Source organism: Flavobacterium sp. (assembly GCF_039932285.1).
In the GTDB taxonomy this organism is placed as follows: Bacteria; Bacteroidota; Bacteroidia; order Flavobacteriales; family Flavobacteriaceae; genus Flavobacterium.
The window spans coordinates 56,716-113,348 of the sequence record NZ_JBDTQE010000001.1 but is presented as its reverse complement, the minus strand read 5'-3'; the positions used below and the strand labels follow the sequence as shown (position 1 = coordinate 113,348).

At 31.6% G+C, this 56,633-nt stretch carries 53 protein-coding genes (1 of these 53 running past the window's edge); 28 read left to right on the top strand and 25 right to left on the bottom strand.

Annotation, left to right across the window (positions count from 1 at the left end; genetic code table 11):
- Nucleotides 1-496, bottom strand: a 496-nt coding sequence (locus ABI549_RS00585; RefSeq protein WP_348074500.1) for an Hsp70 family protein, incomplete at its 3' end; no start/stop codon positions are given.
- A 184-nt stretch (nucleotides 497-680) separates the two neighbouring features.
- Here ABI549_RS00585 and ABI549_RS00580 point away from each other — a divergent pair.
- Nucleotides 681-1,271: a hypothetical protein gene (locus ABI549_RS00580; RefSeq protein ID WP_348074499.1), complete on the top strand. Its 591-nt coding sequence runs from the start codon at nucleotides 681-683 to the stop codon at nucleotides 1,269-1,271.
- 15 nt (nucleotides 1,272-1,286) lie between these two features.
- Here ABI549_RS00580 and ABI549_RS00575 read toward each other — a convergent pair whose 3' ends face one another.
- A complete protein-coding gene (locus ABI549_RS00575) occupies nucleotides 1,287-2,186 on the bottom strand; it encodes an EamA family transporter (RefSeq protein ID WP_348074498.1) in 900 nt (299 codons plus the stop codon).
- 76 nt (nucleotides 2,187-2,262) lie between these two features.
- A complete protein-coding gene (locus ABI549_RS00570; protein WP_348074497.1) occupies nucleotides 2,263-3,921 on the bottom strand; it encodes an MFS transporter in 1,659 nt (552 codons plus the stop codon).
- 126 nt (nucleotides 3,922-4,047) lie between these two features.
- On the opposite strand from ABI549_RS00570, the gene ABI549_RS00565 reads away from it, so the two are divergent.
- Nucleotides 4,048-4,995, top strand: coding sequence for a hypothetical protein (locus tag ABI549_RS00565; RefSeq protein ID WP_348074496.1), 948 nt, complete (start codon nucleotides 4,048-4,050; stop codon nucleotides 4,993-4,995).
- Here the strand turns inward: ABI549_RS00565 and ABI549_RS00560 are convergent.
- Genes ABI549_RS00560 through recJ form a run of 4 tightly spaced genes read right to left on the bottom strand, consistent with a single transcriptional unit; the run spans nucleotide 4,990 to nucleotide 8,027 of the window.
- Nucleotides 4,990-5,547 (bottom strand): Smr/MutS family protein, encoded by a 558-nt coding sequence (locus ABI549_RS00560; RefSeq protein ID WP_348074495.1) that lies wholly within the window; start codon nucleotides 5,545-5,547, stop codon nucleotides 4,990-4,992. The genes ABI549_RS00565 and ABI549_RS00560 overlap by 6 nt on opposite strands.
- On the bottom strand, nucleotides 5,547-5,720 hold the full coding sequence (locus ABI549_RS00555; RefSeq protein ID WP_348074494.1) for a hypothetical protein: 174 nt from the start codon (nucleotides 5,718-5,720) through the stop codon (nucleotides 5,547-5,549). The genes ABI549_RS00560 and ABI549_RS00555 overlap by 1 nt, the downstream gene beginning before the upstream one ends.
- Nucleotides 5,721-5,780: 60 nt before the next feature.
- Nucleotides 5,781-6,323 carry a GNAT family N-acetyltransferase gene (locus ABI549_RS00550; RefSeq protein ID WP_348074493.1) on the bottom strand — a complete coding sequence of 181 codons (543 nt, stop codon included), beginning with the start codon at nucleotides 6,321-6,323 and terminating at the stop codon, nucleotides 5,781-5,783.
- Nucleotides 6,324-6,338: 15 nt separating this feature from the next.
- Nucleotides 6,339-8,027, bottom strand: a complete 1,689-nt coding sequence (recJ, locus tag ABI549_RS00545; protein ID WP_348074492.1) for a single-stranded-DNA-specific exonuclease RecJ — start codon at nucleotides 8,025-8,027, stop codon at nucleotides 6,339-6,341.
- A gap of 136 nt (nucleotides 8,028-8,163) precedes the next feature.
- Here recJ and ade point away from each other — a divergent pair, with 136 nt between their 5' ends.
- Entirely contained in the window at nucleotides 8,164-9,786 is a 1,623-nt protein-coding gene (ade, locus tag ABI549_RS00540; RefSeq protein ID WP_348074491.1) for an adenine deaminase, read from the top strand.
- Between the two features lie 42 nt (nucleotides 9,787-9,828).
- Here ade and ABI549_RS00535 read toward each other — a convergent pair whose 3' ends face one another.
- Genes ABI549_RS00535 through ABI549_RS00525 form a run of 3 tightly spaced genes read right to left on the bottom strand, consistent with a single transcriptional unit; the run spans nucleotide 9,829 to nucleotide 11,984 of the window.
- Nucleotides 9,829-10,341, bottom strand: coding sequence for a hypothetical protein (locus tag ABI549_RS00535; RefSeq protein ID WP_348074490.1), 513 nt, complete (start codon nucleotides 10,339-10,341; stop codon nucleotides 9,829-9,831).
- 56 nt (nucleotides 10,342-10,397) lie between these two features.
- Nucleotides 10,398-11,111, bottom strand: a complete 714-nt coding sequence (gene rsmI / locus ABI549_RS00530) for a 16S rRNA (cytidine(1402)-2'-O)-methyltransferase (RefSeq protein ID WP_348074489.1) — start codon at nucleotides 11,109-11,111, stop codon at nucleotides 10,398-10,400.
- Entirely contained in the window at nucleotides 11,112-11,984 is an 873-nt protein-coding gene (locus ABI549_RS00525) for a hypothetical protein (RefSeq protein ID WP_348074488.1), read from the bottom strand. It lies immediately after the preceding gene.
- Between the two features lie 190 nt (nucleotides 11,985-12,174).
- On the opposite strand from ABI549_RS00525, the gene ABI549_RS00520 reads away from it, so the two are divergent.
- The 8 genes from ABI549_RS00520 (at nucleotide 12,175) to ABI549_RS00485 (ending at nucleotide 20,537) form a co-directional block, all read left to right on the top strand.
- On the top strand, nucleotides 12,175-12,795 hold the full coding sequence (locus ABI549_RS00520; RefSeq protein ID WP_348074487.1) for a thymidine kinase: 621 nt from the start codon (nucleotides 12,175-12,177) through the stop codon (nucleotides 12,793-12,795).
- A 9-nt stretch (nucleotides 12,796-12,804) separates the two neighbouring features.
- Nucleotides 12,805-15,249, top strand: a complete 2,445-nt coding sequence (locus tag ABI549_RS00515) for a bifunctional UDP-N-acetylmuramoyl-tripeptide:D-alanyl-D-alanine ligase/alanine racemase (protein WP_348074486.1) — start codon at nucleotides 12,805-12,807, stop codon at nucleotides 15,247-15,249.
- 85 nt (nucleotides 15,250-15,334) lie between these two features.
- On the top strand, nucleotides 15,335-15,709 hold the full coding sequence (mscL, locus tag ABI549_RS00510) for a large conductance mechanosensitive channel protein MscL (protein ID WP_348074485.1): 375 nt from the start codon (nucleotides 15,335-15,337) through the stop codon (nucleotides 15,707-15,709).
- A 124-nt stretch (nucleotides 15,710-15,833) separates the two neighbouring features.
- A complete protein-coding gene (locus tag ABI549_RS00505) occupies nucleotides 15,834-16,823 on the top strand; it encodes an aspartate-semialdehyde dehydrogenase (protein ID WP_348074484.1) in 990 nt (329 codons plus the stop codon).
- Nucleotides 16,824-16,851: 28 nt separating this feature from the next.
- Nucleotides 16,852-17,409, top strand: coding sequence for a hypothetical protein (locus tag ABI549_RS00500; RefSeq protein WP_348074483.1), 558 nt, complete (start codon nucleotides 16,852-16,854; stop codon nucleotides 17,407-17,409).
- Between the two features lie 142 nt (nucleotides 17,410-17,551).
- Nucleotides 17,552-18,004 (top strand): hypothetical protein, encoded by a 453-nt coding sequence (locus ABI549_RS00495; protein WP_348074482.1) that lies wholly within the window; start codon nucleotides 17,552-17,554, stop codon nucleotides 18,002-18,004.
- Between the two features lie 111 nt (nucleotides 18,005-18,115).
- Entirely contained in the window at nucleotides 18,116-18,466 is a 351-nt protein-coding gene (locus ABI549_RS00490; protein WP_348074481.1) for a hypothetical protein, read from the top strand.
- 112 nt (nucleotides 18,467-18,578) lie between these two features.
- Nucleotides 18,579-20,537: a TonB-dependent receptor gene (locus ABI549_RS00485; RefSeq protein WP_348074501.1), complete on the top strand. Its 1,959-nt coding sequence runs from the start codon at nucleotides 18,579-18,581 to the stop codon at nucleotides 20,535-20,537.
- Between the two features lie 58 nt (nucleotides 20,538-20,595).
- On the opposite strand, the gene ABI549_RS00480 is transcribed toward ABI549_RS00485, so the two are convergent.
- Entirely contained in the window at nucleotides 20,596-21,648 is a 1,053-nt protein-coding gene (locus ABI549_RS00480) for an oxidoreductase (RefSeq protein ID WP_348074480.1), read from the bottom strand.
- Nucleotides 21,649-21,770: 122 nt separating this feature from the next.
- Here ABI549_RS00480 and ABI549_RS00475 point away from each other — a divergent pair, with 122 nt between their 5' ends.
- On the top strand, nucleotides 21,771-23,735 hold the full coding sequence (locus tag ABI549_RS00475) for a KUP/HAK/KT family potassium transporter (protein ID WP_348074479.1): 1,965 nt from the start codon (nucleotides 21,771-21,773) through the stop codon (nucleotides 23,733-23,735).
- Nucleotides 23,736-23,746: 11 nt separating this feature from the next.
- Nucleotides 23,747-24,610 (top strand): bestrophin family ion channel, encoded by an 864-nt coding sequence (locus ABI549_RS00470; RefSeq protein WP_348074478.1) that lies wholly within the window; start codon nucleotides 23,747-23,749, stop codon nucleotides 24,608-24,610.
- Nucleotides 24,611-24,685: 75 nt separating this feature from the next.
- Here the strand turns inward: ABI549_RS00470 and acs are convergent, their stop codons facing one another.
- From acs to ABI549_RS00425, 9 genes are all read right to left on the bottom strand, one after another.
- Nucleotides 24,686-26,593 (bottom strand): acetate--CoA ligase, encoded by a 1,908-nt coding sequence (gene acs, locus ABI549_RS00465; protein WP_348074477.1) that lies wholly within the window; start codon nucleotides 26,591-26,593, stop codon nucleotides 24,686-24,688.
- A gap of 23 nt (nucleotides 26,594-26,616) precedes the next feature.
- Nucleotides 26,617-28,518 (bottom strand): acetate--CoA ligase, encoded by a 1,902-nt coding sequence (locus ABI549_RS00460; protein ID WP_348074476.1) that lies wholly within the window; start codon nucleotides 28,516-28,518, stop codon nucleotides 26,617-26,619.
- A 29-nt stretch (nucleotides 28,519-28,547) separates the two neighbouring features.
- Entirely contained in the window at nucleotides 28,548-28,913 is a 366-nt protein-coding gene (locus ABI549_RS00455) for a response regulator (protein ID WP_348074475.1), read from the bottom strand.
- Nucleotides 28,910-31,615: an ATP-binding protein gene (locus tag ABI549_RS00450; RefSeq protein ID WP_348074474.1), complete on the bottom strand. Its 2,706-nt coding sequence runs from the start codon at nucleotides 31,613-31,615 to the stop codon at nucleotides 28,910-28,912. The genes ABI549_RS00455 and ABI549_RS00450 overlap by 4 nt, the downstream gene beginning before the upstream one ends.
- The gene (locus ABI549_RS00445) at nucleotides 31,608-31,802 is read right to left on the bottom strand and encodes a hypothetical protein (RefSeq protein WP_348074473.1); all 195 of its coding nucleotides are present in this window, start codon (nucleotides 31,800-31,802) and stop codon (nucleotides 31,608-31,610) included. Before ABI549_RS00445 ends, ABI549_RS00450 begins: the two co-directional genes overlap by 8 nt.
- Nucleotides 31,803-31,865: 63 nt before the next feature.
- On the bottom strand, nucleotides 31,866-32,081 hold the full coding sequence (locus tag ABI549_RS00440; protein ID WP_348074472.1) for a DUF6814 family protein: 216 nt from the start codon (nucleotides 32,079-32,081) through the stop codon (nucleotides 31,866-31,868).
- Nucleotides 32,082-32,093: 12 nt separating this feature from the next.
- Nucleotides 32,094-33,632: an MFS transporter gene (locus tag ABI549_RS00435; RefSeq protein WP_348074471.1), complete on the bottom strand. Its 1,539-nt coding sequence runs from the start codon at nucleotides 33,630-33,632 to the stop codon at nucleotides 32,094-32,096.
- Nucleotides 33,633-33,659: 27 nt separating this feature from the next.
- On the bottom strand, nucleotides 33,660-34,967 hold the full coding sequence (locus ABI549_RS00430; RefSeq protein ID WP_348074470.1) for a DcaP family trimeric outer membrane transporter: 1,308 nt from the start codon (nucleotides 34,965-34,967) through the stop codon (nucleotides 33,660-33,662).
- A gap of 105 nt (nucleotides 34,968-35,072) precedes the next feature.
- Nucleotides 35,073-35,492: a helix-turn-helix domain-containing protein gene (locus tag ABI549_RS00425; protein WP_348074469.1), complete on the bottom strand. Its 420-nt coding sequence runs from the start codon at nucleotides 35,490-35,492 to the stop codon at nucleotides 35,073-35,075.
- 260 nt (nucleotides 35,493-35,752) lie between these two features.
- On the opposite strand from ABI549_RS00425, the gene ABI549_RS00420 reads away from it, so the two are divergent.
- The 11 genes from ABI549_RS00420 to ABI549_RS00370 all read left to right on the top strand — a co-directional run bounded on the left by ABI549_RS00420 (nucleotide 35,753) and on the right by ABI549_RS00370 (nucleotide 47,453).
- Nucleotides 35,753-36,358, top strand: coding sequence for a flavin reductase family protein (locus tag ABI549_RS00420; protein ID WP_348074468.1), 606 nt, complete (start codon nucleotides 35,753-35,755; stop codon nucleotides 36,356-36,358).
- 166 nt (nucleotides 36,359-36,524) lie between these two features.
- On the top strand, nucleotides 36,525-38,810 hold the full coding sequence (locus ABI549_RS00415) for a bifunctional salicylyl-CoA 5-hydroxylase/oxidoreductase (RefSeq protein WP_348074467.1): 2,286 nt from the start codon (nucleotides 36,525-36,527) through the stop codon (nucleotides 38,808-38,810).
- Nucleotides 38,811-38,825: 15 nt separating this feature from the next.
- Nucleotides 38,826-40,415: an AMP-binding protein gene (locus tag ABI549_RS00410; RefSeq protein WP_348074466.1), complete on the top strand. Its 1,590-nt coding sequence runs from the start codon at nucleotides 38,826-38,828 to the stop codon at nucleotides 40,413-40,415.
- 6 nt (nucleotides 40,416-40,421) lie between these two features.
- Entirely contained in the window at nucleotides 40,422-42,002 is a 1,581-nt protein-coding gene (locus ABI549_RS00405; protein WP_348074465.1) for an FMN-binding glutamate synthase family protein, read from the top strand.
- 67 nt (nucleotides 42,003-42,069) lie between these two features.
- Complete coding sequence (locus tag ABI549_RS00400) at nucleotides 42,070-42,492, top strand: acyl-CoA thioesterase (RefSeq protein ID WP_348074464.1); 423 nt, start codon at nucleotides 42,070-42,072, stop codon at nucleotides 42,490-42,492.
- Nucleotides 42,493-42,505: 13 nt separating this feature from the next.
- Nucleotides 42,506-43,123, top strand: a complete 618-nt coding sequence (locus tag ABI549_RS00395) for a hypothetical protein (protein WP_348074463.1) — start codon at nucleotides 42,506-42,508, stop codon at nucleotides 43,121-43,123.
- A gap of 7 nt (nucleotides 43,124-43,130) precedes the next feature.
- Entirely contained in the window at nucleotides 43,131-44,111 is a 981-nt protein-coding gene (locus ABI549_RS00390; RefSeq protein ID WP_348074462.1) for a carbon-nitrogen hydrolase family protein, read from the top strand.
- Nucleotides 44,112-44,151: 40 nt separating this feature from the next.
- Complete coding sequence (locus ABI549_RS00385) at nucleotides 44,152-45,261, top strand: cupin domain-containing protein (protein ID WP_348074461.1); 1,110 nt, start codon at nucleotides 44,152-44,154, stop codon at nucleotides 45,259-45,261.
- Nucleotides 45,262-45,338: 77 nt separating this feature from the next.
- The gene (locus ABI549_RS00380; RefSeq protein WP_348074460.1) at nucleotides 45,339-46,247 is read left to right on the top strand and encodes a fumarylacetoacetate hydrolase family protein; all 909 of its coding nucleotides are present in this window, start codon (nucleotides 45,339-45,341) and stop codon (nucleotides 46,245-46,247) included.
- Nucleotides 46,248-46,257: 10 nt separating this feature from the next.
- The gene (locus ABI549_RS00375; RefSeq protein ID WP_348074459.1) at nucleotides 46,258-46,707 is read left to right on the top strand and encodes a GNAT family N-acetyltransferase; all 450 of its coding nucleotides are present in this window, start codon (nucleotides 46,258-46,260) and stop codon (nucleotides 46,705-46,707) included.
- Nucleotides 46,704-47,453, top strand: coding sequence for an Asp/Glu racemase (locus tag ABI549_RS00370; protein ID WP_348074458.1), 750 nt, complete (start codon nucleotides 46,704-46,706; stop codon nucleotides 47,451-47,453). Before ABI549_RS00375 ends, ABI549_RS00370 begins: the two co-directional genes overlap by 4 nt.
- Before the next feature lie 53 nt (nucleotides 47,454-47,506).
- On the opposite strand, the gene rho is transcribed toward ABI549_RS00370, so the two are convergent.
- On the bottom strand, nucleotides 47,507-49,222 hold the full coding sequence (gene rho, locus ABI549_RS00365; protein WP_348074457.1) for a transcription termination factor Rho: 1,716 nt from the start codon (nucleotides 49,220-49,222) through the stop codon (nucleotides 47,507-47,509).
- 176 nt (nucleotides 49,223-49,398) lie between these two features.
- On the opposite strand from rho, the gene ABI549_RS00360 reads away from it, so the two are divergent.
- The 4 genes from ABI549_RS00360 to ABI549_RS00345 all read left to right on the top strand — a co-directional run bounded on the left by ABI549_RS00360 (nucleotide 49,399) and on the right by ABI549_RS00345 (nucleotide 52,707).
- Nucleotides 49,399-49,809 carry a DUF4293 family protein gene (locus tag ABI549_RS00360; RefSeq protein WP_348074456.1) on the top strand — a complete coding sequence of 137 codons (411 nt, stop codon included), beginning with the start codon at nucleotides 49,399-49,401 and terminating at the stop codon, nucleotides 49,807-49,809.
- 159 nt (nucleotides 49,810-49,968) lie between these two features.
- The gene (locus ABI549_RS00355; RefSeq protein ID WP_348074455.1) at nucleotides 49,969-50,661 is read left to right on the top strand and encodes a response regulator transcription factor; all 693 of its coding nucleotides are present in this window, start codon (nucleotides 49,969-49,971) and stop codon (nucleotides 50,659-50,661) included.
- Complete coding sequence (locus ABI549_RS00350) at nucleotides 50,658-50,942, top strand: hypothetical protein (protein ID WP_348074454.1); 285 nt, start codon at nucleotides 50,658-50,660, stop codon at nucleotides 50,940-50,942. The genes ABI549_RS00355 and ABI549_RS00350 overlap by 4 nt, the downstream gene beginning before the upstream one ends.
- Nucleotides 50,932-52,707 carry an ATP-binding protein gene (locus tag ABI549_RS00345; RefSeq protein ID WP_348074453.1) on the top strand — a complete coding sequence of 592 codons (1,776 nt, stop codon included), beginning with the start codon at nucleotides 50,932-50,934 and terminating at the stop codon, nucleotides 52,705-52,707. Before ABI549_RS00350 ends, ABI549_RS00345 begins: the two co-directional genes overlap by 11 nt.
- Nucleotides 52,708-52,787: 80 nt before the next feature.
- Here the strand turns inward: ABI549_RS00345 and ABI549_RS00340 are convergent, their stop codons facing one another.
- From ABI549_RS00340 to ABI549_RS00325, 4 genes are all read right to left on the bottom strand, one after another.
- Nucleotides 52,788-53,696 carry an energy transducer TonB gene (locus ABI549_RS00340; RefSeq protein ID WP_348074452.1) on the bottom strand — a complete coding sequence of 303 codons (909 nt, stop codon included), beginning with the start codon at nucleotides 53,694-53,696 and terminating at the stop codon, nucleotides 52,788-52,790.
- Between the two features lie 153 nt (nucleotides 53,697-53,849).
- Nucleotides 53,850-55,076: a Glu/Leu/Phe/Val dehydrogenase dimerization domain-containing protein gene (locus ABI549_RS00335; protein ID WP_348074451.1), complete on the bottom strand. Its 1,227-nt coding sequence runs from the start codon at nucleotides 55,074-55,076 to the stop codon at nucleotides 53,850-53,852.
- A 156-nt stretch (nucleotides 55,077-55,232) separates the two neighbouring features.
- Nucleotides 55,233-55,817 carry a chalcone isomerase family protein gene (locus ABI549_RS00330; RefSeq protein ID WP_348074450.1) on the bottom strand — a complete coding sequence of 195 codons (585 nt, stop codon included), beginning with the start codon at nucleotides 55,815-55,817 and terminating at the stop codon, nucleotides 55,233-55,235.
- A 79-nt stretch (nucleotides 55,818-55,896) separates the two neighbouring features.
- A protein-coding gene (locus tag ABI549_RS00325) for an anhydro-N-acetylmuramic acid kinase (RefSeq protein WP_348074449.1) crosses the window boundary here: on the bottom strand, nucleotides 55,897-56,633 show its 3' portion. 331 nt of this gene lie beyond the right edge of the window; 737 of the gene's 1,068 nt are visible here — the last part of the coding sequence; its start codon lies off the right edge, out of view; its stop codon occupies nucleotides 55,897-55,899.

Genomic DNA, 56,633 nt, shown 5'->3' with positions numbered 1-56,633 from the left:
TTCTCATTACTTTAAGACCTGCAATTTCTCCAGCTTCTTTTGTAGCTTGACGTTGTGCATCATTAAAGTAAGCAGGAACAGTAATAACTGCTTCTGTAACTGTTTGACCTAAATAGTCTTCAGCTGTTTTTTTCATTTTTTGAAGTGTCATAGCTGACAATTCTTGAGCAGAATATAAACGACCATCAATATCCACACGTGGTGTATTGTTGTCTCCTTTTACAACTGAATAAGGTACTCTTTTTGCTTCTTCGGTAATTTCTCCGAAAGAATGTCCCATAAAACGTTTGATAGATGCAACCGTTTTAGTTGGGTTTGTAACCGCTTGTCTTTTGGCAGGATCTCCTACTTTAATTTCTCCACCTTCTACAAACGCAATGATAGATGGTGTTGTTCTTTTACCTTCAGCATTAGGAATTACTACTGCTTCTTGACCTTCCATTACAGATACGCAAGAGTTTGTTGTACCTAAATCGATTCCGATAATCTTTCCCATTTTTATTATATTTAATTATTGAGTAATTCGTTTTTAATAACTTAAGTTGCTATAGTCAAGTTTTGTGCCAATAAACAAAAGTAATGTAATTGTCAGTTTTTAATAAAAATGATATGACAAGGTGTCATTTTTAAACGATTTCTAATATGACTTAAATTAATTATATTTGCATTAAACAAATTTCATGAAGCAATATATACTACTAATTCTTATTGGATTTTCTTCTTTGGTTTATTCTCAAAACAAACCCTTATTAATACATTCTTACTTGAAAACAGAATCGGAATCAGTTTTAGAAGATCATGGCGTTGACTTTTTTGAAAAAGGAAAAATGATTGATGCCAAAGACGTTATAAAAGATTTTGAGAAAATAGGAGACCTAACCTCAGTAAACAAATCTGACTATTATATAACTTTAGTGCAAGAAGGTAAGTATACTATTAAAACACTAAATACAAAAAGTAAAAAAACAAATCCTTCGCAGATTATTGAAGTAGAGACCAAAGTAAAAACAGAAATAAATAGCTATCCTATAACCTTAATCAATTATTTTATTCGTAATAAGACAAACCCACAAACTATTGAGTTAAGTATTGATGAAAATGGTATAGTGTCATATAAACTTGGAAAAAGAAGGATATACTGTATGAGAGAAAGCATAATTGCTTTTGTAAACAAAGATGAAAAAGACAAAAGAGATGATGGTTATGATTACCCAGAAGAACAGTCCGAAATAGATTCAATCATAAAAAGACAAAAAACATTGATTGAGTAAAAATTTCAAAAACTATTACTTCTCTTTTTTGTTAAACTTTCTAAAGAAAAATTTCTCATTAAAAATAACCACAGAAATCAAAATCAATGAATACGAAACAATTTGTGTTAAATTGATTTCTTCTTTAAAATAAAATATTGCCAATAAGAAATTAATCAATGGATTCGTGTACATTAAGATCCCAACTGCTGAAGAATTAATACCTTTCAGAGCAAACAAGTTTAAGAATAAAGGAATAATTGTAAATAACACCACAATTACAATCATGAGAATATAAAAAATTGATTCTGTTGGCGTTTCTCCTCGATAAACAGGAAAAAATGGCAATAATACTATCGATGCTATTAGCAATTGAACCGTTAACACTACAAACCTATCGAACTTATTATTTTTTCTTTGACTTATTAAGTATAATGCAAAGGAAATGGCGATTATTAAACTATAAATAAGTCCGTTTAGATCTCCGTAAGATAATATTCCACAACTAATTACACACAAGAATACTGAAAACCATTGCCATTTGCTGAGCTTTTCTTTGAGAATAAAATACGCTAAAATAGTGGTGACAATAGGACAAATTAGATATGCAAATGATGCCGATTTTAGGCTAACATGATTTACGGCATACATGAATAAAAACCAATTTAATATGAGTAAAAATCCGCCAAGAATAGTGAGTAAAAGTGTTTTTATTTTTTCGCTTTTTTGTAAAATTATGAATGATTTCCAATCAATTTTTAGCTTTTCTTTTCGGAACAAAAGATTAATCATAAGTAACAATCCCGTTGCATAAAAAACCCTGTAAAATAGAATATCTAATGATGGATAATTATGTAATGGTTTTAGTGCTAAACTAAAAAAACCCCAAATTACGAAGGATGATAATGCCGATAAATAATATTTGTTGATTTGCATATAAAAAAATTCGGAGCAAAAGTACTAAATTACCTTTCTCCGATTTTTTTTATTTAATATATTTTTAAGAATTTTCTTAGTGGCTTGCTTCAGCTTCTATAGCATCAACATCTATATTCTGTTTTTTCAAAATTCCTTTTACTAAAACGGCAAACAATGTTAAATAGGCAAAACAAACTACTGCAACAATGTATGATTGATGAATTCCAATAATATCAGATAATTTACCTTGTATTGGTGGTATAATTCCTCCACCAAGAATCATCATTACTAAAAATGCAGAACCTTGAGAAGTATATTTTCCTAATCCAATAATAGATAAACTAAAAATAGATGGCCACATAATGCTACATGCTAATCCTCCTGATAAAAAAGCATAAATAGCAACTGTTCCAGTCGTAGACAAACCAATTAGCATGGCTATAATACCAAAACTTCCAAAAATCATTAGTGTTCTTGCAGGTTTGTCTTTACTTAAAAAGAAAGCGCAAATTTGTATAAGAACGCAAACTACATAATAATATAATGGTTTCATATCTTTCCCTGAAATGATATTTACACCTAAAATAATTCCAAAAGCAAGTATTGGAACAACAATTAAAGCAATTGTCTTTTTTGAACCTTGTAAATTAAATACCGAAATAGCTCCTGCCCAACGACCAATCATTAAACTTCCCCAATACATAGAAACATAAGGTGCAATATCCGAAGAAGCTAAACTTCCAAAATCTTTTAACTTTAATAATTCCCCCAAATTACTTCCAATAGCAACTTCTACACCAACGTAAGTAAAAATGGCTAACATTCCTAAAACCAATTGTGGGTATTGCATAGCACCCCAACCTTCTGACTTTTTTTGAGCAGATACATAAGAAAAGAATATTCCACCTAAAACAACAAGTAAAGCCAATACTAAAAATTTAATTCTGTATGATTGTAAATCTGCAATTGCTTGTTCACTTAATCCTGTCAAATCCGTTTGATATGATTTAAAAATTGGTACAAAACAAGCAGCTAAAAGAATGGTCATGACAATTAGTGTACGTAAAGCTTTATTTGCTTTTTCCATTGGTTCATTATAAATCCCTTCAGGTACTTTTTTAGAAAAATAAAATAATGCTGCTGATGCTACAAATAACAAACCAACACAAACATATAGAATAACTACTTTATTTAATTCAAGCAATTTTATTTGTTCTTCCGTTACTGATGCTGCTGTGCCAAATAATGCCAATGCAACAATAATAGGCCCTATTGTAGTTCCTAGTGAGTTTATTCCTCCCCCAAGATTTACTCTACTTGCTCCCGTTTTTGGATCACCTAATAAAATTGCAAACGGATTGGCAGCTGTTTGTTGTAATGAAAAACCTAATGCAACAATGAACAATCCTAAAAGCATACCCGCATAAACATTAGCTTCTACAGCAACAATCATTGCTCCCGCACCAAGCGCTGAAAATAATAATCCGTAAACAATACTTTTCTTGTAACCCCATTTTCCAACAATATCTTTTCCGCTTATATCACCAAGTGCAAACAAAAGCAATGCACCAATATAATAGGCAGTATAAAATGCAAAATCTATTAGTTGTGATTGAAATTGGTCTAGTGAAAAATAACTTTTACAAAAAGGTATAAATATACTATTACCAGCAGCTATAAATCCCCAAAAGAAAAATACTGTAATTAATGTATAAAGTGCGGGATAGTTGGTTTTGTGTGATTCGGATGTCATAAATATCTAAATTTTATTTTGGTTTAGTTTCCTCAAATATAACAATAATGTTTAATTTTTCTTAAATTGAATAATAAAGCTTTCATTAGTAATTAAAAATATTATTTTTGTTTAAAATTTATGACAATGAAATATTTCCTAACTATATTTATAAGTGTTTTATTATTAACAAGTTGTGATGATGGTGATTTAATTACCGAGAATTTCGTTTTCGAGAACGCAACAGTTCAAAAATGTAGTGATTCAAATGTTTTATATAAAATTAATGATGTAGAAGCTTTAATTTTTAATACTCCTGAAACCAATTTTCCTAATACCGAAACCGTAGTTGGTACACCTAGAGTAGTATCTATTGGTGGCGCTACTTCTTTAACTTACAGAAAATTTGCGACAGCTACTTCAACAAGTAATATTTGCGATACCCCAACCATTCCTGTTTTAGAAGAATGGACCGTAACTGGAGGAACTGCCGAAATTACAACAACTAAAATTTTTGACACTAACGGAACTACTGTTGTTGCTTACAACCACAATATTATTTTTAAAAACATAACATTTGTAACTCCAGATAAACAAATAGTTTATGATTCTTACACTTTTGGAAGTTATAGAACTGAGATTGTTAACTTAAATTTCGATTATTCTCTTGACACAACACAAAATTGTGGTGGAAATAATTTAATATTTAAATACCATAATAACAATGCTTTATTATTAGATGTAGATCCTTTATTATTTACCAATGCCGTAACTCCAATTGGTTCACCTAGAACTGCTTTAATAAATACTACAACGAACAAAGTTGTTTATAGAGTGTATAGTGGAAGTTTGAATACTAATTTTTTCTGTGCTGCAATTACGCCTTCTACTCCAACACTTACTGAAGAATGGATTGCTGAAGATGGTGTGGCAGCAACTAGCGGTATTATAAGTGTAGAAACTGTTGCAATTGATGCAACTCACTTTAAACATACCATTACTTTATACAAAACAACTTTCAAAAAAGGAATTCTAACATATATTTACCCAACGAACGATAATTTTGTTTTTGGCGAATATGTGACAACTTTATAAACTACCTTTCTTCTGAATAAAATAAACCTCAGTGGCTCCGACGCCATATTTCTGGTAATTTGCATCTTGGAAAGTAATATTTTCGTAACGTCCTAATAAAAAATCAAGTTCCGATTTTAGCACGCCCTCGCCTACTCCGTGTATAAAAACTACTTTGGGAATTCGGTTACGAAGTGCAAAATCCATTTGGCGTTTTACAGTTTCGGTTTGAATGTTTAGAATGTCATAATTACTCATTCCTCGTTTGTTAGGAACCAGTTTTTCAATATGTAAATCTATTTCGAGAACAAATTCTTCTTTTTTAGATTTTTTCTCCTTGACAAAACTTCTTGGTTTGGGAATTTCCTTTTCTTTTGCTACCGATGAAAAATTAGTTTTAGAAATATTTTTCATCAAATCGCTAGTAGATTCTATCAAAATAAGTTCTTTTTCGTTATAATCGAGTTCAAAACCATCTTCGGTTTCAATAGTTACTATTTTTCCACTCACTTTTAGTACAACACCATTTATAGCATCGTCTAAAACCGAAATATTATCTCCTTTTGCAAACATTATTCTTCGTTATCTTGATTTTTACTTGGCGTTTTTGCACTTAACCTCATCATACCCAAAAAGAATAAAACTATTCCTGTAATTTTAATCCAAAGACTTGGTTTTACGGTATTCTGATTCCAAAACAAGGCTATTGCTATTAGAATCATTAGTATAATATATATGTTTTTCATTTTTATTTTAGTTTTTACAGATGTTTAGAAAACAAAAAAAATATTTTATTCGATTCAACACTATTTACTCATTTTCCATTCAGCAATATCTATTCGATAAATATTTACTGCCATTTCTTTATATTCTGTTGTTTTATCATTTCTCATTCCATTATTTTTTGCAACTTTTTCTGAATTAATATTTTCTGTGTTAATTATTGAAATTAAACTTTGAGAAAAATCATTCTCAAATGCAAAATCTTTACACTTTTTAGTTGATTCTGCTGCAAAACCTTTTTTTCTATGTTCTGGCAAAATTGAATATGCAATTTCTATTTCCTTTTTGTTTTCAATTTTTCGAACTATAAGTCCACAATGTCCAACAATTTCATTTGTGAGTTTGTCTAATAAAACGTTTGCTCCGCCCAAATCATCTCTATATCTTTCAAATGTCATTTCGAACCAAAGTTTACACCTTTCTTTTGGTGTTTTTATTTTGTCTACGCCCAAAAATTTACAAACTTCAATATCTTCAAATAATTCTATCCAAATATCAAAATCTTTTTCATTTAGCAACCTAAACTTTAATCTTTCTGTTTCTTCTCCTTCTAAAGTATATTTCATTTAAAATTGATTCAGCTATTTTATATCTCTCAACCTCAGTTGTAAATTTACGTTTCCGTTCCATTCGTTTTCATCGATACAATATACGGCATCAAATGGTTTATTATTGGTAATGCAATCCATTTTTTGTGATAAATTAAAACCAATCGCAGCAAAACCTTCACTATTACCTTGTTTTACAAACAATCTTAGATGTTCTTCTTCTTTACCCAACGTTTTTCCATAGCCCGTATCTTTTATATTTTTTGAAATAAAAATAGGGGTCATATTTTGTGGACCAAAGGGTTCAAATTGCTTTAAAATTCTAACTAGTTTTTCGTTTATATCTGATAAATTAATTTCAGCATCAATAGCAATTTCAGGAATAAGTAAATCCGGATGAATACTATCTTTAACCACTTCTTCAAATTTATTTTTGAAAGCTTCGTAATTTTCTTCTTTTAGAGTCATTCCTGCAGCATACATGTGCCCGCCAAATTGTTCTAGATATTCCGCACTAGATTCTAAGGCATTATAAATATCAAAATCCTTGACAGAACGTGCCGAAGCAGCCAATTTATCGCCACTTTTTGTAAAAACAATCGTTGGTTTATAATGTGTTTCTATCAGTCTTGAAGCCACAATTCCGATAACTCCTTTGTGCCAATCTTCCTGATAAACGACCGTTGTAAATTTGTTGCTTTCATCATTTGTTTCAATCTGAACCAATGCTTCTTGGGTGATTTGTTTGTCTAAATCTTTCCTGTCGGCATTAAAAATTTCTATTTGTGAAGCAAATTCTTCTGCTTGTGACAAATCAAATTCAGTTAACAATTCGACTGCATAATTACCATGTTTTATTCTTCCTGCAGCATTGATTCTTGGTGCAATTATAAAAACTACATCGGTAATTGTTAAAACTTTCTTCTTCAAATTCTGAACCAAAGCCTGAATTCCTGGTCTTGGATTGGTATTAATAACTTCCAACCCGAATTTTGCCAAAACCCTGTTTTCACCCGTCATAGGAACAATATCGGCAGCAATGGCTGTGGCTACTAAGTCTAAATACGGAATAAAATCTTCTATCGTTTGGTTTCGGTTTTGGCCTAAAGCTTGTATGAGTTTAAAACCAACGCCACAACCGCAAAGTTCGTCGTAAGGATAAGTACAATCTTCTCGTTTTGGATCTAAAACAGCAACGGCTTCAGGCAAAAATTCGCCTGGACGGTGGTGATCACAAATAATAAAATCGATGTTTCTTTCTTTGGCATATACCACATGATCTGTTGATTTTATACCACAATCTAGTGCAATAATAAGTGTAATACTGTTATCATCGGCATAATCGATTCCTTTATACGAAATTCCGTAACCTTCGTCGTAACGATCAGGAATATAAGTGGCTACATTTTTATAATAGGATTTTAAATAAGACGAAACTAAAGAAACTGCAGTTGTTCCGTCGACATCATAATCGCCAAAAACCATGATGTTTTCGTTGTTGGCAATGGCTTTTTCTATTCTTTCGACCGCTTTATCCATATCTTTCATCAAATAAGGATTGTGCAAATCAGCCAAACTAGGACGAAAAAATGCTTTGGCTTCATCATACGTTTCAATTCCGCGTTGGATTAACAAGGAAGCAACAAAATCTTCAATATTCAAGGCTTGCGCCAAATGTTTGACTTTTTCTTCAGCAGGTTTTGGCTTTATTGTCCAGCGCATAGTTAATTACGGATTAGAAATTATAATTATCGTCGTATATAAAAACAAATTTAGGGTAAAACATCGAATAATAAAGTGACAAAAATAAAAAATGGTGTTACTTTTGGCTTTTATTACTTTATTTAAAATAAACCAAATGCAGATTCAAGGACAAATTGTTGATATAGAAAACAAACGAATTTATTCGGGAGAAATTACCATTGAAAACGGTAAGATTGTTTCGATAATTGAGAAAAATCATGAGGTAAAAAACTTTATTCTTCCAGGATTTATCGATGCTCACATTCATATCGAAAGTTCTATGCTTGTTCCTTCTGAATTTGCAAAATTGGCTGTACTTCACGGAACGGTTGCTACTATTTCTGATCCGCACGAAATTGCCAATGTACTGGGAAAAGAAGGTGTTTACTATATGATTGAAAACGGGAAAAAAGTGCCCTTAAAATTTCATTTTGGCGCTCCGTCTTGCGTTCCTGCAACTGCTTTTGAAACAGCGGGAGCCATTATCGATTCTGAAGAAATTAAAGAATTGATGGCTTCCCCAGATATTTATTATTTGTCGGAAATGATGAATTATCCTGGTGTTTTGTTTAATGACGAAGAAGTTTTGAAGAAAATTGCTTGGGCAAAGCATTTCAATAAACCTGTTGATGGTCATGCGCCAGGATTGCGAGGAGAACCTATTAAAAAATATATTTCGGCAGGAATTACAACCGATCATGAGTGTTTTACTTATGATGAAGCGCAAGAAAAATTATCACTTGGCATGAAAGTTATTATTCGTGAAGGAAGTGCTGCCAAAAACTTTGAAGCCTTGATCGATTTACTTCCAGAAAATTACGAAAACATGATGTTTTGTTCTGATGACAAACATCCCGATGATTTAATTTTAGGACATATTAATTTGCTTTGTGCTCGTGCTGTGGCAAAAGGAATGGATATTTTTAAAATCTTACAAGTAGCTTGTGTAAATCCAGTAAATCATTACAAAATGAAGGTGGGTTTGTTGAAAGAAAATGACGCTGCCGATTTTATTGTTGTAGAAGATTTAATCAATTTTAAAGTAAATGAAACCTACATAAATGGTGAGTTGGTTGCTCAAAACGGACAATCATTCGTAAAACATGTTGATTTTGAAACGCCAAATAACTTTAACATTACCGAAAAGGAAATTAGTGATTTCGAAATCCCAAGTTCAGCTTCGAAAATTAGAGTCATTGAAGCTTTAGAAGGACAATTAATTACCAACGAAATTCATCATAATTCATTTATCGAAAGCGGAAAACTCGTTTCAAATATAGAGAATGATATACTGAAAATGGCAGTTGTAAACCGATATTATAATACCAAACCGGCAGTCGCTTTTATTAAAAATTTTGGTTTAAAAAAAGGCGCTATTGCAAGTTCCGTAGCCCATGATTGCCATAATATTGTGGTAGTAGGAACATCGGACGAAGAGATTTGTAATGCAGTAAATTTAATTATAAAAAACAGTGGCGGAATTTGTGCTGTAAATGGCAATAAAAACACATCATTAGCCTTGCCCGTAGCCGGAATTATGAGTGATAAAGATGGTTGGGAAACTGGAAAATTATACCAAGAAATTGATGCCATGGCAAAAGATTTAGGAAGCAATCTAAAAGCGCCATTTATGACACTTTCGTTTATGGCACTTCTAGTAATTCCTGATTTGAAATTATCTGATAAAGGTTTGTTTAGCGGGAATACTTTTTCGTTTGTGGATTTGGAAGTGGAATAAATTATTTGAGCGAAACGGCTGTTGTAAAACTTTTTTAAATTTTCAGTTATAAATTGAGAATACATATAACGCTATTAGCGCCAAAAATGTGTTAATCAAGATGATATTTTGGAAACCATTTTCAGATAATTTTTTATTGAATTTAAGCATAAGTAAGCTAATTATAGTAGTTATTGTTAAGCCTAATATAAAGTAAAAACAAGCTCCATTTAGACCTGACATTAATTTATCAGAATAATCTGTACTTTTAGATTTAATCGAATTAATGTTTTGAAAAATATAACTTTTTCCAATTGTTATATCGTTTTCTTCAATAAATGTTTTTCTTATTGAAAACTCATAACCTTTTTCAGTGTAAAACTTATTACCAACGAATTCTTTAGTACTACTAATACTATATCTATTACGATGACTAATTATAATTTGACTGTAAGCAGTTATTTTATCATTAATTTGTTTTTGTGGTAAAATCAATTGATCAACAATGAACAAACTAAAGAATATAGGAATACAAATTAAAATTTTGATTGTAACTTGTGTATATTTTTCTTTCATTAAATAATCTATCTCTAAAGTGATTTAAACTGAATCAATAATCAATTTGGTTCAATCTAATCTTCATTATCATATTTGCCTTCTTTTTTTTCTTTTACCGAGATTTTCCCACCTACAATCACTACAATTTCTCCTTTTGGTGGTTTTGTTTCAAAATGTTTCAAAACTTCATCAGCAGTTCCGCGAATGGTTTCTTCATGCAATTTAGATATTTCTCTAGAAACAGAAACGGGTCTTTCGGCACCAAAATACTGGACAAATTCGCCTAATGTTTTTACTAATTTGTGTGGAGAAACATATAAAATCATGGTTCTTGTTTCTTCCGCTAAAGCCAAATAACGGGTTTGACGTCCTTTTTTTTCGGGTAAAAACCCTTCAAAAATAAACTTATCATTAGGAAAACCACTATTTACCAATGCGGGAACAAAGGCAGTTGCGCCTGGCAAACAATCTACTTCTATATTATTCTCGACACAAGCTCGAGTGAGCAAAAAACCTGGATCTGAAATGGCTGGCGTTCCTGCATCGGAAATTAGCGCAATATTTTCGCCTGTTTGTATGCGTTTTATAATATTCTCTATAGTTTTGTGTTCGTTATGCATGTGGTGACTGTGCATGTGTGTCGAAATCTCAAAATGCTTTAGGAGTTTTCCGCTTGTGCGCGTATCTTCCGCAAGAATCAAATCGACTTCTTTGAGCACACGAATGGCACGAAAAGTCATGTCTTCGAGATTACCAATTGGTGTTGGAACAAGATATAATTTTCCCATTTACACGAATTTACTGGCTACAAATTCCATAAAACGATCTGCAAATTCTTCTTTTCCTTTCCAATCGTTATAATCTGGTTTCACCATTTCATCAATAAAATTTTTAGCATCTTCTAGTGAATCGAAAGTAGATATTTGTGAAACTACGCGATTAAAGTCTTCCGGACTTCCGTCGAATAATTGTTTTTCGAAAGCCAATTTGTCATTCAAACCAATATTGACAGTTTTGTTCAGTTTATCATTAAGATTTATAGCAGGTTTAGGTTCTGCTTTTTCGAAAATAATTTCTGTTTCAATTTTCACCTCTGGAATAACAACTTTTTCTTCAATTTTATCCTCTATAATTTTTGAAATTTCAACTGGAATTACAGAATCTTCTGTTTTTTTTACATTAGAAACTCTTTCAAAAACAGGTTCTGGTTGCATATTACTTAAAAAATCATCTATCGAAACTTGCTTTTTTTCAGGCTTAGGAATTTCGATAATCGGAGATTCTTCTATTATTATTTTTGGTTCTTCAATCACATCTTTTGGTTCTTCAACCGTTACTTTTGTTTCTGGAACAACGACTGCTTCTGCTTTTACAAGAGAAACTTCTTCATTTATATCATGAATGATGATTTCCTCATCTTTAGCTTTTACAGTTGGAATTTTCTCATCAAAATCGAATGCTTTTTCAATTATAACTTCTATATCATGCAAACCAATGGTAGGTTTTGTTTCGCCAAAATGTTCTTCTACAAATAGTAAAACAGACAATTTTTCGTATAATTTTTGAGTTTCGTGGTGCAATTCACGAACATCTTCTTTGTGTTTTAGTTGTAAAATTCGGTGCGCAATGCTAATTAATTCGGCCTCTAACTTTTTTTTCATGTGTATTCTATATTTTTATATTTCGGAACATGTAATAATTATTGGTACTACATTTATTCATACAAAAGTTATTTTAATAATTATTTCATAACTTTTAAAATTATACTCGATAAAGCTTTTCTTTTTTAATAAATTTGTTCTGTTACAAAGTAATAAAAACTATTCATTTTTATCGTTATAAAAATAAAAAATGTTTCTCGAAAATACAGTAAATCATAAAGAGCAGTTTGGTTGGATTGAAGTTATTTGCGGATCGATGTTTTCGGGCAAAACCGAAGAATTAATTCGCAGATTGAAAAGAGCACAATTTGCCAAACAAAAAGTCGAAATCTTTAAGCCATCTATCGATACCAGATACGATGAAGAAATGGTAGTTTCGCACAATAAAAACGAAATTCGCTCTACTCCTGTTCCGGCCGCCGCCAATATTGCGATTTTGGCACAAGGTTGTGATGTTGTAGGGATTGATGAAGCCCAGTTTTTTGATGATGAGATTGTCAAAATTTGTAATGATCTTGCCAATTCTGGAATTAGAGTAATCGTCGCTGGATTGGATATGGATTTTAAAGGAAATCCTTTTGGCCCCATGCCAGCACTTATGGCAACTGCCGAATATGTTACAAAAGTACACGCTGTTTGTACTCGCACAGGAAATCTTGCCAATTATAGTTTTCGTAAAACCGATAATGACAAACTCGTAATGCTTGGCGAAACCGAAGAATATGAGCCGTTAAGTCGTGCTGCCTATTATAATGCGATGCGTGAGAATATGATTGTAAAAGATGCCGAACATTTATCAAAAGAAAAATAATTAGACCAATTGACGATATCCTTACACCATATAATGCCGATTCTAAATGCCGATTTTCAAGGTATTGATTCAACTATTTATTTCAACAATATATCTATAGACAGTCGTTCTTTACAAAACAACGAGAATACTTTATTTTTTGCATTAGTTGGGCCTAATAATGACGCTCATATTTATGTTGAAGATTTAATATCTAAAGGCGTCAAAAACTTTGTTGTAACTCATATTCCAAACGAATTGAAGGATAAAGCAAATTTTTTAATTGTAAATAACACACTCGTTGCTTTACAAAAATTTGCCAGTTATTACCGTAATTTATTTCATTTTCCAGTAATAGGAATTACAGGAAGTAACGGAAAAACCATTGTAAAAGAATGGCTTAATTTTCTTTTAAGTCCTGATTATAATATTATTAGAAGTCCAAAAAGTTACAATTCGCAAGTTGGTGTTCCACTATCAGTAATTGGGATTAATGAAAATCATAATTTTGGAATTTTTGAAGCGGGTATTTCTACCAAAGGAGAAATGGAAAATCTTCAGAAGATAATTCAACCAAGCATTGGAATTTTAACCAATATAGGAACCGCTCATGATGAAGGTTTTTGTGATATTTCGGAAAAAATAAAAGAAAAACTCAAACTATTTACTAATGTTGATGTTTTAATTCTGAATAAGAATAAAACTATCGAAGCATTTATAAATAAAGAGATTAAAACCTTTACTTGGAGTACAAATGATCAATCTGCCGATGTTTTTTTTCAGAAGAAAACCTTCGATGATTATTCGATTTTAAATATTACAAATAAGGATAAATGTTTTAAAATAAAAATTCCATTTACCGACGAAGCTTCACTAGAAAATAGCATGCATTGTATCTTGACAATGTTATATTTGAAATATGATTTGGATACAATCGAGCATCGGGTAAGCCAATTATTTCCTGTCGAAATGCGATTGAAAGTCAAAAATGGAATTAATAATTGCACTTTGATTGATGATAGTTATAGTGCTGATTTTCAGTCATTAAAAATTGCCTTAGATTTTATTGAAAACCAAAAACAACATTTAAAGAAAACACTTATTTTATCTGATATTTATCAATCAGGATTAGAAAATGAAGATTTGTACGCTCGTGTTTCACAACTTATTATTTCAAATAAAATAAATAGAGTAATTTGTATTGGAGAGGTAATTTCTAAATATAAAAACAAGTTTCTCAATGTCATTTCTTATGTTTCAACAGACCATTTTATTGCCGATTTTGAAAATTTAGATTTTGCGAATGAAACTATATTGATAAAAGGTTCTCGTCATTTTCAATTCGAAAAAATTGTAACGGTACTCGAAGAAAAAACACACGAAACAGTATTAGAAATTAATTTGAATGCCATAAGTCACAATTTAAATTACTACAAATCGAAACTGAATCCAAAAACCAAAATTATGGTTATGGTGAAAGCCTTTGGTTATGGAAGTGGCGGATTTGAAATTGCAAAACTCCTAGCTCATCATAAAGTAGATTATCTTGGTGTGGCTTTTGCCGATGAAGGAATCGAACTCCGTCAAGAAGGAATCCAATTGCCTATTATGGTGTTAAATCCCGAAATGACCAGTTTCTCATCTATCATTCAATACCATTTAGAACCCGAAATTTATAGTATTCGAGGTTTAAAAGCATTTATAAAAATTGCGGAACAGAAAGAACTCGTTAATTATCCCATTCATATTAAGATAAATACAGGGATGAATCGGTTGGGTTTTGATGATGAAATCATCCCTGAACTCATTGCAATTCTGCAAAAAAACAATTCAATTCAGGTAAAAAGTATTTTATCACATTTAGCTGCCAGCGATGATTTAAAACAAGATATTTTTACAAAAAAACAAATTTCGGATTTTGATACAATATCTAGTAAAATCAAGACAGACCTGAAAATAGATCCTATTCGTCATATTTCAAACACTTCAGGAATAAGTAATTATCCAAAAGCACAATTTGATATGGTTCGATTAGGAATCGGTTTGTATGGCGTTTCTAATGACGAACAAGAAACAAAAGAGTTGGAAAATGTAGGAACACTAAAATCGATAATTTCACAAATACGTACTTTAAACATTGGTGAAAGTGTAGGTTATAGTCGCCGCTTTATGGCGGAAAAACCAACAAAAATTGCCACAATCCCTATTGGTTATGCCGACGGAATTTCTCGTGCATGGGGAAACGGAGTTGGTTATGTCCTAATTAATGATCAAAAAGCAACAATTGTAGGAAGTGTTTGTATGGATATGCTCATGGTCGATGTAACCGAAATTAATTGTTTTGAAGGAAATGAAGTGATTATTTTTGGTAAAAATCCATCAGTAACAACCATTGCAAAAGCTATAAATACAATTCCTTACGAAATATTGACCAGTATTTCTGGCAGAGTAAAACGGGTTTTTTATCGAGAATAATCGATCTTTTTTTGATTTTTATTTTGAATAAAATGTTAAATTAGCTTTTTATAACAAAATAAATTAACCTAAAAACAAACAAATTATGGGAATGATTTCAGAATTTAAAGATTTTATTGCAAAAGGGAATGTAATGGATTTGGCAGTAGGGGTTATAATCGGTGGTGCATTCGGAGGAATTGTTACTTCATTAGTATCCGATGTAATTACTCCGGCATTACTAAATCCAGCTTTAAAAGCAGCTCAAGTTGCAGATTTAGCAGGTTTAAAAACTGATGGAGGAATTTTGTATGGTAAATTTCTAGCTGCCGTAATAAGCTTTTTAGTAATTGCTTTTGTTATTTTTATATTAGTTAAGGGACTTAATAGAATGAAAAAGAAAGAAGAATCACCTGCTGGACCAGTTGGACCAACTCAAGAAGAATTGCTTACACAAATTAGAGATTTGTTAAAAAAATAATTTCCGCTACACACATATTCTAACTAAACCGTTTCTTCATCGAAACGGTTTTTCTTTTTATTTGTTTTATCAAAATCAAATCAATATTTATTACTTTTGCACTACAAAATTTAATATACAAATTATGAGAATTGCAGTTGTTGGCGCAACCGGAATGGTTGGAGAAGTAATGCTTCAAGTTTTAGCCGAAAGAAATTTTCCCGTAACCGAATTAATTCCTGTTGCTTCAGAGCGATCTGTAGGAAAAGAAATAGAATTTAAAGGAACAAAATATAAAGTCGTAGGAATGCAAACTGCAGTAGATATGAAAGCTGATATTGCTTTGTTTTCTGCTGGTGGAGAAACTTCTTTAGAATGGGCTCCAAAATTTGCAGCAGCTGGTACAACTGTAATAGATAATTCATCGGCTTGGAGAATGGATCCAACTAAAAAACTGGTTGTTCCAGAAATAAATGCTTCTATATTAACAAAAGAAGACAAAATTATTCCAAATGCAAATTGCTCGACTATCCAATTGGTAATGGTTTTAGCGCCTTTGCATAAAAAATATAATATTAAACGTGTCATTGTTTCAACTTATCAGTCTATCACAGGAACTGGTGTAAAAGCAGTACAACAACTGGAAAACGAATATGCTGGAGTTTCTGGCGAAATGGCGTATAAATATCCTATTCACAGAAATGCGATTCCACAATGTGACAGTTTTGAAGAAAATGGTTATACCAAAGAAGAAATGAAACTGGTTCGTGAAACTCAAAAAATACTTGATGACAAAACTATTGCCGTTACAGCTACTGCCGTTCGTGTACCTATCGTTGGCGGACACAGTGAAGCCGTAAACGTCGAGTTTTCTAAAGATTTTGATGTGAATGAAGTTCGCCAGCTTTTGCATAATACACCAGGAGTTGTGGTACAAGATAACAATGATACTTATACCTATCCGATGCCTATGTATGCGCAAGGAAAAGATGATGTTTTTGTAGGAAGAATTCGTCGTGACGAAAGCCAACCCAACTCAATAAACATGTGGATTGTTGCCGATAATTTACGTAAAGGTGCTGCTACAAATACTGTACAAATTGCTGAATATTTAGTTAAGAATAGTTTGGTGTAATACACTGTAAAAAAAAGAGAGCCAAACAATGACTAGAAAATTACTTTTTATAATTTCAATAATTATTATTTTTTCTTTTTCCAATAATGAAAAAGATTTAGAATTTAGTTATCCAAAAAATAACCAAGCAGTGGTCATTATGAATACTGAGAAATTTGAGGAATTTAAAAAAGAGTGGCGTGGGGAAGATTATTACTATATATGCGAAAATGGAAAAGACCAAATTATATGTTCAGTACTCTTTTACAAACTGAATAAAAATGAACAAAAAATGATGGTAGATTCATTTGATCCAGAAGGAGAAACCACAAGTCCTATTCTTCCACTAACTCATTTCATGAATTCAAATTTGAAGAAGTATGAACAAAACAATAAAATTTGGGGAGAATCTACTGATGATTTTATGTTTAAACAAAATGATATTATTCAAGTAGAAGGAACCAAAATTAATCAGAAGAATATGTATGCATACTGTATGTTTGGCAAAAATATATTTGTAAATATTCATTTATCTAAAATTAATTACACATCTAAAGATTCGATATCGATGCGACAAATATTAGATGGTCTGAAAAAGAAAAAGTAAAGAAACTATAGTATAGCACTTGTGCTAGTGATTTGGGGAATTGTTTTTTGATGATTTATTTAATCCAAAATAAAACTTGATTTAATCCTAAGCTATTATAACAAAGTACCTTTTACAGAATTTCATAAAAATATCCAATAGATTGAATAAAATAGAATTCATAAAAAGAACATTTGAAGCGGACAAAAAGAAAAATATTAAGCCAATTTTTTTTTATGATGTTTTAATAGATGGTATATCACTTTTTGATGAATTAGAATGTGATGAAAATAATAGTGTTTGTATTTTCGGTTATTATGATAAAAAAAATCTAAATATTGATATTATAAATCAATTTTTGAAAACTAAACCTTCCGAACTGGATACTGGAAGAATATCATTATTTATTTGTAGAGAATGTGGAGATATTGGTTGTGGAGCCACAACTATAGACATACAAAAAAATGAAAATTCTTATATATGGAAAAAATTTGCTCATGAAAATAATTCATTTGAATTGACAGAATTTGATTATTTAGATGTTCAACCAAAAGAATTTAAAAAAAATGAATACGAAAATGCCCTTAACGAATTAAAAACAAAGCTCTTATTCTAAACAAAAACAAATTTTTTATTTAGAAGAAGAATCCGTCTCCATACCCAGCAAATCATAAATTTTGTTAAATTTAAACGGATTTTATTTTTTGCTTTATTACATTTGTCTTGCATGAAAAAGAAATTTATCATCATCAACTCATTATTAGCGATTGTAGTATTATTTTCGATACTATTTCAATCGATACATAGTTATGAGCATTTGGTAAAACAAATTTCTGAAAAACATTGCCATCACAAACTAACTTCTGGTTCTCAAATAACACATCAACACCATAATTTAGACCACTGTTTTGTTTGTGATTTTACTTTAGGTGCATTTGTTAATTCAAGTATTTCTTATTTTCAATTTATAAAAAGACCCGTTTCTACTGGATATTCTTTTATCTATTCTAAAGAAATAACTAACTTTTTTAAAGGAAGCCTTTTTGCGCTTCGAGCTCCTCCCTGTTTTATTGTTTAATTTTTTTATTACTAATAACTTTTAGTAATACTTACAATTTATTTTTTTAAACAATAAAATATCATTTAATATGAAATTATTTTTAGTTGCCCTTTTATTAGGGTTTTCAGGTATGATTCATGCCCAAATTGTACGAGATACAATACATAAAGACAAACCATACATAATGGATGAAATTAAAATTTCTTCCACTGCTTTCAATAAAATTCAATCACAAAATGTGATGAAAATTGAACACAAAAGCATCAAAGAATTGCAACAAAAAGGAGCGGCAACACTAATGGAAGGATTGGCTTCAATTCCTGGAGTTGCACAAGTATCTACAGGAACATCTATAGGAAAACCTGTTATTCGGGGATTAAGTGGCAATCGCGTTTTGGTTTATACCCAAGGTGTTCGATTAGAAAATCAGCAATTTGGAGAAGAACATGGTTTGGGACTTAGTGATAGTGGTATAGAAAGTGTCGAAGTTATAAAAGGACCTGCTTCTTTACTTTATGGTTCAGATGCATTAGGTGGCGTTTTGTACTTTAACCCTGAAAAATTTGCTCAGCCCAACTCCTATTCGGCAGATTTTAGTCAAAAATTCTTTTCCAATACGCAAGGAAGCAATACTTCATTTGGACTGAAATCATCTTCTAATAATTGGAAATTTTTAATTCGTGGTGGCTATAATAACCATGGCGATTACAAAATGCCAAATGATAGTTTGGTTACCAATACTCGTTTTGAAGAAGCTGATGTAAAAACAGCTGTTGGTTATAGCAATGCAAAGTTTTCTAGTGTTTTGCGATACAATTTGAATAATTTAAATTTAGGAATTCCAGAACAAATAGGTTTACAAACCAGAAAAAGAGATCCTGACTATCCTAGACAAGGTGTTTTAAATCATATTTTGAGTTTGCATAATAATTTTTACTTCAAAAACTCAAAATTTGATGCCGATTTCGGATATATTTCTAACAGCCGTAAGGAATTTGCAGACAGTACAATTCCTATTTTAGATATGAATTTGAATACTTTAAACTATGATTTAAAATATTACTTACCAAAAATTGGAAAATTAGAAACTATTGTTGGTGTTCAAGGTATGAGTCAAACCAATAGAAATTCTGGTTCAGAATTATTAATCCCTGATGCCAATACAAATGATATTGGTACTTTAGTAACAACAAATTACGAATGGAAATCGAATGTCATACAAGCTGGATTTCGTTATGACACAAGAAAAATTAATACCGAAACTCATGGAATTTTAGGAGATGAAGGTTATTTTGAAGCCATCAACAAAAAATTCAGTAGTTTTAATGCTTCATTGGGTTACAAAACAAAACTAACAGACAATTTATCTTTCAGATTTAATGTTGCTTCAGGATTTAGATCTCCAAACTTGGCTGAACTAACCTCAAACGGTGTTCATGAAGGAAGTAATCGCTATGAGATTGGAAATACTACCTTAAAAAATGAGCAAAATATCCAAACTGATTTGAATCTCGAATACGGGAATTCTCATTTTGAGTTTTTCGCAAATGGTTTTTATAATCATATTAACAATTACATATTTATTTCTCCAAACGGAAATATAATCGCAGGAAACAATGTCTTCGATTATGTACAAGCCAATGCAAAATTATATGGGGGAGAATTTGGTATTCATTTTCATCCGCATCCGTTAGATTGGTTGCATATTACTAGTAGTTTTGAAACTGTAACTGGCAAGAAGGAAAATGGAGAATATTTACCTCTTATTCCTGCAAACAAATGGAATAATAATATTCGTACAGAATTTAATCTCAAAAATTGGGTAAAAAAAGGATATGCAACAGTAAATGTTGAAAGTAATTTTAAACAAAATAACAATAGTACGTTTGAAACAAAAAGTAACGATTACACTTTAGTTAATCTAGGCTTAGGTGGAAATATAAACATTAACAAATCAAATTTTGATGTTTCTTTTAATGCAAATAATATGCTTAACAAAACCTATATTTCACATCTTTCTAGACTAAAAACAGACGGTATTCCTAACATTGGGAGAAACATTGTTTTAGGAATTAGTTTCTTACTATAAACTAAATAATATTTTTAAAATAAGTTATAACTGTTAAACTAGCTCTAATGGTTATAACTTATTTAAAATTTAATTTTACAATCTTATTTTTACCAGCACCGATTGCTGTTTTATTATCTATAAATCTAATTGTATATAAATCCTTATCGGTAGATAATTGTTTCCATTTTTCGCCTCCATCACTTGAATAATAAATTCCTGTTGCACCAACAGTTACAATGCCTTTTCCTTTACTATTAGGCAAATACTGAAGACATGATGCGTAACCAAAGCCTTCATTCTCGGCAATTAACTTCCATGTTTTACCACCATCATTTGTAATAGCTTTATTCTGAAAGTTTTGTTCTAATTTTTCGTAGTTTCCGCCAGCAATAAAACCAATCTTTTCATTATAAAAATCGGCAGTAAAAGATCCCGTCATTGTTTGACCTTGAGCAATTGGCGTTTCAGATGTTTTCCAAGTCTCACCTTTGTCTGCTGAATAAAAAACTCTAGATTTTTTTCCTCCAGAAACCATCCATACATTATTATTTTTTATAATTAAATTTGTATTACTTGCGGCAAAAAAAGCTTCACCATTTGCAAATTTCGGTAGTTTATTGCAAAGGATTTTTTTCCAAGTTTTTCCACCATCAATAGTTTTTATCATAGACGGACAATCTTCGTTTGGATCGCCTATCGCAATTCCTTCATTGTCATTAAAAAATTGCATAGAATCGTAAAATACTTTTTCGTTATTTTCTTGATACACCAATTCAGATTTTATTCCTTCTTTTGAAATTCGATATAATAATGCAGGATTGGCTACTGATAAAATAAATATGTATTTTGACGTTTGTGCTATACTTCTAAATTCAATTTTATCATTTTCTTTATTAATTTTTGTTTCAAATTTTGCTGGAGAATTAAGAGAAATAAAACCATAATTGCCATTATTAGCCGCATACCAAAGTTTATTATTATCGATAAGGATTGCCCGACAACTTATTTTTTCATTCAATAAAGTATCAATTGAAACTTGTGTGAATTGTGAGTTATATATTATCTTTTTATTCACATTGCAGGAATATAAAACGCTGATAATCAAAAAAGTGAGAAATATGGTTTTCATACTATAATTTAAAGATTCTAAATTACTATTTTTTGAATGAAACGCAGTAATAATTTTAGTGAAAATTAGATTTTAATCGGATTAAATATTTTAATTTTGTACACTTTTTCAAATATAAAATAATGAGTGCTTCATCACATCACGATCTTCATAGTAAATTATCCCTTGGGGGAATCTTAGTAACATTAGGAATTATTTATGGAGACATTGGAACTTCTCCTTTATATGTAATGAAATCAATTATTGGTTTACACACAATCAATACAGCGGTTGTTCTAGGAGGAATTTCTGCTATTTTTTGGACACTTACACTACAAACAACTTTAAAATATGTCTTAATAACGCTTTCTGCAGATAATCATGGCGAGGGTGGAATTTTTGCATTGTACGCCTTAGTAAAACGAACCAAAGTAAAATGGCTTATTATTCCCGCAATTATTGGAGGTAGTGCCTTATTAGCTGATGGTATTATAACACCTCCTATTTCTGTTGCTTCAGCCGTTGAAGGCGTTCGAACTTATTATCCAGATATAAATACAATACCAATTGTAATTGCAATTTTAGTTGTACTTTTTACCATACAACAGTTTGGCACTAAGTTAGTGGGGAAATTTTTTGCTCCAATGATGATGATTTGGTTTGGGATGTTAGCAGTTCTTGGAATATTACAAATCACACAAAACACAAGTGTTTTATGTGCTGTAAATCCTTTTTATGCTTATCAATTATTAAGTGTACATCCTGATGGATTTTATGTACTAGGATTTGTTTTTTTATGTACAACTGGTGCTGAAGCATTGTATTCTGACATGGGACATTGTGGGCGAAAAAATATTCGTATTAGTTGGGTTTTTGTTAAAATAGCTTTGCTTTTAAATTATTTTGGTCAAGGTGCCTACCTAATTAAACATCAAGGACAAACATTACTTAGTATAAATGCTAATAACGGAAATCCTTTTTATCTAATTATGGCAGACTGGTTTCAACCGTTCGGAATTGTAATTGCTACAATGGCTGCCGTAATTGCTTCTCAAGCACTTATTAGTGGGTCATTTACATTAATAAATGAAGCTATGCGATTGAGTTTTTGGCCAAAGGTTAAGATTAAATATCCAACAGATTTAAAAGGTCAAATATATATTCCTTCTATTAACTGGTTATTGCTTTTGGGTTGTATAGGTATTGTATTGCATTTCGAAGAATCTGGTAAAATGGAAGCTGCCTACGGACTTGCTATCGTTTTATGTATGATTATGACAACCATATTGCTTACTTATTTTATGATACTTAAACGTGTTTCTTGGTTTATAATTGCACCATTAATTTTATTATATCTAGTGATAGAGTTTAGTTTCTTAATTGCCAATCTAGATAAATTTCCTCACGGTGGTTATGTGACGTTAATTATTGCTTCCATATTAATTTTTATAATGTCTATTTGGTTTACTGCTAAAAAAATCAGTAAAAACTACACGAAAATTGTAAAAATAGACCATTACAAAAAAGTTCTTGCAGAATTAAGTGTCGATCTATCTATACCTAAATACGCAACACATTTAGTTTATATGACAAACGCTAATCGTGTAGATGAAATTGAGGAAAAAGTAATGTATTCAATTTTACAAAAACGACCAAAAAGAGCCGATCTATATTGGTTTGTACATGTAAATATTACAAACGAACCTTATAGAAAAGAATATAAAGTTACTGAGATTATAAAAGATGATTTATTTAGAATCGATTTTAATCTTGGTTTTAGAGAGCCTACAAAAATAAACCTCATGTTTAAAGAAGTTCTTAAGGATATGGTAAAAAAAGGCGAGGTAGATATTACAAGTCGCTACGAGTCATTAAGTAAGAATAATATCATTGGTGATTTTAAATTTGTATTATCAGAAAAATTCTTATCAAATGATAGTTTTATGCATTGGCACGAAAAGCTAGTGATGAATACTTACTTTTTTATTAAAAAATTAAGTTTGTCTGAAGAACAAGCTTTCGGATTGGATAGTAGTTCTGTAAAAGTAGAAAAATTCCCAATGGTACTTCACGCACCAGAAAAAATTGAATTGTGTCGAGTTGAGTAAAACTATAAAATATGATTTCATATAATCCTAAAGAGTGGTTTACATTTATATTTAGATTTCATAAAGCAGATACTTTTAGAACGTTATTTCCATTAATTATTGGCATATCAATATATAGTGCAATTATTGTATATTTTATACAAAACTATTTTCATTTATCGGATAATCATCATCTTAAAAATATAACCATCATGCATAGTATGCTTGGTTTTGTAATTTCTTTATTATTAGTTTTTAGAACAAATACTGCTTATGATCGTTGGTGGGAAGGTAGAAAACAATGGGGAGCATTAGTTAATAATAGCCGAAACTTAGCATTAAAACTTTCTGTAATTTTAGTTGAAAAAGAAGATAGATTATTTTTTAAAAAAATTATTCCTTATTATTCACACGTTTTAAACTTACATCTCAAAAACCAAAATATTAGTCAAGAACTTTTTGAGGAATTTAATATAAAAATAGAACTTACTAAGCACAAACCAAATCAGGTTGTAAAATTAATGTTTAAAAAAGTAAACGAATTATTTATAGGTAATAAAATAACTGGGGAACAACTTCTTTTTATTAACCAAGAGCTAATATCATTTACGGATATTTGTGGTGCTTGCGAAAGAATAAAGAATACACCCATTCCTTTTTCATATAGTGTTTTCTTAAAAAAATTTATATTTTTTTATGTAATGACATTGCCTTTTGGTTATGTATTTAATTTAGGTTTTTATACTATACCTGTGGTTATCTTCATTTTTTATGTTCTAGCAAGTTTAGAGCTTATTGCAGAAGAAATTGAAGAGCCTTTTGGGAATGATGAAAATGACTTACCAACTGAAAGGATTACCGAAAATATCAAAAAAAATATTGATGAAATTTTATAACTATTTTCTTTAATCTACTTTTTAAAATAAAAGGAGAAATCTAATTATAGATTTCTCCTTTTATTTCTTTATTTTTTACAACTTCCCGTTCTTTATCTCATCAACAATTTCAGGATTTAATAAAGTAGTAATATCTCCAAAATTAGAAAAATCACCTTCCGCAATTTTTCTTAAAATACGTCTCATAATTTTTCCAGAACGTGTTTTAGGCAAACCAGACACAAACTGAATTTTATCTAATTTAGCAATTGGACCAATATGATCGGAAACATGTTGGTTTATTTCTTTGGCAAGATTTGTCTTATCTCGAGTTTCTCCACTTTCTTTTAAGATGACGAAACCATACAACGCATTCCCTTTTATATCATGAGGAAATCCAACAATGGCAGATTCCGCAACAGCTGGATGTTCATTTATCGCATCTTCTATCGGTGCTGTTCCTAAATTATGCCCAGAAACAATTACGACATCATCTACTCGTCCTGTAATTCGATAATATCCAACTTCGTCACGCAAAGCACCATCACCAGTAAAATATTTACCCGGAAAGGCAGAGAAATACGTTTCTTTATAACGTTGATGATCTCCCCAAATTGTTCTTGCTATTCCTGGCCATGGAAACTTGATACACAAACTTCCTGTAACCTGATTTCCTTCTATTTCGTTACGCTTTTCGTTCATTAATACTGGTTGAATTCCAGGCAATGGCAATGAGGCATACGTTGGTTTTGTTGGTGTTACGAAGGCTATTGGTGAAATCATAATACCTCCTGTTTCTGTTTGCCACCAAGTATCTACAACTGGACAACGCTTCCCTCCTACGTGATCATTGTACCAATGCCAAGCTTCCTCATTAATAGGTTCTCCAACAGAACCAATTACTTTCAAGGATTGTAATGGGAATTTTTGAACGTATGATAAATTCTCTTTTGCCAAAGCTCGAATAGCGGTTGGAGCGGTATAAAATTGAGTCACTTTGTGTTTTTCGATCACCTCCCAAAAACGAGAGAAATCTGGATAAGAAGGAACTCCTTCAAAAATTACAGTCGTAGCTCCATTTAAAAGTGGACCATAAAGTATGTAGGAATGTCCTGTTATCCAACCAATATCAGCAGTACACCAAAAAACATCATTTTCTTCGTAATTAAAGACATTTTTGAAAGTATAAGCTGAATATACCATGTAACCAGCCGTAGTGTGTACCATTCCTTTTGGTTTTCCTGTTGATCCTGAAGTATAAAGGATAAATAACGGGTCTTCGGCATCCATAATTTCAGCCACATTATTGTCTGATGCTTGGTCTAAAAGTGGTTGTAACCATTGGTCACGACCTTCTTTCATTTTCACGGAAGTATTGGTTCTTTTTGCAACCAAAACTTTAGATACGCAAGGACATTTGTCTAAAGCTTCGTCAATAATTCCTTTTAGGTCGATAGTTTTTTCGCCACGAAATCCTCCATCGGAAGTGATGACCATTTTACATTCGGAATCATTAATTCTTGAGGCAACTGCAGAGGCAGAAAATCCAGCAAATACTACCGAATGGATTGCGCCAATTCTAGCACAAGCCAGAGTTGCAATAGCTAATTCGGGAATCATTGGTAGATAAATACAAACTCTATCTCCTTTTTCGATACCTTGTTCTCTTAATACATTTGCCATTTTTGAAACACGTACATATAATTCGTTATACGAAATATTTTGCGCTTCTTCATTTGGATTATTTGGTTCGAAAATAATCGCTGTTTTTTCGCCACGACGTGCCAAATGTCTATCGATACAATTTTTTACAATGTTAACTTTTGCTCCTTTAAACCATTCTATTTTGGCTTCGGCCATATCAAATTCTACTACTTTTTCGCATTCTTGATACCAAGTAAAATTCTCGGAAGCAATTTTTCCCCAAAATTTTCTTGGTTCTCGAATTGATTTATTATAATGTTTAAAGTATTGTTCTAAATTGTCAATTTTGTAATAACTCATAACTATTCTTATTTTTATTAATTCTAATTTTTATTGTAAACACCTATTTTATATTTTTTTAAAACATCAATAATCTCTTCAACAATGGATTCATCATCGATCGTTGACGGAATTTGAAAATTTTCTCCATCTGCTATACTTCTAATTAATTTTCGAAGAATTTTTCCAGAACGTGTTTTAGGCAATCTTTCTATTATAACAACATTTCTTAAAGAAGCAACTGCGCCTATTTGTTGTCTTACAAGTTTTACAATCTCTTGTTCTAATTGAAAATGTTCGATAGATTCACCTGATTTATTAACTACTAATGCTAATGGAATTTGTCCTTTTAGTTCATCATTAATTCCTATTACAGCACATTCTGCCACCGAATGGTGAGAAGAAACTATTTCTTCCATCTCGGCAGTAGATAAACGATGTCCTGCAACATTAATAACATCATCTACTCTACCTGTAATAAATATATAATTATCATCATCTTTAAAACCGCCATCACCAGAAAAATAATACCCTGGAAATTTATTTAAATAACCCATTTTAAAACGTTCACTGTCACCCCATAAATCAAGCATTGTCCCTGGAGGTAATGGCAATTTGATAACAACATATCCTTCTTGATTTGGACCCAATTCTTGTCCGTTTTCTCCAAATATTTGAATGTCATAACCTGCAACTGCTTTTCCGGCTGAACCAGGTTTTACTGGTAAATATTCTACACCCATCATATTTGAAATCATTGGCCAACCTGATTCTGTTTGCCACCAATGGTCTATTGCTGGAACAGGAATGTTTTCATTGTACCATTCTAAAGTAGCAATATCACAACGTTCCCCAGCTAAGAACTGAGTACGAAGGCATGATAAGTCGTATTGTTTTATAAATTCACCTTTTGGATCTTCCTTTTTGATCGCTCTAATAGCTGTTGGTGCAGTAAACATAACATTTACATTATGTTCTGCAATAATCCTCCAAAAAGTAGATGCATCTGGAGTTTTAATTGGTTTTCCTTCAAAAATGATGGTTGCATTTCTATTGATTAATGGTCCATAAACAATAAAACTATGTCCAACGACCCAGCCTACATCAGATGCTGCCCAAAAAACCTCATCTTGTTTTACACCATAAATATATTGCATTGAAAATTTAAGCGCTGTAGCATAACCTCCAGTATCTCTTACTATCCCTTTAGGTTTTCCAGTGGTTCCTGATGTATATAAAACATATAATGGATGAGTAGCATTTACAGGAATACATGATACTTCTTCTGAACCATAAACTAATGCATCATAATCAACATCATTTTTTTTAAACGGAATTCTTGCTCCTAATTTTCTGTTGAAAACAATTACTTTTTTAGGTTTATGTAATGATAGTTCTATGGCTTCGTCAACAAGTGGTTTGTAGGCGATTAATCTATCAACTTCTATTCCTGAGGAGGCAGTAATAATGCCTCTTGGTTTACAATCATCTATTCTAATAGCTAATTCGTGTGGTGCAAAACCTCCAAAAACTACCGAATGTGTCACTCCAATTCTGGCACAAGCTAACATAGCAAATGCTGCTTGAGGAATCATTGGCATATAAATTACCGCTGTATCTCCTTTTTTAAATCCAAGTGATACCATTCCTCCTGCTAATTTAGCTACTTCGGTTTTCACTTCGTTGAAAGTATATTTCTTTACAGTTTGTGTAACTGGCGAATCATAAATTATGGCAATATTATCTCCATATCCATCTTGAATATGTTTATCTAAAGTTAGATAACAAATATTTAATTCTCCATCTTTAAACCAAAGTGGATAATCATTTTCATCTTTTGATAAAATGATTGATGGTTTGCTATACCATTCGATTTGATTTGCTTGATCTTCCCAAAATGTTGAAGGAAAATCGATACTTTTTTTATATAATTCTGAATAATTCATTTATTGTTTTGTTGTTTATATTTATCAAATCAGTTTTCTAAAAGCTCACTTACTTGATCTACAATTTTTTTTACAGAGAACGGTTTTGTCATATAAGCATTCGCGCCAAGTGATAATCCTTTTTCAATATCGCTTTCTTTATTTTTGGCCGAAAGAAAAATGACTTTTGTATGCTTAAGATTTTCATCTTTTTTAATTTGTTCTAAGGTAGCGTAACCATCAACCATAGGCATCATAATATCTAAAATAATAACATCTGGATAATTGGTTTTTAGGATATCTAGTGCTTCTTGTCCGTCTCGTGCAATAAATACTTGATAATTATTCTTCTTGAATGTATATTCAAGAGCCATTACAATATTAGGTTCATCATCTACAATTAAGATCTTCTTCATGACATATTTATTTCGATATTCTTATTTTTTGGTAAAGTAAAAGCGATGGAAGCTCCTTTTAGACTTGTTTGCGCCCAAATTTTTCCTTTGTGATGTTCTATAATTTGTTTGCAAATCGCCAATCCTAGTCCGCTTCCAACAGGTTTTTTAATATTTTGATTGGTTGATTGGTAAAATTTATCAAAAATCACTTCAAAATCATTCGTATTTATTCCTTTTCCGTTGTCTTGTACAACTGTTTGAATAAAATCTTCTTTTTCAGAAATTTGAATGGTAATTAATCCTTCTTTTTCAGGACAAAATTTTATAGCATTAGAAACTAAATTGGTTATTACCTGAAAAATTCTATCTTCATCATAGTAAGCATTTATTTTATGTTTGCTTTCAATATGAATCGTAATATTCTTATTTTTAATTAATTGTTGTAAAGCTTCAATGGCTTTTTCGATGGTATTTACTAAATTATTTTTTGTTGAATGAATGGTTTGTTTTCCTGTTTCAAATTTCTCTAAATCAAGAATTTTATCAATCAATCGATTTAATCTATCCGATTCTGAAATAATATTTTGAAGAAATTGTTTTTTTAAATCCTCAGGAATTTCGTCATCATCATGTAAAATTTCGCTTGCTGCTCTTATGGCTGTTATTGGCGTTCGCAATTCATGTGTTACGGTATCTAGAAATTCGTCTTTTTGCTGGTCTTTTTTAATCAAAGAACTGTTTGCTGTTTGTAATTTGGCTGAGATTTCTTTTAATTCTTTAGACGTTTCGGTTAGTTTTTTATTGATAATGATATTCTCTTTCGACTCTTCTAAAATCTTTAAAACTTCTGGCAAACTGATCTTTTCTTCTTTTACAACACTGGAAATTAATATTCTGGCAGAAGCCGTTCCGATATGACCTGTTAGTAAATTTTCGGAAAATTTAATTAATCGGGCATCAGCAAGCTCTTGATTTTTATCTACATTATATTTTACATTAAAAATATTCATAGCCCGTTTAGTACGTTCTTCTCCCAAAAAACGAATTAGCACTTTTTCAATATCATTTCGGTACGCAGTTCCTTTCCAAATAAAAGCATTTTCATGATTGGTAATATACTTATTTATATCTACAAACATTTCAGCATAATTGCGTTCCCGATAATTTCCTTTGAAACTTACCGAAACTGCAAAATAGGTAAACGAATTAAACAATAAACTCCAAAATAAAGCATGTGGAACTGGTTGCAAATAATCTAACCCAAATAATTGAAAAGGTTTTAATAACTCTATTCCCATAAATCCTTTAGAAATAAATGAGATTTCTACATTACTTATTCCGATAGCGTAAGGAATTAATAAAGTATAAATACAGATTAAAAACCCAATAATAATACTATAAATAGCACCCAATCTTGAACCTCTTCTCCAAAACAAAGCGCCAAAAAAAGCAGGTGCTAGTTGGGCTATAATAACAAATGCTACTAAGCCTATAGAAACCAAACTATAATCTAATGCAAAAAATCGATAGATAAAATAAGCGAGAATAATAAGCATGAAAATTCCAAATTTTCGACTGTTTACTATTTTTCGGCTACTAATAGTTTGCTCATTGCTTTTTAGTTTTCCTAATAAATTATATGGAATTAAAACATTGTTGGTTAACATTGTGGAAAGTCCAATAGAAGAAACAACAATCATAGATATAGCTGCTGAAAATCCGCCAAGGAAAACAATAACAGTTAGTGTTTTATTGTTAAAAAACTGTGGAATTAACAAGGAATAAGTATCTGAATTTACATTTTGTCCGTCAAATAAAATATTACCTCCCCAAGCGATTGGATATACAAAAATATTGAAGATTAATAAGTATAATGGAAACAACCAAACCGCAGTATTGATGTGATTTTCTCGATTATTTTCGATAACCGAAACCTGAAATTGTCTTGGTAATAAGAAAATAGCAAACATAGATAATACACAAAGTAAAAACCAGTTTATGGCTTGTGGCAAACCACCAATAGTATTTTTTTCTTTAAAATTTTCTAACATAGAGGCTTTCTGATAAATATCATCAAAACCATCAAAAACAAAATAAGTGACATAAATCCCAACAATAACAAAGAAAACAAGTTTTAAAATGCTCTCCATAGCAACCGCAGTAACAATTCCTTTTCTTTTTTCGGAAGCATCTACGTAACGAGTTCCATAATAGGAAGCAAATAGCGCTAATGCTACTGCAACGTATGTTGTGGTATCATCAAATATAAATGAATTAGTATTTGTTTTAGTAACTAAATGAAAAGTTTCAGAAATTGCTTTGAGCTGTAATGCGATGTAAGGCAAAATTCCTGTAAGACAAATCACTGTAACGATTGCTCCTAAAAAACGACTGTTTCCGTAACGTAGAGAAATAAAATCGGCAATACTTGAAATTTTATTAACTCTTGAAATTCTGATAATCTTCTTTAGAATTAAAATCCAAGAAGGAGCAATAATTATTGGACCTAAATAAATGGGCAAATAGCCTAATCCACTTTTAGCAGCCACACCAATACTTCCGTAATAAGTCCAAGCAGTACAATAAACTGCCAATGACAATGTATATACATAAGGATTGTTTGTCCATTTGCTATTCCCTTTTTTCTCTGCCCAATGCGCAATGAAAAAAAGAACAGCCAAATAGCACGACAATATAATTAGAAGTATTATACTATTCATTGTATCGTTTTACAATTAATAATGAAACTAAAATAGAAAAAAGCCAAATAGAAAAAAAATAAATATAAATGGCAGGAAATCCCAGCACATTTTGTGAAGAATCAAATAGTAAAACAATAGGAAGATTAAGCCCTATGAGTAAAACTATAGATACAATTACTAATTTTTGTTGGTGTCTTTTTTTCATGTCTAATTAAAAAATCTAAAGCCCTTGAAAATTCAAGAGCTTTAGATTTAATACAATTATTAATTAATCTTCATATTCGTTAGTTAATGAGTACCATCCAAAAATAGTCAAACCTGTAACAATTAAAGGTAATAAAATAAAAAATATAATTATTCCAAAAACCAAGTCATCTTGTTTTCCTGAAGTTAACTTTCCTCCAAATATTCCGATACTATAGTAAGCAATCACGATAGATAAAGCAATCCAAACTATTCCTAAATATTTTTTTATTGTGTTCATAATTTTTATGTTTTAGTCGTGAAGTGTATTAATTTTTTTATCAATGTAAATCATTCCAATTACGAAACAAACTGCTGCAATTCCTATTGGATACCATAATCCTTCTAAATAAAATTCTGGGTTTCCAGCATCTTTAGCCGAAGTTACGAAATAAGTAGATATTGCAGGAAGTAATCCACCAAAAATACCATTTCCAACATGATATGGTAATGACATAGATGTATATCTAATTTTTACTGGGAACATTTCAACAAGGAAAGCTGCAATTGGACCATAAACCATAGTTACAAAAATTACTTGAATAAAGACTAGAAAAATAAGCATCCATCGATCACTACTATTAATCGTTTTAGTCACTTTAGTATCGACTTTGTCTTTTCCTTTATCATCTACCAATACTTTTCCGTTTTCTATGTGAATGGTTTTTATCTCTTCTACGGTAGTTCCATCTACATACGCTTTTGTAGTAGTATAAATAGAATCTAATTTAGTAGCATCAATTTCTTTGATAGATGGAACCACTTTAGTTTGCTCTACAATTTCAGTTTTTAAAGCTAAATCTGTAGTTTGATACATGGCTTTGTATATTGGTCTGTATAGCAAAATTGCTAATAACATTCCTCCCATCATGATGTATTTTCTACCTATTTTATCACTCAACCAACCAAACACGATAAAGAATGGTGTTCCAAAAATTAAAGCTATTCCTAATGACATATCTACTTGAGAAGAATCGACACCCATTACAGTTTTCATAAAGTTCATCGCATAAAATTGCCCTGTATACCACACAACTCCTTGTCCCATTGTGGCACCAAACAATGCAAGCAAAACAAATTTTAAATTGTATTTGTTTCCAAAACTTTCTTTTAGAGGATTTGTGGATGTTTTTCCTTCTGATTTTGCTTTTGCAAATACAGGAGATTCATCCATATTTTTACGAATCATATACGATACAAATACCATGATGATTGAAACCCAAAACGGTACTCTCCATCCCCATTCGTCAAAAGCTTCTTTAGATAAAACGCTTTTTGTTATAAGAATTACCATCAATGAAATAAACAAACCAACTGTTGCTGTAGTTTGAATCCATGAAGTCCAATATCCTTTTTGACCCGCTGGAGCGTGTTCTGCTACATAAGTTGCAGCTCCACCATATTCGCCACCAAGTGCTAAACCTTGTAACAAACGTAATACTAAAACTAATAATGGGGCAAAAAAACCAATGCTTTCATAACTCGGAATACAACCTATTAAAAAAGTGGCTCCACCCATTAATAATAATGTAACCATAAATGTATATTTTCTTCCAATCAAATCACCTAAACGACCAAAGAATAATGCTCCAAAAGGGCGAACTACAAAACCTGCTGCAAATGTTGCTAATGTAGATAAGAAGGCAGCTGTAGGATTATCTGAAGGGAAAAATTTAGTAGAAATTACTACTGCTAAACTTCCAAAGATGTAGAAATCATACCATTCTATCATTGTTCCCATTGAGGAGGCTGAAATTACTTTCCAGATTCCTTTTGTTGATTTTTCTTTCATATAGTATACTTTTTAAATTTATTTTTATTAAAATGAATAAGCGCAAGAAACCATTACTCTAACATTAGAAACATCTCTAGAGTTTAAATCGGCTGATCCGTTTCCATTAGCATTTAAATCACCCCAAGTCGCTGTTGTATATTCAACTTCTGGAGTTACTCTGAATTTATTTTGTTTAAAATCTACTCTTCCTGCAACTCTCATTACTTGATCAACAACTCTAGTTCCAGAAACACCTCTCATATAATATTTTACTGTTTCACCAGGATTTAAAGAACGACCTGTTCCATTATTAGTTGTCATACCAAAAAACAAACCTGGAGCAATTTTTTTACCATTACTAGCTATATCTAGCCAAAAAGCAGTTGCTTTTGATGCTTCGTATTTTTCAACTTCATTTACTGCAGTGTAACCAGCAAAACCTCCTAACATGACTTGATTTTGCATGTTCGAACCTGAAATTCCGTAAGCTTTAACAGAAAATTTATCATTAGAATACTTAACATATCCCACAACAGACGAACTATTTACTTTTTCAGTCGTTAAAACTTTTGTCCCTGATGGAGCTAAAGTAAAATCGGTTAAGGGTTGGATAGATTTAAATTCCGCTCCCAAACCTGCAATCCAGTTTTTATTTTTATATTGAAATTGTCCGTGTAAAGTAGGCATCACAGAATTAATTGTACCTGAGTTCTGGGTTCCAATTGTTGCTGTTGTTGCAGCAAACTCTCTCTCTTTATATACTGTTAAAGCAAAAGACAATTCTTTAGTGAAGTTTTGTTTTAATTTTATTTGAGTTGCCCAACCAAATGGGTTGAACATAATTCCTGTGTTAAAATTTGCTACACCTGGAAAAACCTCTGGAATAAATGTTGGATACCAAGTTTGCCCGACTGTCAATGAAGTTTTTGACCAATCCATGTTAACATAAGCATGTCTTAATCTAAAAAGCCCAATTGAAGAACCTTCTACATTTCCGAAGAAATCGCCTTCTAATGTTCCGCTCATTTTTGCACCCCATACATTTGGTCCTTTTACTTTAGTTCCAAGTCTTGAGATTACAGATAAATAGTTTGATGAAGGAACATCATTAAAATCATCGCCAGAAACTGGAGAATCTAACGGATAAAGATTTAATTCACCTTCTCTTACTTGTGCAGATTTTCTAGTATCATAAAAGAAGTCAGTTCTAATGAAACCATAAAGGCTAACATCCCATTCTTTTTCTACAGGTATAGGAGTAGGAACAATAGGAATTGTTTCTGTGGCTGGTGTTTGTGAAAATCCTTTTATGGAAGCCATTCCTAATAAAAGAATTAAATAGTGTTTTTTCATAATAGATACAATTTGGTTAATTAGTTGGTTGGTTTTAACACTGCCAAATTGTAACTTTTAATCAAGAAAAAAAATAATAATATATATATATGTAAACTAATATAGTTAATCTTTAAAACGTTCCCATTTTATAAGCATAAACTTATCCCCTAGCTCGGTTATAACCATACCTGCTCCAGATAATGAATTTTTATTTTTAACGTATTCTACAAGCTCTAAATGATTAAATATCTTATAAGTGGGATGGTAATCGCCATGAGGAGGCTTCTTTATTTTATATTCTTTTACCCAGTTACTTACTGTAACATGAGAAACCCCAATAATACGTTCAATTTCTCGATAACTAAGCCCTTCAAGATAGAGCTGCATAGCTTTGATAACATAATAATTATCTATCTTTTTACCTAGTTTATTGACCGTGAAATAATAATTACATTTTTTACATAAATACCTTTGTTTATTATTAATCACACCACTTTTTACAATATTATTGTTTTGACATTTCGGGCATGCTAAAATCTCCATGTATATAAATTTTGCATAAATATATTAAATTAGCAATAATAATAAAAACATTTTTATTATTATTATACATTAAGAATTATGTAGTAGTTAATTTTACTTGTAAAAAATTACATTTATAATAATTTATTGAAAATTTTGCTTTCTAAATCATTTACAGAGTATTAAGATACCTTTTTATTAAAAGTTAATAATTTTTAATAACTGATTTATATATATCCTTATTATTTCGTTTAATTTGTAGTATAACAATATCGCTTTATATGGAATTCGATCCAAAAAATCTTGAACAATCAGCTATTTATAAATTACTTACAGGAGCTGTCATTCCACGGCCTATTGGTTGGATATCTAGTATAAGTGAAGATGGAATAAACAACCTTGCTCCTTTTTCTTTTTTTAATGCGATTGGAGATGATCCTCCTCATGTTATGTTTTCAACAGTCAGAGGAAATAATACGAATAAAGACACTTTAAACAACGTATTGTCTACCAAGCAGTTTGTGGTTAATATGGTTACAGAAGAGTTAGTTGAACAAATGAATATGACCTCACAATCAATTCCAGCTAATGAAAGTGAATTTGAACTAGCTGGCCTTACTCCTATTACTTCCGTAAAAGTAAAACCAATGCGTGTTAAAGAAAGTCCTATTACTTTCGAATGTGAATTAGTACACCACTACTCATTAGAAAATCACAAATTTGGCGGAGCTACAATGATTGTTGGTAAAATAATAATGATGCACATTGATGAAAGTGTCTTATTAGATAATTACAAAATAAATATGAATACTTATAAACCTGTAGCTCGTTTAGCAGGTTCAAATTATTCGAAAATTGGAGAAATATTCTCTATTAAAAGAGGTTAAATTTTAAAATTAATATAATCAAGGAACATCAATTAGAGAAATCTGACAAATTTCAAAAATTATTCTAATTCTTTAATCGGTGTTAAAAAAACATAAACAATAAAAATCCGTGTGAATCTGCGTCTTCGCTTTTGCGAATCCGTTTTATCCGCGTTCAATTAAAAATATGAAAATAAAAGTAATTGGTGGTGGTCCAGGAGGACTTTATTTTTCGATCTTAACTAAAAAAGCAATGCCGCATTGTCAAATCGATGTGTATGAACGCAACAAACCCGATGATAGTTTCGGATTTGGTGTAGTTTTTTCTGACGAGACTTTAGGCGAATTTTTAAAACGCGACATGCAATCTTATGAATTAATTCGAAGCAAATTTGCCTATTGGGATGATATTATCATTGCTCGCGATGGAGAATCGGTTAACATTGCTGGAAATGGATTTTGCGGCTGTTCCAGAAAAACATTATTACAATTATTGCAACAAAGATGTATAGAAGAAGGTGTCAATTTGCATTTCGAACAAAATGTAGATGATATTTCTCTCTTCGAAAATGCGGATATGGTTATCGCTTCAGACGGAATTGGAAGTGGAGTCCGTACCAAATACGAAAAAGAATTCGGTACGAAAATTGAAATGAAACAAAACCGTTTCGTTTGGTTAGGGTCTACAAAACCATTGGATGCGTTTACTTATTTTTTCAGAAATACAGAACACGGCTTAATCGTAGCACATTCCTACCAATATCAAGAAGGAATGAGTACTTGGATTTTTGAATGTTCGGATGAAACGTGGCAGAAATTTAATTTTGAAGTCACCAACGAAGAAGATACTATCGCTAAAATTTCAGAAATATTTGCAGCAGAATTAGACGGCCATTCGTTAATTTCAAATAAATCACATTGGCGCCAATTTCCCCATGTTACAAACGAAAATTGGTATCATAAAAACATTGTTTTATTAGGTGATGCAAAAGCCACAGCTCATTATTCCATCGGTTCAGGAACAAAATTAGCCATGGATTCTGCAATTGGTTTATCGGACGCCGTGATTGCCAATCCAACTGATGTGCAAGCTGCCTTTCAACAATATGACAAAACTCGAAGAAATACAGTTGAAATGATTCAATACGCAGCTTTGGTTTCGTTAGATTGGTTCGAAAACATGAACCGTCACAACCAACACCCGTTTTATCAATTTGCTTTTGGATGCATGACGCGTGCAAAAAAAGTAACATATGAAAATTTACGCTTGCGCGATAAATCATTTACAGATAAAGTTTTAGAAGAATTCAATGACAATAATAATGTCAATGACATAAATCAATCGGCCGCTTTTTCAACTTTCAAACTAAGAAACTTAGAATTACAAAATAGAATTGTAATGGCGCCAATGGGACAATATTCGGCAGAAAACGGCTTAGTAAACGATTGGCATTTTCAACATTACACCTCAAGAGCAATTAGTGGTTTAGGTTTAATTTTAAACGAAATGACCGCCATTTCAGAAACCGGAAGAATTACAGAAGGTTGTGCTGGAATTTACACTCAAAATCAAATTACAGAATGGAAACGCATTAACGATTTCATTCATCAACATACTCAAACAAAAATCGGAATACAATTAGGACATTCCGGAAGAAAAGGTGCGACGAAAAAACCTTGGGAAGATTCATTTACTGGAACAAGTTGGGAATTACTTTCCGCTTCAGCCATTCCATTCCATGAAAATTCGGCAACGCCAAAAGAAATGACTTTAGCGGATATGAATTTGATTACTTCTCAATTTGTTCAAGCTACAAATAACTCAAATGAAGCAGGATTTGACATGATTGAATTGCAAGCTCATCACGGATTTTTACTAGCTTCTTTCTTGTCGCCATTGACAAATACTAGAACAGATGAATTTGGTGGAAGTATCAAAAACCGATTAAAATTTCCATTACGAGTTTTCACCGAAATGAGAAACGCTTTTCCAAAAGAAAAACCCATGTCAGTTCGAATTTCAGCAACAGATTGGGCGGAAAACGGAATTTCAGCAACAGATGTAATTACAATTTCTGAAGCTTTCAAAAATGCTGGAGCCGATATTATCAACGTTTCTACAGGAAATACGGTCGCCAATCAAAAACCTCAAACAGGAAGAATGTGGCAAACACCTTTTTCTGATGCGGTGAGAAATACAGTTCATATTCCAACCATAACGGCTGGTTATATTCAAGATATTGATCAAATAAATACGATAATTCTAAATGGAAGAGCAGATTTAGTCGCTTTAGGAAGACCATTATTATTAGATGCAAATTTTGTAAGAAATGCGCAAGCTTACGAACAATTTCAACCAACTGATATCCCAAATCAATACAAAATGGGAATTTCACATTTGTATCCGTTAAAAGCATCTGAAAGAAAACAGGTTGAAGGAATGAAAAAGGCATTGAAACCAAAGAGTAATTAGAAGTAATTAGAAATTATGAAACATTACGAAGATAATTTCGCACACATAAACTTACCCAATCTGGAATTGCAACCAGAATATAAATTCTTGGATTTACCACAATTCAATCGACCAGAAATGCTCAATTGTGTGGAAAAATTATTGGATAATCACATTGCAGCAGGTCGTGGTAACAATACTTGTATACAAACTTTTGAAGAAACTTGGACGTATAACGATTTATACGAAAAATCCAATCAGATTGCGCATGTTTTGGTAGACAATTTAGGTTTTCAATCTGGAAATCGCGTATTGATTCGTTCCGCAAATAACCCAATGATGGTGGCTTGTTGGTTTGCGGTGTTAAAGGCGGGCGGAATTGTAGTAGCAACTATGCCTTTATTACGTTCGAAAGAATTAACAACTGTAATTGATTGTGCCGAAATATCTCACGCTTTTTGCGATAGCGATTTAGCCGAAGAAATGAATCTAGTCCAATCTGATTTTTTAAAAAAAGTGAGTTTCTACAGAAATTCCGATTTAGAAAAATTAATGCTATCGAAGCTAAAAACGTTTCAAAATTATCATTCCAAATTTGATTCGGTGGCTTTAATTGGTTTCACTTCTGGAACAACGGGATTACCCAAAATGACCGCACATTATCATAAAGACATTTTAAATATTTGCGAAGCTTTTCCAAAATATGCTTTGCAACCAAAAGAAAGTGACGTTTTTACTGGAAGTCCACCACTTGGATTTACCTTTGGTTTAGGTGGATTGGTATTATTTCCAATGTATTTCGGAGCATCAACATTCTTAATTGAAAAACCAAGTCCCGATTTGTTATTAAAAGCGATCGAGGAATATAAAATTACTATTTGTTTTACAGCTCCAACCGCTTGGCGAATCATCACAACAAAAATAAAAGAGTTCGATATTTCAAGTCTTCGAAAATGTATTTCTGCCGGTGAAACATTACCGTTAAAAGTTTGGCAAGATTGGTATGATGTAACGGGGTTGAAAATTATCGACGGAATTGGAGCCACAGAAATACTGCATATTTTTATTTCGTCCAACGAGGAAAATATGAAACCTGGTTCCACAGGAAAAGCTATTACAGGTTACGAAGCTAAAATTATTGATGCAAATGGAAATGAAGTTCCAAATAATGAAGCGGGAAGATTAGCCGTTAGAGGAATTACAGGTTGTAAATATTTAAATAGAGAAGACAAACAAAAAGAATACGTAGAAAACGCTTGGAATGTGACTGGCGATATTTTCCGTCAAGATGAAGATGGCTATTTCTATTTTGTTGCTCGTGGCGATGATATGATTATTTCTTCAGGGTATAATATTGCTGCAATTGAAGTAGAATCCGTACTTTTAACTCACGAAGCTATTTTAGAATGTGCCGTTGTCGGTTTACCCGATGAAGAACGCGGCATGTTAGTTTGTGCTTATGTAGTTTTGAAAGATTATAATGAAGCCTCAAATCAATTAGCAAAAGAAATGCAAAATTGGTTTAAAGAAGTAGCTGCTCCATATAAATATCCAAGATTATTATATTTTGTAGAAGTATTACCAAAAACAGAAACAGGAAAAATTCAACGATTTAAATTGAAATAAAAAACGATGAGAAAAGCATTCTTAATTATAAGCATAACCATTTTATCTTTAACTGGAATATTAATTTACATTAATTGGAAATTTAGTTTCTTACTTTTAATATTTCTTCCGTTAATTATTATGGGATTATATGACATGTTTCAATCCCAAAAAACAATACGCAGAAACTTCCCATTACTAGGAAGAATGCGTTATTTACTAGAATCTATCGGGCCAGAAATGCGACAATATTTTGTTGAAACCGATTTAGATGGAAAACCTTTCAACCGTTTGCAAAGAAGTATTGTATACCAAAGGAGTAAAAAACAAACAGATTCTATGCCTTTCGGAACGCAATTAGACGTGTATAAAGAAGGTTATGAATGGATTAACCATAGCATTCGTTCCATTCCATTTTCGCAAGTAAACGAAAACCCGAGAGTTCATATTGGATCATCACAATGCACAAAACCTTATGAAGCTAGTTTATTCAATATAAGTGCAATGAGTTTTGGTTCGTTGAGTAAAAATGCCATTTTAGCTTTAAATAATGGAGCCAAACAAGGCGGTTTTTATCACAATACTGGTGAAGGTGGTTTGTCTCCATATCATTTACAAGGTGGCGATGTGGTTTGGAATATCGGAACTGGTTATTTTAGTTGTCGTAATCAAGACGGAAGTTTTAATTATGATGAATACATAAAAAGAGCCACTTTAGATAATGTAAAAATGATTGAAATAAAATTCTCACAAGGTGCAAAACCTGGTCATGGAGGAATTTTACCTAAAGAAAAAGTAACTGACGAAATTGCAGCTATTCGTTTGGTTTCAAAAGGTCAAGATATTTTATCACCACCTAGTCATTCTGCTTTTACAACACCTTTAGAATTAATGGATTTTGTAAAATTACTACGAAAAGGTTCTGGCGGAAAACCTATTGGAATGAAAATTTGTATCGGAAATAAATCAGAATTTTTATCTATTTGTAAGGCAATGGTCGAAACCCAAACCTACCTCGATTTCATCACTGTAGATGGTGGCGAAGGCGGAACTGGTGCAGCTCCACAGGAATATTCTGATCATGTTGGAATGCCGTTGCGCGATGCTTTAGCTTTCGTTTATGATTCTTTAAATGGTTTCGGAATCAAAGATCAAATCAAAATTATTTGTAGCGGAAAAGTAATTACAGGATTTGACATTATTAGAAATCTCTCATTAGGTGCCGATTTATGTAACTCTGCTCGTGGAATGATGTTTGCATTGGGTTGTATTCAGGCGTTGGAATGTCACGCCAATACTTGTCCAACAGGTGTTGCAACACAAAATCCAGAATTAATGAAAGGATTAGTTCCCGAAGAAAAAAGTATTCGAGTGGCAAGGTTTCAACACGAAACCGTAAAAAGTGCAATGGATTTAATGGCATCAGCTGGAATAGATCATCCAGATAAAGTGGATCGATCAGTTGTGAGTACGCGAGTTCTTGTTGGCAAAACACAAACTTTTGAAGAAATATATCCAGAAATAAAAACGGGATCCTTATTAGACGGAAGCACCGTTCCTAATGAACTTTTTAAAGTTTGGAAAAAAGCAAGTGTCGATAAGTTTTAGTAATACGAAATAAACACTAAACTCTGTCAAAGTTCAAAATTTTGACAGAGTTGAAAAAACAAAAACAATGGAATTTATAAAACAAGAAAAAATCCGATTTCAGCACGTTGATTATGCAGGAATAGTTTTCTATCCAAGATTTCTAGAAATGCTAAATGGATTGGTAGAAGATTGGTTTGAAGAGGCTTTAGATAGACCATTCTCAAAAATGCACGAAACTAACGGAATTCCAACCGTAGATTTGAAAGTACAATTTAAAAAAGCGGCTCGATTAGGAGAAATTTTAACCAAAAAATTATGGGTAAAAAATCTTGGTAGCGCTTCAATTTTATGCGGATTTTCATTTGAAGATCAACAAGAAAAAATTTGCTTAGAAGGTGAAGTTACTTTGGTAAATGTTGCCTTTCAAGAAAACAAAACCGATATCAAAGCAGAACCTTTTAACGAGGAAATGATAAGTAAAATTTCAAATTTCATTCAAAATGATTGAATTTAAAACATTCATGAGTTTAACTGATTCTTCTGTTGCCGAAGAAATGATTCAGATTTTGAAAGTTAATAAAATTGCTTTCAAAATACAAGATACGTCAAAAGATTTTGATGCTACTTTTGCTAATAATAAAGCACAGGATTCTATACTTATTATGCTTAATCCCAATGATTTTGATAAATCTTCTAGAATACTGGATGAGAACATGCAGTTCAATATTAATGAAATTGATTCTCTTCATCCACTTTTTACTTTCACTATAGATGAACTAAAAGATGTTGTGAAAAATTATGATGAATGGCATCCTTTAGATGTTAAATTGGCTAAGCATCTTTTAAAAAAAGAGAGTATAACCGTTGAAGTTTCCGAAATTATTGACAAACAGCTTCAAAAAGAACTTAAAACCCAACAACCTGAAAAAACAAATTCATTAACCCTTATTATGGGTTACGGTTTTTGTATAATGGGTGGCTTGGCGGGAATTGGAATTGCAATATTCTTATTAACTGGAAAAAGAACTATGACAGATGGTTCAAAAAAATATATTTACTCAAAATCTGATAGAGTTCACGGTGTATATATGCTTATTGCTGGCACTGCTGTTTTTCTTTCATTATTTATTTTAAATTAAATCGACAATGGACTTTAAAAAATTTAAAGCAGCAACGGTACAAACTTCACCCGTTTTTCTAAATGTAGAAAAAACAGTGGAAAAAGCCATAATATTTATCAAAGAAGCCAGTCAAAATGGCGCGCAATTAATTGCCTTTCCAGAAGTTTTTGTAGCCGGTTATCCATATTGGAATTGGATTATGACGCCAGTTCAAGGTAGCAAATGGTATGAAAAACTATACAAATGTTCTGTAAAAACAGATGATGAAGCGATGCAACCTTTGTTTCAAGCAGCAAAAGACAACAATATTCATATCGTAATCGGAATCAACGAACGTGGCGATTCTTATGGTGAAATTTACAACACCAATTTAATCATTGACAATAACGGAATTCTAATCGGAAAACACAGAAAGTTAGTGCCAACTTGGGCAGAAAAACTAACGTGGACTTCTGGTGATGGTTCTTCGTTAAAAGTATATAACACAGAGATTGGTCCAATCGGAACGTTAGCTTGTGGTGAAAATACCAATACTTTAGCACGTTTTACCTTGCTTTCTCAAGGCGAATTGATTCATGTTGCGAATTATATTTCCTTGCCAGTGGCGCCACCAGATTATAATATGGCGGAAGCCATTAAAATTCGTGCCGCAGCACATTCTTTCGAAGGAAAATTGTTTACGATTGTTTCGTGTTCAACAGTTTCTAAAGAAACTATGGAAGCCTTAAAAGAGGATGTGCCAAATGTAGAAGAATTATTGACACGTAAAAATTCTGCTTTTTCAGGATTTATTGGTCCAAATGGCGCTGTAATTGGCGAACCATTAATTGATGAAGAAGGAATGGTTTATGCCGATATCGATTTAGAAAAATGCATTCAACCGAAACAAATGCACGACATTTTAGGACATTACAACAGATTTGATATTTTCGATTTGAGAGTCAATATTGCGCCAACTCGAAAAATTACATTTATTGATAACCACGAAGAATTTAATAAGAGATAAAATAACAAATTCTATTCCGTAGGAATTAAATATAGGTAAAATGAAAGAAAATCATTCAGACGATCAAATAGGAAGAGCAAGAGTACAAGATTCGCCAGAATTAGTAGCGTATTATAAAGAATTAGAAACGCTTGGCGCTGGTGCATTATGGACGGTTGCCAATGATATCGAACCTTGGGAACCAAGAAGTTCATCCGTTCCAATGCTTTGGAAATATGACGATTTACGTGAATTAGTACTGAAATCATCAGAATTAGTGACGCCAGAACAAGCGGGAAGACGTGTTGTCTATTTGGTTAACGACAAACGTAAAGATGTTTCGGCAGCTGTAGGTTGGTTGTATACTGGAATTCAAGTTACTCGTCCTGGAGAAAGTACTTCTGCACATCGTCATCGTGCTTCAGCTTTGCGTTTTATTATGGAAGGCGAAGGCGGTTATACAGTGGTTGACGGAAATAAAATCACGTTTGAAGTCAACGATTTCGTAATTACTCCAAATTCTGCTTGGCATGAACACGGTGTGGCCGAAAATGGTAAAACCTGTATTTGGCAAGATGGATTAGACATTCCGTTAGTCAATGCGTTGGAAGCTAATGATTATGCGGTTTACGATGGAAAACAACCTTTAGAAAAACCACTAAATCATTCTCCAATTGCCTATAATTGTGCGGGTTTAATTCCGGTTGATTTAACTTGGGATAAACCCTATTCGTCATTATTCAAATATTCGTGGAAAAACGTGTATCCAGCACTTTTGGAAACGCAAAAAGTAACAGAAGTGAATCCATTTGATGGGATTTTTATGCAATATTCAAATCCATTAACGGGTGGACACGTGATGCAAACTATGGGAGCAGCGATGCAATTATTACCAGCTGGTTTCAAAGGAAAAGCGCATAAACACACAGGTTCTTTCGTATATCAATGTGCAAAAGGAAAAGGTTTTTCAATTATTAACGGAAAACGATACGATTGGAAAGAAAGAGATATTTTCTGCGTTCCGTCTTGGGCTTGGCACGAACATCATAATCTTTCAGAAACGGAAGATGCTTGCTTGTTTCAATTCAACGATTTACCAGTCATTGAAAGTTTAGGCTTATTCCAATCGAGAGAATTAGAAGAAAATAATGGACACCAACAAGTTCAATAGCAATAACAAAAATCAATTTCAATAAAAAATAAAAACTTAATGAACCTTAATATCTTAAAGGTTTAAAATTATAAAAGATGAAACTACTTACTTACAAAACAAAAGACCTTGATACTAGATTAGGATTTATTCACAATAATATGGTTGTGGATATGGAAGATTTTGGAGAAATATCCAATTTCCCATTACCAAACGATATGCTAGAATTAATCGATATGGGATTTGAAGTCATTGCTGAAATCTCGGAAATGATTAACGATACACGTTCTCAAGATTTTGATAATATTTCTTTACCTATCGATAAAGTAACCTTCCTCGCTCCTATCGAAAAACCTCGGAAAAATATTATCGGAATTGGTTTAAATTATACAGAACACGTGGCGGAAAGTGCAAGAACATTAGACACAACAGGGAAATTACCTGCAAAACCAATTATTTTCTCGAAACCACCAACAACAGTTACGGGAACAAATACAAATATTATCAAAAACACAAAATTAACGGAACAATTAGATTGGGAAGTGGAATTAGCTGTTATAATAGGTAAAAAAGGCAAATACGTATCCAAAGAAGATGCCTTAGATTATGTATTTGGATATACTGTAATTAACGATATTTCTGCTCGCGATTGTCGTCGTGAAGGACAATGGATTGTTTCTAAAGGGCAAGATACATTTGCACCAATGGGACCATTTTTAGTTACGAAAGACGAGATTGAAAATCCACACAACCTAAATTTATCGTTAAAAGTAAATGGAGTAGAAAAGCAAAATTCGAACACGAAATTCCTATTATTTAATATCAACGATTTAATTGAAGATTTAAGTACGGTTTTCACTTTAGAACCTGGAGATATTATCGCTACAGGAACACCATCTGGTGTTGGAGCAGGAAGAAATCCACAAGAATTTATGTTTGATGGTGATGTGGTTGAAGCAACTGTGGAAGGAATTGGAACAATTGTGAATACTATTAAAGAGATATAAAAATAAAAAAATGATCTTCAGAGAAGCAAATCTAAACGATATAAAACAAATTCAAATAGTTAGAAATTCTGTAACAGAAAATACTTTGTCAAATCCGGATTTAGTTACCAACAAAGACTGCGAAGAATTTATGACCATAAGAGGAAAAGGATGGGTTTGTGAAGTTGAAAATGAAATTATAGGATTTTCTATAGCAGATCTTAAGGACAATAATATCTGGGCTTTATTCCTCAAACCCGAATTTGAGAAACAAGGTATTGGCAGTAAACTTCACAACATTATGCTTGACTGGTATTTTACTCAAACTAAAAATAAGGTTTGGCTGGGAACATCCCCAAATACAAGGGCAGAAAAGTTTTATAGAAAGCAAGGTTGGACCGAAGTTGGAACTCATGGAAAAAATGAAATTAAATTTGAAATGACGCACAACGACTGGGCACAAATAAAAAATAACAAATGAAAAAATTCAGAATAGGACAAATAGTTCCATCAAGTAACGTAACGATGGAAACCGAAATACCGGCTATCTTTCGCTCACGTGAAACCATTTTACCAGAACGTTTTACGTTTCACAGCAGTAGAATGCGCATGAAAAAAGTAACCAAAGAAGAATTGGAAGCGATGGATGCGATGAGTTTAAAATGTGCTCAGGAATTATCTGATGCGCATGTTGATGTTATGGGTTATGCGTGTTTAGTAGCGATTATGAGTATGGGACGCGGATATCATTGTGTTTCGGAAGTGAATTTACATCAGGAAACGGTAGCGAATGAATTTCCAACACCAATTGTAACTTCAGCTGGCGCTTTAATCAATGGATTAAAGGTTTTAGGCGCCAAACAAATTTCGATAATTACACCTTATATGCGACCATTAACGGATATGGTAGTGGATTATATCGAACATCAAGGCATAAAAGTGAAACAAAGTATTGCTTTGGAAATTCCTGATAATTTAGAAGTTGCAGCGCAAAACCCAATGAATTTATTAGAAATCTATAAACAATTAGATTTAACTGATGTTGATGTTTTAGTAGTTTCGGCTTGTGTGCAAATGCCATCTTTAGAAGCGATTGATTTAATTCAAGCGGAATGTGGAATTCCAGTGACTTCTGCCGCAGTCTGTACTACTTATGAAATGATGAAGAAACTTGGAATTGAAGCCAAATCAGCTATTGGTGGAGAATTGTTAAACGGTAACTATTAAAAATATATTTTGTTAAAAAAAATCCTGAAGTTTTTGAAGCTTCAGGATTTTTTTTAGTCATTCATCGAAATAAGAAATTCTTCATTATTCCTAGTTTTTTTGAATCTGTCATTTATAAATTCCATTGCTTCTACAGGATTCATATCCGCAAGGTATTTTCTCATTATCCACATGCGTTGTATTGTTTTTTCGTCAAGTAACAAATCATCACGACGTGTACTTGAAGAAGTAAGATCAATTGCTGGAAAAATACGACGATTTGCAATTTTACGATCTAATTGTAATTCCATATTACCTGTTCCTTTAAATTCTTCGAAAATTACTTCGTCCATCTTAGAACCAGTTTCTGTAAGTGCTGTTGCAATAATACTTAACGATCCACCATTTTCTACATTACGAGCTGCTCCGAAAAAACGTTTAGGTTTTTGTAATGCATTAGCATCTACACCACCACTTAATACTTTTCCTGAAGCTGGTTGTACTGTATTATAAGCTCTTGCTAAACGTGTGATTGAATCTAAAAGTATCACAACATCATGACCACATTCGACCAAACGTTTTGCTTTTTCTAATACTATATTAGCGATTTTTACGTGCTCTTGTGGTTCTCTATCAAAGGTGGAAGCAACTACTTCGCCACGAACACTACGTTGCATGTCAGTAACTTCTTCTGGGCGTTCGTCTATTAGCAAAACAATTAAATATACTTCTGGGTGATTGGATGCAATGGCATTAGCAATTTCCTTAAGTAACATAGTTTTACCTGTTTTTGGCTGCGCTACAATCATACCACGTTGTCCTTTTCCTATTGGAGAAAACAAATCGATAATACGAGTAGAAATAGAACTTCCTTTTTCGGCCAAACGGAATTTTTCTGTTGGAAATATTGGTGTTAAATGTTCGAAAGAAACTCTGTCACGAACTACCTGCGGATCATGTCCGTTTATTTTTAGAACTTTAACTAAAGGAAAATATTTTTCTCCTTCTTTTGGAGGACGAACCACACCTTTTACTGTGTCTCCTGTTTTTAACCCAAATAAACGTACTTGCGAAGTTGATAAATAAATATCATCGGGTGAAGCTAAATAATTATAATCCGATGAACGCAAAAATCCATAACCATCTGGCATCATTTCTAGAACACCTTCGCTTTCTATAATTCCTTCGAACTCATAATCTGGTTCTCTAAAGTTATTTTTATGTTTTGCGTTAGGGTTTTGATTTGGATTTTTTTGATTTGGATTTACAGGTTTTTCTTTTTGAACTATCTCAGTATTTTCTAATATTTCCGAAACTACTTCTTCTACATTTGTAGAAGTAATTATAGGTTTTACAACTTTTTTATTTCTATGAGAATTATCTACTTTAGTCACATTATTTTCGTCTTTTGTAAAACGAATTACTTTGGGTGGACGTTGTTTTTGTATCGTTTCAACAACTGGTTTGTCTAATTCTGGAGTTACTCCAACTTTAGGTTCTTCAAAAGAAATTACTTCTTGTTGAACTGGCTTATTTACTAGTGTTTTGGGAGTAATTGATTTTGAAACTTTAGTTTCAACAATTCTAGTTCTCTTAGGCTTTTCTTCAGCTATTGGGGTAGTTTCTAATGAGATTGGAACTATTTTTTCAGGGTTTGCTGCCTGATAATCTAATATTTGATAAACAAGTTCATCTTTTTTTAGCGTCTTGAATTTAGCAATTTTAGCAATTTTAGCAATTTCTTGTAGCTCAGGGAGCTTCATTTCTTTTAAAACAGAAATATCAAACATAAAATGATGTGTGAATTAATTATTGAGAATATAAATGAGAATGATTTTTTAATCTTATTTTCCGAAGTATGAAGTGCTTACGGATTCCTAATGCAATAATACAAATTTTATTTGAGTAAACAATAGTTTTTTATAAAAAGAAAATATATTTTTGTGTGAATAATATAAGATTTATAATGATTCAGAGAATACAAAGTATTTATTTATTGCTTGCTTTTATAGTGACTGGAGCGCTTACTTTCGTTTTTCATTTATGGAAATTAGAGAACGGAGAAACGGTTTATTTTATGAGTAATATTATTTACACTATGTTATTTGGATTAAGTACTGTTTTATCATTACTTAGTTTACTTACATTTAAAAAAAGAAAACAACAATTTGTGATGAACAGATTGAATATAATATTAAACTTAATTTTACTAGGATTATTTGTGTATCGGACACTAACTGTATCTGGAGAAACCACGGTTTCAGAGAAGGGTATTGGGATGTTTCTTCCTATTGTAGCTATCTTTTTATTGGTTTTATCCAATAAAGCCATCAAGAAAGATGAAGATCTCGTAAAATCTGTGGATCGATTAAGATAAACCTTTCATCTTAGTTTATTAGTGCGAGAAAAATCCGTTTCAAGAAATTGAGACGGATTTTTTGCTTCGTCTAACTAAATTTAGTTAGATAAAAATCATTAATTCTAGGTATTTCGTGTAACTTTATATTCATATACATTTGAAAACTTTAAAATCACAATGGAAAATAAAATAAAAATACATTTAGCAGATGATCACCAAGTGCTTATAGACGGTATACTAGCTGTGCTAAAAACAAACTCGATGTTTGAAGTGGTTGGATTCTCTTTAAACGGAGAAGGTCTTGTAGAGAGAGTCGCAAGAAACAAAGCAGATATCTTAATCATGGATATAAATATGCCCGAAAAAGACGGTATACAAGTATTACGCGAAATGAACGAAGTAGGATTTACTTGTAAAGTTATTATTTTATCTAGTTATGATGATGCCAAACTAATTAAAGAAGTTATAAAATTAGGTGCCAGTGGTTACCTTACAAAACAATGTGCTGGTGAACATATTATTGATGCTATAACAACTGTTGCTTACGGCAATCAATATTTTTCTGATGCTATAAAAGACAAAATCTTTAATATTTATACAGGAAATAATAATGACCACAATCAGACATTAAATATAGAGGATTTAATTTCTAGTATCACCACTAGGGAGTTAGAAATTCTGAACCTAATTAGTCAGGAAAGAAGCGGAAAATATATTAGTGATTTACTAAATATTAGTGTAAATACAGTCGAAACACATCGAAAAAATTTAATGAAAAAACTTAATGTAAAAAGTTCTATCGGACTTGTTGTTTTTGCAACAAAACATAATTTAATAGAAAAAATAACCAATAAAAATGTAATACTATGACCTATGACATGCTAGGATTGTTTTCTTTTTGTGAAGTAAACACCGAAAATTTTCAGATTTGTTTTGAAATTCCAGACAATTGTAATTATGAATTTACTGCCAATGCAGGAATTTGTACAATAGCTATAAAATTAAATCCAGAAGAAAAACAACCCTCTACAAATTTTGTAACCTGCAAAGAAACCTCCAATATCATTAACAATAAAGCCGTGGCTAATTTTGAACAATATCAAAAATCTGGAGTTACAATCAAAAAACCAAATATTACAATTGGTTTTTAAAAAAACTACATCAAATAAGATATTAGCTTTAACTTTTTTAATTGCTAGTCAGTTCTGTTTTGGTTTTCAAGATTTGAAAACCAAAACAGATTCTGTATCTTATTATTTAGAAAAAAATAATTTTATAAAAGCATTAAATTATGCTCACAAAAAATCAGAAAATTATTTATTAGCTAAAGATTATAATGCCTATTGCGATATCCTGATTCAAAAATCTGAGATTTATCGAGGACTTAATGATATTGAGAATACAATAAAAATACTTTATGAAGCAAGAAATATTGCTGAAACAAATAATTTATTAGAAAAGCAAGCATTAATATATAGAGCTATTGGCAATGTTAATGGAATAATTTTCGAATACAGTAAAGCAAAAAAATACTTACATAAAGCTAACAAAATTGCTTTAAAACTAAAGAATAATAGTTTATTGATAAAAGTTAATCAAGGTCTTTTTAAAATATGCATGGAGACTGAATCTGATAGTGCTTTATATTATCTGAACAAAACAGATTATTATACTAAAAAATCAAATAATCTGATTGAAATATCTAATAACCAATCTAATTTTTATTCATATTACACTTCAAAAAACGATAACATAAAAGCAAAAAAATATTTAGATAGTTCTTATAATATTGCATTAAAAATCGGCGATAAAACTTTAATCTCTAACTCTAAAAACAACTTAGGTGTTTATTATATGACTGTAGAGAAGGATTATAAAAAAGGAAAACAACAATATTTAGATATTATAAAAATGTTTCCAAATAAAGATAACTCTATAGCATTATCTCAAGCTTTCCTTAATATATCCTATGCGTACGAAAAATTAGATGATTATAAAAATGCATACTTATACAATAATAAATATTTAGAGTTACAAGACGAAAAGTACACGAGTAAATTAGCTAAATCTAACCAAGAACTTGAAACAAAATATGCTATAAATAAAGTTGAAGAAGAATTTAAAGTAAAAGAAAAAATAATAAATGAAAAACAAGACAAAAATCAAAAGTTATTGCTACTATTTGCTTCATTATTTATTTTAGCAGGATTTATTTTTTATTTCTACTATCAAAATTTAATATTAAAACAAAAAAGTAAGCTAAAAGATATAGATACTAAACTTCAGTATAAAATCATTAGCGCTACACTGGATGGTCAAGATCAAGAGCGAAATAAAATATCAGCTGTTCTACACGATCATGTAAGTGCTGTTCTATCATCTGTAGGATTGCATTTATCAGCTTTTGAAAATGGTTTAACAAAAGATCAAATTAACGATTTGAAAAAAACGCGATCTTTGCTAAAAGATGCTCATGACAAAGTGAGAGATTTGTCTCACGAATTAGTTCCCCCATTATTAATGAAATTTGGTTTACCATTTGCATTAAAAGATCTTTGTGAAAATAATTCTAATTCACTAATAATATTCAATTTTCATTCAACTCTTGCAAAAGGCAGAAGATATAATCCTAAATTTGAAACCAAAATATTTTTTATAGTTTCAGAGTTATTAAACAATGTCATGAAACATAGCAAAGCTTCAAAATCTAAATTATCTCTCGAAGAAACAGAAGGAAACTTATGCATCGTAATTACAGATAATGGTATAGGTTTTAATGGGAAAAATATTAGTTCCTCTAATGGTTTTGGTATTACTCAAATTCGGGCAAGAGTAAAAGACATGCAAGGAGATATGAAAATAAAATCAAAAAATGGAGAAGGTACTGTAATTAACATAAAAGTTAACATCCTTTAAATTAAAGCATTATTTTTGCAATTATTTATTTTTACAAATAATACGTTTATATCATTTTAGGCTAGTTATTAATCGTAATTTTAATTCAAACTAAAACTATAAACAATTTTACCTACTTGTCTTTCTGGCGCATCATCACTGGCTTGCCACTTAGTATTCATAGCGGCAATTCGAGCTTGGTCTAATAAGCATTTTGCAGTGTTTGTAGTTCCTTTTACACCGGGAACCACACTAATTGTATTTCCATTTCTATCAACAGAAACTTCAACAACTACTTTTCCTGATTCGTTACAAGTATATTTAGGTGCTGGTTTAGATAATGCTTTTCGACCACCAAGTGAATAACCTACTCCGCCACCATTTCCGTTTCCTGAACCACCACCAGATCCAGAACCACTTCCTACTCCTGTTCCCGTTCCGTTTCCTGAACCGTTTCCGCCGCCTGTTCCTCCACCAGAACCTCCGCTCCCATAACCATCATTAGACAAACTTCCGTTCGATGAGCCTTGGTTACCTTGTGTACTCGAGTTTCCGTCTCCGCCTTTATTTCCTCCTTTTAGGATATTAGCCAAAGCATCGTTGGTGTTTTTAGTAACTTTAGGTTTTACTACAACAGGTTGGGTTTCTTTTTTTATAATTTCAACTTTAGGTTTTTTCGTAATTGGCTTTTTAGCTACAACCACATCATTTTCTTCGGTCGAATTTTCTTGAGCTATAATTTGATCTTCAACAGTTTCTATTGGTTTTACAACCTGTTTAGTTTCGTTTTTTACGTCTAAAACATCACTTTCGAAATTATTTCCAGAACCAAATTCAGTATCACCAAAGTTTACAGTAACACCGCCTCCGCCACCACCACCAGCTAATTCTTGCATGTTTGCTGGTGGCCAAAATCGTATAAAAAACAATATCAGCAACAACAAAATATAAATCACTGTCGTTATTACAAATGATTTTCTCTTGTCTGCTGCTGATATTACTACTTCCATAATTATTGTTTTTTAAGTCTTAATGTCATAAAGTCAAAAGTCATAACGCTAAAAATACGTTGATATTATTTCACTAATTATCTTTATTTTCAAAACAAACATAATTATAACAATACTTCTTTCGACTTTATGACTTTTAAACTTTCGACTTACTTATACCAATTGTTTCAAAGCAATTTCAAAAGCGGTTGCGCTAATGTTTTTCTTATCTGAATTTAAAGCATGGGCTTTTTCGATAGCTTTCTTAATAATGTCTGAAGTATCACTAAAAATTGACTCATCAGTCATTTCGACTTTTTTCTCCATAAAATAGGCAAAAACGCGTGCCATTCCACAGTTTGAAATAAAGTCTGGAATTAAACTTACTTTGCTATCTACTTCTTCCATAATTGGACCAAAGAAAATTTCTTTGTCTGCAAAAGGAACGTTAGCACCACAAGAAATCACTTCTAAACCAGCAGCAATCATACCGTCTACTTGACTTTTTGCAACCAATCTTGACGCTGCACAAGGAGTAAATATTTCTGCACCAATAGACCAAATTTTAGCATTTATTTCCTCAAAAGGAATCATATTATCTGCTACTAATTTGTTTCCATCTTTGTTAAGGAATAAAGTTCTAATTTCTTCGAAAGTGAATCCGTTTTCATTAATCAAACCTCCATCTCTGTCGATGATTCCTATTACTTTGACACCCATTTCTGCTAGATAAAAAGCAGCTGCAGAACCTACGTTTCCGAAACCTTGTACGATAGCTTTTTTTCCTACCACGTTTCCTCCATAAATATCATAATAATGACGAACAGCTTGCGCTACGCCATAACCTGTAATCATATCGGCAACGGTATATTTTCTAGTAATATCTGGCGAAAAAGTAGTATTCTCTATTACTTTGACAACGCCTTGACGCAATTGTCCAATTCTATTTATTTTGTCTGCTTCTGTAGGTTTGAAATGTCCGTTAAAAACACCTTCTTGCGGATGCCAAACGCCACACTCTTCAGTCATTGGAATAACTTCGTGAATTTCATCTACGTTTAAATCGCCACCTGTTCCGTAATAACTCTTCAATAAAGGAGAAACTGCTTTGTACCAACGTTGCAAAACCCCTTTTTTACGAGGATCGTTCGGGTCAAAATTAATTCCTGATTTTGCACCACCAATAGCTGGTCCAGAAACTGAAAACTTTACTTCCATAGTTTTTGCTAACGAAAGCACTTCATTCATATCTAATCCTTTACGCATACGTGTTCCCCCACCAGCTGCGCCACCACGAAGTGAATTTATTACAGTCCAACCTTCTGCTTCTGTTTCTGGATCTTTCCAATTAAAAACAACTTCTGGTTCCTTATTTTCAAATTTCTTTAATAAATCTTTCATTACTATTATTTGTTGGTATTATTTTTTTGTGCCACAAATATAAAAAAATAGAATAAAGTAAATTATGTATTTCTAATTTTAAAATACATAATTTACTTTATTCTATTTTTTACAATCTATTTATTAGTATATTTTTAAATAAAATAGAATAGAATACTATTTTCCTAACAAATCGTTTTTAAGATCTAAGTCTACAGGATTATTAGAAAGCCATATTCCGAAGAAAGCTTTTTTGAATTCAAATCCAGAAATTTTTCCTTCAAATTTATTATTTTTGTAAACCCAAATTGATGTATCAATAGGATTATAAACAAGATTAAAAGCATCGTCTTTTCTAGTTTCTTCAGTGCTTAACAATGATTCTAGTTGTGTTATTTGAGATTCAAATTGCTTCATATTTTCTTCGCCAACTGACTTTTTCATCCCATTGTTTAGAGATTTAGTTAGTTTTTTTGATGACACTAAATTTGAAAGTATTTGAAGTCTAACAGCCATTTCTGTATCACTTTCTAATATATACTGTCCATCATCTGATAAATTTGTTAGATACAATGCTTGTACATAAACATCTACCCACATTTTAGACCTTGTTCCGAAACCGTTTAGTTTCAATGTTTTATTTTCAAATTCTATCGTTCTTGGCACAATAACTCCTTGTGTTTCGAACTGATTTTGTGCTGTTGTAATATTTGACTGAATAAATAAAAATATTGTAATGAAGTGTAAAATGAATTTTTTCATGATTTTTTTAATAAAAATTAATTTTGGGACAAAATTAGAAAAATATACCAACTTCTAAGCTATAACTTTAGTTAAAAACTTAATTATTATAAATTTTTCCAGAACTATGATTGTGTTTTGCTCCCGTAACACTTGCTAAAACATTTATTTCGTTGCGAAGTTTAAGTACTCCGAGTAATGCAAAAATTAAGGCTTCTTTAAACTCAATTGTTTTGAAATCTGGAATTTCAATATTCATTTTTGGTAAAAAAAATTGTATTTTTTCTATTAGAAAATCGTTGTAAGCTCCTCCTCCTGTGATAAGTAAAGTACCTGTTTTTTTAACCAAAGCCAAAGCAATTTGCATGGCAACATGCTCTGTAAATGTTCTCAATTTGTCTTCTGTTGATAACTTATAATTTTCGATAATTGGAAGAAGAATTGTTTTCACAAATTCAAATCCAAGTGATTTTGGATAACTTTTTTGATAATAATCTAATTCATTTAATTCTGATAATAAATCGTTAGAAACATTTCCTGAGCGAGAAATTTTCCCTTTATCATCATAGTCGAAACCTAATTTATTAGCATAAAAATTTAAGACTGTATTTACAGCTGAAATATCGAAAGCAATTCGGGTTCCGTTTTCATTAAAAGAAACATTAGAAAATCCGCCAAGATTTAAGCAATAATCATATTCTGAAAATAGAATTTGATCACCAATAGGAACTAACGGAGCGCCTTGCCCTCCTAATTTTACGTCTTGAACTCTAAAGTCACAAACTACTTTTTGGTTTATTAATCTGGCAATTTGAGGCAAATTTCCTATTTGCAAAG

Bases quoted from the DNA above. Each gene is read 5' to 3' on its own strand.
- ABI549_RS00580 (WP_348074499.1), top strand. From the start codon at position 681: ATGAAGCAATATATACTACTAATTCTTATTGGATTTTCTTCTTTGGTT.
- ABI549_RS00575 (WP_348074498.1), bottom strand. From the start codon at position 2,186: ATGCAAATCAACAAATATTATTTATCGGCATTATCATCCTTCGTAATT.
- ABI549_RS00570 (WP_348074497.1), bottom strand. From the start codon at position 3,921: ATGACATCCGAATCACACAAAACCAACTATCCCGCACTTTATACATTA.
- ABI549_RS00565 (WP_348074496.1), top strand. From the start codon at position 4,048: ATGAAATATTTCCTAACTATATTTATAAGTGTTTTATTATTAACAAGT.
- ABI549_RS00560 (WP_348074495.1), bottom strand. From the start codon at position 5,547: ATGTTTGCAAAAGGAGATAATATTTCGGTTTTAGACGATGCTATAAAT.
- ABI549_RS00555 (WP_348074494.1), bottom strand. From the start codon at position 5,720: ATGAAAAACATATATATTATACTAATGATTCTAATAGCAATAGCCTTG.
- ABI549_RS00550 (WP_348074493.1), bottom strand. From the start codon at position 6,323: ATGAAATATACTTTAGAAGGAGAAGAAACAGAAAGATTAAAGTTTAGG.
- recJ (WP_348074492.1), bottom strand. From the start codon at position 8,027: ATGCGCTGGACAATAAAGCCAAAACCTGCTGAAGAAAAAGTCAAACAT.
- ade (WP_348074491.1), top strand. From the start codon at position 8,164: ATGCAGATTCAAGGACAAATTGTTGATATAGAAAACAAACGAATTTAT.
- ABI549_RS00535 (WP_348074490.1), bottom strand. From the start codon at position 10,341: ATGAAAGAAAAATATACACAAGTTACAATCAAAATTTTAATTTGTATT.
- rsmI (WP_348074489.1), bottom strand. From the start codon at position 11,111: ATGGGAAAATTATATCTTGTTCCAACACCAATTGGTAATCTCGAAGAC.
- ABI549_RS00525 (WP_348074488.1), bottom strand. From the start codon at position 11,984: ATGAAAAAAAAGTTAGAGGCCGAATTAATTAGCATTGCGCACCGAATT.
- ABI549_RS00520 (WP_348074487.1), top strand. From the start codon at position 12,175: ATGTTTCTCGAAAATACAGTAAATCATAAAGAGCAGTTTGGTTGGATT.
- mscL (WP_348074485.1), top strand. From the start codon at position 15,335: ATGGGAATGATTTCAGAATTTAAAGATTTTATTGCAAAAGGGAATGTA.
- ABI549_RS00505 (WP_348074484.1), top strand. From the start codon at position 15,834: ATGAGAATTGCAGTTGTTGGCGCAACCGGAATGGTTGGAGAAGTAATG.
- ABI549_RS00500 (WP_348074483.1), top strand. From the start codon at position 16,852: ATGACTAGAAAATTACTTTTTATAATTTCAATAATTATTATTTTTTCT.
- ABI549_RS00490 (WP_348074481.1), top strand. From the start codon at position 18,116: ATGAAAAAGAAATTTATCATCATCAACTCATTATTAGCGATTGTAGTA.
- ABI549_RS00485 (WP_348074501.1), top strand. From the start codon at position 18,579: ATGATTCATGCCCAAATTGTACGAGATACAATACATAAAGACAAACCA.
- ABI549_RS00480 (WP_348074480.1), bottom strand. From the start codon at position 21,648: ATGAAAACCATATTTCTCACTTTTTTGATTATCAGCGTTTTATATTCC.
- ABI549_RS00475 (WP_348074479.1), top strand. From the start codon at position 21,771: ATGAGTGCTTCATCACATCACGATCTTCATAGTAAATTATCCCTTGGG.
- ABI549_RS00470 (WP_348074478.1), top strand. From the start codon at position 23,747: ATGATTTCATATAATCCTAAAGAGTGGTTTACATTTATATTTAGATTT.
- acs (WP_348074477.1), bottom strand. From the start codon at position 26,593: ATGAGTTATTACAAAATTGACAATTTAGAACAATACTTTAAACATTAT.
- ABI549_RS00460 (WP_348074476.1), bottom strand. From the start codon at position 28,518: ATGAATTATTCAGAATTATATAAAAAAAGTATCGATTTTCCTTCAACA.
- ABI549_RS00455 (WP_348074475.1), bottom strand. From the start codon at position 28,913: ATGAAGAAGATCTTAATTGTAGATGATGAACCTAATATTGTAATGGCT.
- ABI549_RS00450 (WP_348074474.1), bottom strand. From the start codon at position 31,615: ATGAATAGTATAATACTTCTAATTATATTGTCGTGCTATTTGGCTGTT.
- ABI549_RS00445 (WP_348074473.1), bottom strand. From the start codon at position 31,802: ATGAAAAAAAGACACCAACAAAAATTAGTAATTGTATCTATAGTTTTA.
- ABI549_RS00440 (WP_348074472.1), bottom strand. From the start codon at position 32,081: ATGAACACAATAAAAAAATATTTAGGAATAGTTTGGATTGCTTTATCT.
- ABI549_RS00435 (WP_348074471.1), bottom strand. From the start codon at position 33,632: ATGAAAGAAAAATCAACAAAAGGAATCTGGAAAGTAATTTCAGCCTCC.
- ABI549_RS00430 (WP_348074470.1), bottom strand. From the start codon at position 34,967: ATGAAAAAACACTATTTAATTCTTTTATTAGGAATGGCTTCCATAAAA.
- ABI549_RS00425 (WP_348074469.1), bottom strand. From the start codon at position 35,492: ATGGAGATTTTAGCATGCCCGAAATGTCAAAACAATAATATTGTAAAA.
- ABI549_RS00420 (WP_348074468.1), top strand. From the start codon at position 35,753: ATGGAATTCGATCCAAAAAATCTTGAACAATCAGCTATTTATAAATTA.
- ABI549_RS00415 (WP_348074467.1), top strand. From the start codon at position 36,525: ATGAAAATAAAAGTAATTGGTGGTGGTCCAGGAGGACTTTATTTTTCG.
- ABI549_RS00410 (WP_348074466.1), top strand. From the start codon at position 38,826: ATGAAACATTACGAAGATAATTTCGCACACATAAACTTACCCAATCTG.
- ABI549_RS00405 (WP_348074465.1), top strand. From the start codon at position 40,422: ATGAGAAAAGCATTCTTAATTATAAGCATAACCATTTTATCTTTAACT.
- ABI549_RS00400 (WP_348074464.1), top strand. From the start codon at position 42,070: ATGGAATTTATAAAACAAGAAAAAATCCGATTTCAGCACGTTGATTAT.
- ABI549_RS00395 (WP_348074463.1), top strand. From the start codon at position 42,506: ATGAGTTTAACTGATTCTTCTGTTGCCGAAGAAATGATTCAGATTTTG.
- ABI549_RS00390 (WP_348074462.1), top strand. From the start codon at position 43,131: ATGGACTTTAAAAAATTTAAAGCAGCAACGGTACAAACTTCACCCGTT.
- ABI549_RS00385 (WP_348074461.1), top strand. From the start codon at position 44,152: ATGAAAGAAAATCATTCAGACGATCAAATAGGAAGAGCAAGAGTACAA.
- ABI549_RS00380 (WP_348074460.1), top strand. From the start codon at position 45,339: ATGAAACTACTTACTTACAAAACAAAAGACCTTGATACTAGATTAGGA.
- ABI549_RS00375 (WP_348074459.1), top strand. From the start codon at position 46,258: ATGATCTTCAGAGAAGCAAATCTAAACGATATAAAACAAATTCAAATA.
- ABI549_RS00370 (WP_348074458.1), top strand. From the start codon at position 46,704: ATGAAAAAATTCAGAATAGGACAAATAGTTCCATCAAGTAACGTAACG.
- rho (WP_348074457.1), bottom strand. From the start codon at position 49,222: ATGTTTGATATTTCTGTTTTAAAAGAAATGAAGCTCCCTGAGCTACAA.
- ABI549_RS00360 (WP_348074456.1), top strand. From the start codon at position 49,399: ATGATTCAGAGAATACAAAGTATTTATTTATTGCTTGCTTTTATAGTG.
- ABI549_RS00355 (WP_348074455.1), top strand. From the start codon at position 49,969: ATGGAAAATAAAATAAAAATACATTTAGCAGATGATCACCAAGTGCTT.
- ABI549_RS00350 (WP_348074454.1), top strand. From the start codon at position 50,658: ATGACCTATGACATGCTAGGATTGTTTTCTTTTTGTGAAGTAAACACC.
- ABI549_RS00340 (WP_348074452.1), bottom strand. From the start codon at position 53,696: ATGGAAGTAGTAATATCAGCAGCAGACAAGAGAAAATCATTTGTAATA.
- ABI549_RS00335 (WP_348074451.1), bottom strand. From the start codon at position 55,076: ATGAAAGATTTATTAAAGAAATTTGAAAATAAGGAACCAGAAGTTGTT.
- ABI549_RS00330 (WP_348074450.1), bottom strand. From the start codon at position 55,817: ATGAAAAAATTCATTTTACACTTCATTACAATATTTTTATTTATTCAG.